Annotated in this window: 43 protein-coding genes, 1 pseudogene and 4 riboswitches; of the genes and pseudogenes, 21 read left to right on the top strand and 23 right to left on the bottom strand. The window is 70.2% G+C overall.

Annotation, left to right across the window (positions count from 1 at the left end; all coding sequences use genetic code 11):
- The 5 genes from ABZ671_RS25180 to ABZ671_RS25160 all read left to right on the top strand — a co-directional run.
- On the top strand, positions 1 to 515 hold a 515-nt coding region (locus ABZ671_RS25180; protein ID WP_357862464.1), incomplete at its 5' end, for an RNA-guided endonuclease TnpB family protein.
- Between the two features lie 779 nt (positions 516 to 1,294).
- Positions 1,295 to 1,470: riboswitch (cobalamin riboswitch) on the top strand.
- 30 nt (positions 1,471 to 1,500) lie between these two features.
- Positions 1,501 to 2,487: an ABC transporter substrate-binding protein gene (locus tag ABZ671_RS25175; RefSeq protein ID WP_357862462.1), complete on the top strand. Its 987-nt coding sequence runs from the start codon at positions 1,501 to 1,503 to the stop codon at positions 2,485 to 2,487.
- A gap of 56 nt (positions 2,488 to 2,543) precedes the next feature.
- Positions 2,544 to 3,548 carry an iron chelate uptake ABC transporter family permease subunit gene (locus ABZ671_RS25170; RefSeq protein ID WP_357862460.1) on the top strand — a complete coding sequence of 335 codons (1,005 nt, stop codon included), beginning with the start codon at positions 2,544 to 2,546 and terminating at the stop codon, positions 3,546 to 3,548.
- Complete coding sequence (locus ABZ671_RS25165) at positions 3,548 to 4,309, top strand: ABC transporter ATP-binding protein (RefSeq protein WP_357862458.1); 762 nt, start codon at positions 3,548 to 3,550, stop codon at positions 4,307 to 4,309. The genes ABZ671_RS25170 and ABZ671_RS25165 overlap by 1 nt, the downstream gene beginning before the upstream one ends.
- Positions 4,306 to 5,004 carry a (2Fe-2S) ferredoxin domain-containing protein gene (locus ABZ671_RS25160; protein WP_357862455.1) on the top strand — a complete coding sequence of 233 codons (699 nt, stop codon included), beginning with the start codon at positions 4,306 to 4,308 and terminating at the stop codon, positions 5,002 to 5,004. Before ABZ671_RS25165 ends, ABZ671_RS25160 begins: the two co-directional genes overlap by 4 nt.
- 51 nt (positions 5,005 to 5,055) lie before the next feature.
- Here the strand turns inward: ABZ671_RS25160 and ABZ671_RS25155 are convergent, their stop codons facing one another.
- Positions 5,056 to 5,631: a histidine phosphatase family protein gene (locus ABZ671_RS25155; protein ID WP_357862453.1), complete on the bottom strand. Its 576-nt coding sequence runs from the start codon at positions 5,629 to 5,631 to the stop codon at positions 5,056 to 5,058.
- 89 nt (positions 5,632 to 5,720) lie between these two features.
- A riboswitch (cobalamin riboswitch) is annotated at positions 5,721 to 5,858 on the top strand.
- A gap of 32 nt (positions 5,859 to 5,890) precedes the next feature.
- Between ABZ671_RS25155 and ABZ671_RS25150 the strand changes: the two genes are divergently transcribed.
- From ABZ671_RS25150 to ABZ671_RS25140, 3 genes are all read left to right on the top strand, one after another.
- Positions 5,891 to 6,109: a CbtB domain-containing protein gene (locus tag ABZ671_RS25150; protein WP_357862451.1), complete on the top strand. Its 219-nt coding sequence runs from the start codon at positions 5,891 to 5,893 to the stop codon at positions 6,107 to 6,109.
- Positions 6,110 to 6,126: 17 nt separating this feature from the next.
- Positions 6,127 to 6,882, top strand: coding sequence for a CbtA family protein (locus tag ABZ671_RS25145; RefSeq protein WP_357862450.1), 756 nt, complete (start codon positions 6,127 to 6,129; stop codon positions 6,880 to 6,882).
- A gap of 183 nt (positions 6,883 to 7,065) precedes the next feature.
- On the top strand, positions 7,066 to 7,827 hold the full coding sequence (locus ABZ671_RS25140; protein ID WP_357862447.1) for a cobalt-precorrin-6A reductase: 762 nt from the start codon (positions 7,066 to 7,068) through the stop codon (positions 7,825 to 7,827).
- Here the strand turns inward: ABZ671_RS25140 and ABZ671_RS25135 are convergent.
- From ABZ671_RS25135 to ABZ671_RS25125, 3 genes are read right to left on the bottom strand one after another with little or no spacing between them, the layout of a single operon-like run.
- Positions 7,815 to 9,329 (bottom strand): precorrin-2 C(20)-methyltransferase, encoded by a 1,515-nt coding sequence (locus ABZ671_RS25135; RefSeq protein WP_357862445.1) that lies wholly within the window; start codon positions 9,327 to 9,329, stop codon positions 7,815 to 7,817. The two genes, ABZ671_RS25140 and ABZ671_RS25135, sit on opposite strands and share 13 nt — an antisense overlap.
- A gap of 2 nt (positions 9,330 to 9,331) precedes the next feature.
- Positions 9,332 to 9,961 carry a precorrin-8X methylmutase gene (locus ABZ671_RS25130; RefSeq protein ID WP_357862443.1) on the bottom strand — a complete coding sequence of 210 codons (630 nt, stop codon included), beginning with the start codon at positions 9,959 to 9,961 and terminating at the stop codon, positions 9,332 to 9,334.
- Complete coding sequence (locus tag ABZ671_RS25125) at positions 9,958 to 11,160, bottom strand: precorrin-3B synthase (protein ID WP_357862441.1); 1,203 nt, start codon at positions 11,158 to 11,160, stop codon at positions 9,958 to 9,960. The genes ABZ671_RS25130 and ABZ671_RS25125 overlap by 4 nt, the downstream gene beginning before the upstream one ends.
- 67 nt (positions 11,161 to 11,227) lie before the next feature.
- Positions 11,228 to 11,310: riboswitch (cobalamin riboswitch) on the top strand.
- A 72-nt stretch (positions 11,311 to 11,382) separates the two neighbouring features.
- On the opposite strand from ABZ671_RS25125, the gene cobN reads away from it, so the two are divergent.
- Positions 11,383 to 15,021: a cobaltochelatase subunit CobN gene (gene cobN / locus ABZ671_RS25120; RefSeq protein ID WP_357862438.1), complete on the top strand. Its 3,639-nt coding sequence runs from the start codon at positions 11,383 to 11,385 to the stop codon at positions 15,019 to 15,021.
- A 41-nt stretch (positions 15,022 to 15,062) separates the two neighbouring features.
- Here cobN and ABZ671_RS25115 read toward each other — a convergent pair whose 3' ends face one another.
- Genes ABZ671_RS25115 through ABZ671_RS25105 form a run of 3 tightly spaced genes read right to left on the bottom strand, consistent with a single transcriptional unit; the run spans position 15,063 to position 19,968 of the window.
- Entirely contained in the window at positions 15,063 to 17,279 is a 2,217-nt protein-coding gene (locus ABZ671_RS25115) for a cobyrinate a,c-diamide synthase (RefSeq protein ID WP_357862436.1), read from the bottom strand.
- The gene (gene cobO, locus ABZ671_RS25110; RefSeq protein WP_357862434.1) at positions 17,276 to 17,890 is read right to left on the bottom strand and encodes a cob(I)yrinic acid a,c-diamide adenosyltransferase; all 615 of its coding nucleotides are present in this window, start codon (positions 17,888 to 17,890) and stop codon (positions 17,276 to 17,278) included. Before cobO ends, ABZ671_RS25115 begins: the two co-directional genes overlap by 4 nt.
- Positions 17,890 to 19,968 (bottom strand): magnesium chelatase subunit D family protein, encoded by a 2,079-nt coding sequence (locus ABZ671_RS25105; RefSeq protein WP_357862432.1) that lies wholly within the window; start codon positions 19,966 to 19,968, stop codon positions 17,890 to 17,892. Before ABZ671_RS25105 ends, cobO begins: the two co-directional genes overlap by 1 nt.
- Positions 19,969 to 20,046: 78 nt before the next feature.
- Positions 20,047 to 20,149, bottom strand: a riboswitch (cobalamin riboswitch).
- Positions 20,150 to 20,238: 89 nt separating this feature from the next.
- Between ABZ671_RS25105 and cbiE the strand changes: the two genes are divergently transcribed.
- The 4 genes from cbiE (at position 20,239) to ABZ671_RS25085 (ending at position 23,528) form a co-directional block, all read left to right on the top strand.
- Positions 20,239 to 21,456, top strand: coding sequence for a precorrin-6y C5,15-methyltransferase (decarboxylating) subunit CbiE (gene cbiE / locus ABZ671_RS25100; RefSeq protein WP_357862468.1), 1,218 nt, complete (start codon positions 20,239 to 20,241; stop codon positions 21,454 to 21,456).
- Complete coding sequence (gene cobM / locus ABZ671_RS25095) at positions 21,453 to 22,223, top strand: precorrin-4 C(11)-methyltransferase (RefSeq protein WP_357862430.1); 771 nt, start codon at positions 21,453 to 21,455, stop codon at positions 22,221 to 22,223. Before cbiE ends, cobM begins: the two co-directional genes overlap by 4 nt.
- A 5-nt stretch (positions 22,224 to 22,228) precedes the next feature.
- Positions 22,229 to 23,017 (top strand): precorrin-6A synthase (deacetylating), encoded by a 789-nt coding sequence (gene cobF / locus ABZ671_RS25090; protein ID WP_357862428.1) that lies wholly within the window; start codon positions 22,229 to 22,231, stop codon positions 23,015 to 23,017.
- A gap of 220 nt (positions 23,018 to 23,237) precedes the next feature.
- The gene (locus ABZ671_RS25085) at positions 23,238 to 23,528 is read left to right on the top strand and encodes a hypothetical protein (protein ID WP_357862426.1); all 291 of its coding nucleotides are present in this window, start codon (positions 23,238 to 23,240) and stop codon (positions 23,526 to 23,528) included.
- Between the two features lie 777 nt (positions 23,529 to 24,305).
- Here ABZ671_RS25085 and ABZ671_RS25080 read toward each other — a convergent pair.
- Both ABZ671_RS25080 and ABZ671_RS25075 read right to left on the bottom strand, forming a co-directional pair.
- Complete coding sequence (locus tag ABZ671_RS25080) at positions 24,306 to 24,431, bottom strand: hypothetical protein (RefSeq protein WP_357862424.1); 126 nt, start codon at positions 24,429 to 24,431, stop codon at positions 24,306 to 24,308.
- 302 nt (positions 24,432 to 24,733) lie between these two features.
- Entirely contained in the window at positions 24,734 to 27,004 is a 2,271-nt protein-coding gene (locus ABZ671_RS25075) for an LLM class flavin-dependent oxidoreductase (protein ID WP_357862422.1), read from the bottom strand.
- 97 nt (positions 27,005 to 27,101) lie between these two features.
- On the opposite strand from ABZ671_RS25075, the gene ABZ671_RS25070 reads away from it, so the two are divergent.
- Positions 27,102 to 27,683: a MarR family winged helix-turn-helix transcriptional regulator gene (locus tag ABZ671_RS25070; RefSeq protein ID WP_357862420.1), complete on the top strand. Its 582-nt coding sequence runs from the start codon at positions 27,102 to 27,104 to the stop codon at positions 27,681 to 27,683.
- A gap of 584 nt (positions 27,684 to 28,267) precedes the next feature.
- Here ABZ671_RS25070 and ABZ671_RS25065 read toward each other — a convergent pair.
- A pseudogene (locus ABZ671_RS25065) lies at positions 28,268 to 28,820 on the bottom strand (GMC oxidoreductase).
- 7 nt (positions 28,821 to 28,827) lie between these two features.
- On the opposite strand from ABZ671_RS25065, the gene ABZ671_RS25060 reads away from it, so the two are divergent.
- Positions 28,828 to 29,118: a hypothetical protein gene (locus tag ABZ671_RS25060; RefSeq protein ID WP_357862470.1), complete on the top strand. Its 291-nt coding sequence runs from the start codon at positions 28,828 to 28,830 to the stop codon at positions 29,116 to 29,118.
- Here the strand turns inward: ABZ671_RS25060 and ABZ671_RS25055 are convergent.
- From ABZ671_RS25055 to ABZ671_RS25045, 3 genes are all read right to left on the bottom strand, one after another.
- On the bottom strand, positions 29,079 to 29,282 hold the full coding sequence (locus ABZ671_RS25055; RefSeq protein ID WP_265009673.1) for a cold-shock protein: 204 nt from the start codon (positions 29,280 to 29,282) through the stop codon (positions 29,079 to 29,081). The two genes, ABZ671_RS25060 and ABZ671_RS25055, sit on opposite strands and share 40 nt — an antisense overlap.
- A 316-nt stretch (positions 29,283 to 29,598) precedes the next feature.
- The gene (locus ABZ671_RS25050) at positions 29,599 to 29,919 is read right to left on the bottom strand and encodes a MerR family transcriptional regulator (RefSeq protein WP_357862418.1); all 321 of its coding nucleotides are present in this window, start codon (positions 29,917 to 29,919) and stop codon (positions 29,599 to 29,601) included.
- Positions 29,920 to 30,681: 762 nt separating this feature from the next.
- On the bottom strand, positions 30,682 to 30,861 hold the full coding sequence (locus ABZ671_RS25045; RefSeq protein ID WP_357862415.1) for a hypothetical protein: 180 nt from the start codon (positions 30,859 to 30,861) through the stop codon (positions 30,682 to 30,684).
- Between the two features lie 600 nt (positions 30,862 to 31,461).
- Between ABZ671_RS25045 and ABZ671_RS25040 the strand changes: the two genes are divergently transcribed.
- The 4 genes from ABZ671_RS25040 to ABZ671_RS25025 all read left to right on the top strand — a co-directional run bounded on the left by ABZ671_RS25040 (position 31,462) and on the right by ABZ671_RS25025 (position 34,743).
- Positions 31,462 to 31,932, top strand: coding sequence for a hypothetical protein (locus ABZ671_RS25040; protein WP_357862413.1), 471 nt, complete (start codon positions 31,462 to 31,464; stop codon positions 31,930 to 31,932).
- Between the two features lie 261 nt (positions 31,933 to 32,193).
- Positions 32,194 to 32,640 carry a DUF4231 domain-containing protein gene (locus tag ABZ671_RS25035; RefSeq protein ID WP_357862411.1) on the top strand — a complete coding sequence of 149 codons (447 nt, stop codon included), beginning with the start codon at positions 32,194 to 32,196 and terminating at the stop codon, positions 32,638 to 32,640.
- Positions 32,641 to 33,088: 448 nt separating this feature from the next.
- Positions 33,089 to 33,514, top strand: coding sequence for a toll/interleukin-1 receptor domain-containing protein (locus ABZ671_RS25030; protein WP_357862409.1), 426 nt, complete (start codon positions 33,089 to 33,091; stop codon positions 33,512 to 33,514).
- Positions 33,515 to 33,897: 383 nt separating this feature from the next.
- A complete protein-coding gene (locus ABZ671_RS25025; RefSeq protein WP_357862407.1) occupies positions 33,898 to 34,743 on the top strand; it encodes a hypothetical protein in 846 nt (281 codons plus the stop codon).
- Positions 34,744 to 35,458: 715 nt separating this feature from the next.
- Here the strand turns inward: ABZ671_RS25025 and ABZ671_RS25020 are convergent.
- On the bottom strand, positions 35,459 to 38,236 hold the full coding sequence (locus tag ABZ671_RS25020) for a hypothetical protein (protein ID WP_357862405.1): 2,778 nt from the start codon (positions 38,234 to 38,236) through the stop codon (positions 35,459 to 35,461).
- An 800-nt stretch (positions 38,237 to 39,036) separates the two neighbouring features.
- Here ABZ671_RS25020 and ABZ671_RS25015 point away from each other — a divergent pair.
- Positions 39,037 to 39,693 (top strand): hypothetical protein, encoded by a 657-nt coding sequence (locus ABZ671_RS25015; RefSeq protein WP_357862402.1) that lies wholly within the window; start codon positions 39,037 to 39,039, stop codon positions 39,691 to 39,693.
- Between the two features lie 167 nt (positions 39,694 to 39,860).
- On the opposite strand, the gene mobF is transcribed toward ABZ671_RS25015, so the two are convergent.
- Complete coding sequence (mobF, locus tag ABZ671_RS25010; protein ID WP_357862400.1) at positions 39,861 to 44,117, bottom strand: MobF family relaxase; 4,257 nt, start codon at positions 44,115 to 44,117, stop codon at positions 39,861 to 39,863.
- A gap of 234 nt (positions 44,118 to 44,351) precedes the next feature.
- On the opposite strand from mobF, the gene ABZ671_RS25005 reads away from it, so the two are divergent.
- A complete protein-coding gene (locus ABZ671_RS25005; RefSeq protein WP_357862398.1) occupies positions 44,352 to 44,780 on the top strand; it encodes a hypothetical protein in 429 nt (142 codons plus the stop codon).
- Between the two features lie 131 nt (positions 44,781 to 44,911).
- Here ABZ671_RS25005 and ABZ671_RS25000 read toward each other — a convergent pair whose 3' ends face one another.
- The 8 genes from ABZ671_RS25000 to ABZ671_RS24965 all read right to left on the bottom strand — a co-directional run bounded on the left by ABZ671_RS25000 (position 44,912) and on the right by ABZ671_RS24965 (position 54,026).
- Positions 44,912 to 45,358 carry a hypothetical protein gene (locus ABZ671_RS25000; protein ID WP_357862396.1) on the bottom strand — a complete coding sequence of 149 codons (447 nt, stop codon included), beginning with the start codon at positions 45,356 to 45,358 and terminating at the stop codon, positions 44,912 to 44,914.
- Positions 45,359 to 45,475: 117 nt separating this feature from the next.
- Entirely contained in the window at positions 45,476 to 46,117 is a 642-nt protein-coding gene (locus ABZ671_RS24995) for a GGDEF domain-containing protein (RefSeq protein ID WP_357862394.1), read from the bottom strand.
- A 201-nt stretch (positions 46,118 to 46,318) separates the two neighbouring features.
- On the bottom strand, positions 46,319 to 47,842 hold the full coding sequence (locus ABZ671_RS24990) for a hypothetical protein (RefSeq protein WP_357862392.1): 1,524 nt from the start codon (positions 47,840 to 47,842) through the stop codon (positions 46,319 to 46,321).
- 510 nt (positions 47,843 to 48,352) lie between these two features.
- On the bottom strand, positions 48,353 to 49,129 hold the full coding sequence (locus ABZ671_RS24985; RefSeq protein ID WP_357862389.1) for a hypothetical protein: 777 nt from the start codon (positions 49,127 to 49,129) through the stop codon (positions 48,353 to 48,355).
- Between the two features lie 835 nt (positions 49,130 to 49,964).
- Positions 49,965 to 51,650, bottom strand: a complete 1,686-nt coding sequence (locus tag ABZ671_RS24980) for a ParB N-terminal domain-containing protein (protein ID WP_357862387.1) — start codon at positions 51,648 to 51,650, stop codon at positions 49,965 to 49,967.
- Between the two features lie 153 nt (positions 51,651 to 51,803).
- Positions 51,804 to 52,340 carry a hypothetical protein gene (locus tag ABZ671_RS24975; RefSeq protein ID WP_357862385.1) on the bottom strand — a complete coding sequence of 179 codons (537 nt, stop codon included), beginning with the start codon at positions 52,338 to 52,340 and terminating at the stop codon, positions 51,804 to 51,806.
- Positions 52,341 to 52,507: 167 nt separating this feature from the next.
- Positions 52,508 to 53,647, bottom strand: a complete 1,140-nt coding sequence (locus ABZ671_RS24970) for a DUF932 domain-containing protein (RefSeq protein ID WP_357862383.1) — start codon at positions 53,645 to 53,647, stop codon at positions 52,508 to 52,510.
- A gap of 232 nt (positions 53,648 to 53,879) precedes the next feature.
- A complete protein-coding gene (locus ABZ671_RS24965) occupies positions 53,880 to 54,026 on the bottom strand; it encodes a hypothetical protein (protein WP_357862466.1) in 147 nt (48 codons plus the stop codon).
- Positions 54,027 to 54,037 lie beyond the last annotated feature (11 nt).

Genomic DNA, 54,037 nt, shown 5'->3' with positions numbered 1-54,037 from the left:
AGGAAGGGAAGGTGGTCAACCCGCGTTTCGGGCAGGCTGACCGGCGGAAGCTGGCCAGAGCGCAGCGGGACCTGGCCCGCAAGCAGAAGGACTCCGCGAACCGGGCGAAGGCCCGGTTCAGGGTGGCCCGGATTCATGCCAGTATCGCTGATCGGCGGCTCGACCACCTGCACCTGCTGACCACTCGACTCGTCCGTGAGAACCAAACGGTCGTGATCGAGGACCTCAGCGTGCGGAACATGCTGCGTAACCGTCGCCTGGCGCGGGTCATCTCCGACGCGAGCTGGTCCCAGTTCCGCAGGATGTTGGAGTACAAGGCCGGCTGGTACGGGCGTGAGGTGATCCCCGTCGACCGGTGGTATCCGTCGTCCAAGACCTGCTCGGCATGCGGACAGGTCAACACTGCGCTCACCCTCAACGACCGCGTCTGGACGTGCCCGGGGTGCGGGGCCGCGCATGATCGGGACATCAACGCTGCTAGGAACGTCCTCGCCGCCGGGCTGGCGGAGAGGTGAAACGCCTGCGGAGCTGGTGTAAGACCTCAAGGGAAGAAGTCCTCCCGGACAGGCAGTCGGCGATGAAACAGGAAGCCTCACGGGCGACCGTGGGAATCCCGGTCCCTTCAGGGCCGGGAGGATGTCAAGCTTTCAGTGACCTGGGCAAACGTGCGTGAGCATGCCGCTGGGCCACCGGACTACTGGGGTCAAGGGGTCGTCGGTTCAAATCCGGCCGTCCCGACCGGTTGACCTGGGGAGATGGAGATCTTCCCAGGTAACGGCGGTAACATCCGGTAACGGATGATCTTTGATGGCAGTAACCGCACCACAGATTGGTCGCCGGTCCCGTCAGCGGCACCCGCTCCGACCTGCGGCGTCGTGCCAATGGCGGATGGGCCGGCATGTTGCTTCCTTGATTTCGCGTTAAGCGCTGCGGATGCTCTGTCAGGCGTCGCTACGTCGGGAGGCTCGACGTTTGGCGGTGAGAGGGTGCGCATACCTTATCGACGAGCATCAGGCGGCGGTCAACGAGTTGTCCCGGCTGCGCCGTGAGGCGTTTGACGAGATGGTGTCGCAGGGGATGACGCCACGCCCAGATCGCCCACGTCGTCGGCATGACCCGCGCCCGAGTCGGTCAGCTCTGTCGTCCGGACCCCGGCCCGGACGGGCGCCTTCGCCGAGCCGGCTGAGCGCGTCGCGCGTGGCTGACCCGACGACACCCCACGCGAACGGGCACGGTGAACCAACGCGATCTCCGACCATGACCTAGGCCATGGTGACGCCGCCGTCGGGTTTGGTTAGGGTGGCCTGGCCGTGGTGTTCGGGAAGCCGGTGTAAGACCGGTGCGGCCCTCGCCACTGTGATCGGGATGCTGGAGGCCACCGAAAGGTCACTGGGCGCAAATGCCTGGGAAGGCCGGCCTCCGGCGCACCACCCGTCAGCCAGGAGACCGGCCACGGCACCTGTACGACCCGTCCACGAGGTGCTGGAAGGTGGTCCCGCTATGCGGTCCCCTGTGTCCTGGCGCGTTGCCGCGCCGCTGTCCGTCCTGCTCGCGCTGCTTGGCGGCTGCGCCGCGACCGGCGACAACAAGCCGGCCACCACGGCGTCCGCCGCGGCTGGGCCGGTCTCGGTCACCAACTGCGGCACACCGGTCACGATCACGAAGCCCCCGGCGCGGGCGGTGACGATGAACCAGCCCGCCACCGAGATCATGCTGGCGCTCGGTTTGCAGGACCGGATGGCCGGCACCGCCTACCTCGACGACCAGGTGCTGCCCGAGTACGCCGCCGCGCACGCGAAGGTGCCGGTACTGGCCAAGGAGTACCCGTCGAAGGAGAAGCTGCTCGACATCGCGCCGGACTTCGTCTACGCCTCCTTCGCAAGCGCGTTCAGCGACGAGGGGGTCGGCGACCGCGCCGACTGGCAGAAGCTGGGCGTCGGCACGTACATCTCCGCCGCCGGCTGCCCGAAAGACACGCGACCGGCGAAGCTGACGATGGATGACGTGTTCGCCGAGATCCGTGAGATCGCCGCGATCTTCGGCGTCGGGGAGCGGGCCGAGACGCTGATCGCCGACCAGCAGCAGCGCATCGCGAAGGTGTCAGCGGGCGCGAAGGGCATGCGGGTGCTGTGGTGGGACGGCGGCACCGACGCGCCCAGTGCCGGCGCCTGCTGCGGCAGCCCGGCCATGATCATGTCCGCGGCCGGGGTCACCAACATCTTCGCCGACCTGAACGGCAGCTGGGCCGACACCAGCTGGGAGACCGTCGTCGAGCGCAACCCGGACGTCATCGTGCTCGTTGACGCGAGCTGGGACACCGCCGCCGCCAAGCAGGCGTTCCTCGAAAAGCATGCGACGCTCAAAGACCTGCCCGCCGTCAAGGACAAGCGGTACGTCGTCCTGGACTTCTCCTCTACCTCCGCAGGCGTGCGGAACGTGCTCGCCGTGGAGGCCCTGGCCCGGGGTGTCGGCGGGGTGAACAACTGACCACCGCTACCACCCGGCCGGCGCAGGCTCCGGCGCGGCCGGTCCGGGCGGTGGGCATGGTGACCGTGGTGGTCGTGCTCGCCGGTGGCCTGTTGCTGTCGGTGGGCGCGGCCGTGACGGTAGGGCCGGCGGACCTGTCGCTGGGCACCGTGTGGCTGGTCATCACCGACCACCTCGGCCTGACGAGCGCCGACGTGCCGTTGCTGCGCGACCACATCGTGTGGGAGTTGCGGCTGCCGAGGGTGCTGGGCGCCGCCGTGGTCGGGGCCGGGCTCGCCGCCTCCGGGGCGGTCATGCAGACCGTCACCCGCAACCCGCTCGCCGACCCGTACCTGTTGGGCGTCTCCTCCGGGGCGTCGCTGGGCGCCGTCGCCGTTCTGGTCCTGGGCCTCGGCGCGGGTGCGGCGGCGCTCACCGGGGGCGCGTTCGCGGGGGCACTCGCCGCGTTCGCCGTCGTGGTCGCTGCCGCCGGCCGGCGGGCGGTCCTGCGACCGACCCGGGTGGTGTTGGCCGGCGTCGCCATCGCGCAGCTGTGCTCCGCGCTGACCTCGTTCGTGATCATCTGGGTGGCCGACCCGCACGCGACCCACAGCATCACCTTCTGGCTGTCCGGCTCGCTCGCCCGCGCCGACTGGACCGCACTCGGGTGGGCGACGCCGGTGCTCGCGGCGGTGTTCGCCGTGATCCTCTGGTTTGCCCGGGCGCTCAACGCGTTCGCGTTCGGCGAAGAGGCCGCCGCCGCCCTCGGTGTTGACGTCGGGCGTGTCCGGTGGCTGCTGCTGGTCACCACGGCGCTGCTGACCGCCGTGCTGGTCGCGATCAGCGGTGCGATCGGCTTCGTCGGGCTGATGCTGCCGCACGCCGCGCGGCGGTTCACCGGCCCCGACCACCGGCGGCTCCTGCCGGTCGTCGTCCTTGCCGGAGCGATCTTTCTGATCTGGGTGGACACCGCGGCCAGGACCCTGTTCGAACCCCGTGAGCTGCCGGTGGGCGTGCTGACCGCCCTGCTCGGGGTGCCCGCGTTCGTGGTGCTGCTGCGCCGTCAGGATGGGAAAGCCTGATGCTCGACATCCGTGATGTCTCGTGGTCGGTGCCGGCCGCTCGCCTCCTCGACCGGGTGACCTGCTCGGCGCCGCGCGGCAGCCTGGTCGGCCTGCTCGGCCCGAACGGGTCCGGCAAGACCACCCTGCTGCGGGTCGTCGCAGGCTTGATCGCCCCCGGGTCCGGGACCGTGACCGTCGAGGGCGACGACGTGGCCGGGCTGCCGCGTGCCGCCGCGGCGCGGCGGATGGCCCTGCTCGCCCAGTACGCCGAGACCGACCTTGACCTGACCGCGCTGGACGTGGTGCTGCTCGGCCGGACCCCGCACCGCCGCTCCCGCTGGTCCGACAGCGACACCGACCGGGCGGCCGCCGCCGACGCCCTCGAACGCGTCGACATGACCGGATACGCGCACCGCAAGTGGCAGACGCTGTCCGGCGGGGAACGCCAACGGGTGCAGCTCGCCCGGGCCCTGGCCCAGGAGCCGCAACTGCTACTGCTCGACGAGCCCACCAACCACCTCGACATCGGCCACCAGCTGCAGCTGCTGCACCTGGTCCGCCGCAGCGGCGTCACCACCCTCGCCGCCCTGCACGACCTCAACCTGGCCGCAATGTTCTGCGACCTCGTGGTGGTGCTGCACCACGGCCGGGTCGTGGCCTCCGGACCGCCGGTCGGCGTGCTGACGCCCGCGCTGCTCGCCGACGTGTACGCCGTGGACGCCGACGTCACCGTGCACGACGGACGTCCGGTCATCACCTACCGGGCGCCGGCAGCATGAACGTTCTGCTCGTCTCACGCGGGGCGACCCACCACGGCGGCCACGACGCGATCCACCGCCTCGCCGCGGCCGCCGCCGAGGCCACCGGCGTACCGGTGCGAGCGTGTTTCCTCGACGGCGCCGAGCCGTCCCTGCACGCAGCCCTCGATGCCGTACCGGCGCAGGGCGAAGTCCTGCTCGTGGCCACGCACGTACCGCCAGACCGGTACCTCGACACCTGGATCCGCCGCGCGGTCGCCCACTGGCGCACCACACGGGACCGGCAGACACGAATCCTTGTCGCCGCGCCGCTGGCGGCGCAGCCCGCGCTGGTCACAGCAGTCACCGATGCCATCACCGGCGACCACACCACGGTCGACGGCAACCCCGGACCGTTCCGCAGCCCGGCCTGGTCACAGATCACCCGACACCGCCGGCACGTGCTGGTCTGCCGCGGGCCGCGCTGCACCGCATACGGTGCCGAGCACGTCGCCGCCGCCCTCGGCAAACGCCTGACGGAGCATGGCCTCGGCGACGACGACGTCCTGGTCACCGCGACCGGCTGCCTGTTCCCGTGCAACCTCGGCCCGCTCGTCGTCGTGTATCCCGACGACATCTGGTACGAACACGTCGACGCCGACCTCGCCGTCCGTATCGCCGACGAGCACCTGCGCGACGGCATGCCGGTTGACGGCAGACGCCCACGCGACTCGTGAATGTGCCGCCATCGGCTCGATCCGGGACAGGGGGAGCGGCGAACAGAGCCACTACTGGCAAGCCAGCGGACCCGCTATCATCCGCACCGTCCAGCGTCCGGAGCCACCGCGCAGAACGGTCCCGGTGAGCGGCGCGATGTCGATCCGCCAGAACGAGGCAGGTGCGGCGCCTATCGCGTTCACGATCAGGGCACGGATCACCATCGGGTGGGTGACCGCGACGAGCGTCCGCACGGTGCCGGGCAAGGCGCCAAGCCAGCGGCCAGTCCGGTCGAGCAGGTCGTGCAGAGACTCGCCGCCGTGCGGTGCTGCGGCCGCGTTGGTCAACCAGGCCGCAACCGCGTCCGGTTCCGCAGCCGCGACATCGTCCAGCATACGACCGGCCCAGCGGCCGAGGTCGGCGTCGCGGAGCATCTCGTCGATGGCCGGCGCAAGCCCGAGCGCGGCGGCGGTCTGCACACAGCGCAGCGCCGGCCCGCACCGGACCTCGTCGGCGCGGGGCAGCACGTTGGCGAGCGCCACCGCGTCGGCCAGACCGTGCGGGTCAAGCGGCTCGTTCTGTGGAAAGGCGGCAGCCCTGGTGGCCGCGGTGGGTGCGTGGCTGACCAGTACCAGGCGACTGCTCATACCAGCTGACCTCCGTGCCTCGCCACCGTCGGTTTCCTCCGAGTGCTCTACAGATCCGGTTTCGTTCCGCACGTTGACACTCCTGCCTCGTCAGCCGTACCGTCCGGGGCACAGCGTGATGGCAGGAGGAAGCCGGTGAGATGCCGGCACGGTCGCGCCACTGTAACCGGTTGTGGGCCCAACCCACCTGGCCGGGAGTCAGACCCTCCCCGTCGCCGAAACCCGCTATGGGACGCGTGATCCCGAGGAGGTTCTTGTCATGTCTGACGTGTCACTGCCCACCCCCGCCGCCGTTTCCCTACCGGCCGCCATTCCGCTGCGCCAGATCCTGCCCTGGGCGATCTTCGGCGCGATCCTCGCGGCTGTGCTGCTGTACTTCGTCGGCGTGGAACAGGGTGTGTTCTCGCTGTTCTCCGGCGCAACGGTGCATGAGTTCGTGCACGACGGCCGCCACCTGCTCGGCTTCCCCTGCCACTGAGCCTGGCAGGAGTTTCTATGTTGTCCGCACGCTCGCTACTTGTTCGCGGCATGCTCGTCGGCCTTGCCGCCGGTGCCGTCACCTTCCTGTTCGCCACGTTCTTTGGTGAAGGCCCGGTCGGTCAGGCCATCGATTTCGAGTCCATGCATGCCGCCGCGCACGGCGAAGGCGACGAGCACGAACTGTTCAGCCGCACCGTGCAGAGCACCGTCGGCCTGGGCACCGCCACGCTGGTGTACGGCGTCGCGCTCGGCGGCCTGTTCGCCCTTGTCTTCGCTGTCGCGTACGGCCGGATCGGTCGTTTCAGCCCCCGCGCGACCGCCGCGCTCGTCGCGCTCGGCGGCTTCCTGACCGTCGCGTTCGTACCCTTTCTCAAGTACCCCGCCAACCCGCCGGCCACCGGCGACCCGGACAGCCTGGGCGAACGAACCGGCCTGCATTTCCTCATGATCGTGATCGCGGTCGCGGTCGGGCTCCTCGCCCTGTATTTCGGGCGCTGGCTGCATCCCCGCTACGGCACGTGGAACGCCACCATCGCGGCCGTCGGCGCGTTCGTCGTACTCATCGCCATCATCCAGATGGCCCTCCCGGCAATCAACGAGATCCCCGAAGGCTTCCCCGCCTCCGTACTCTGGGAGTTCCGGCTCGCCTCGCTCGGCACCCAGCTCGCCACCTGGACCGTCCTGGGACTGCTCTTCGGCGTGGTCGCCGGACCTCGCATGCGCCGGCGTGCGGCCACGACGGAGGAGGCGGCGGTCGGCGTCGGCCGTTGAGCCGTAACGCGCGACCCGACGCGATCGTGATGCTGCAGTGATTGTTGGTGGTGCCCGCCTCGCTCAAGCTGCCGAGGCGGGCACCGGCCGTGGTGGGGGGCGCTCCGGGCTTGTGGCGCGAGGGTAGGCCCGACCCCGACCATCCCGGAACTCGCCCCGCCGATGGAAGTGAACGGTATGCAGGTGTTTTCTGAGCGACGGGTGCTCATCCTCGGCGGCACCGCCGAGGCACGGGCCCTCGCCGCCCTGCTCGTCGACCAGCCGGCGACGAGGGTGATCTCCTCACTGGCCGGGCGGGTCGCCGATCCCCGCCTACCGGTGGGTGAGGTACGTGTCGGCGGGTTCGGCGGCGCCAGCGGCCTGGCGCGGTGGCTCACCACGCACCGCATCGACGCCGTCGTGGACGCGACCCACCCGTACGCGGCCCGGATGCGGGCCGCCGCGGTCGACGCCGCCGCCACCGCCGGCGTGGCCCATCTACGGCTGGAACGACCGGGCTGGACAGCCCAGCAGGGCGACCGGTGGCACCGCGTACCCGATGTGGACGCCGCGGCGCGGATGCTGCCGAGGCTCGGGCGACGGGTGCTGTTGACCACCGGCCGGCAGAGCATCTCGGCGTTCCTGCCGCTGACCGGACTGTGGATCCTCGCCCGGGTCGTCGACGCGCCGGCGGAGCCGATCCCCGCCCACGTCCGGCTGTTGCGCAGTCGCGGCCCCTACACCCTTGAGGGCGAACTGGAGTTGATGCGTACCCACCGCATCGACGTGCTGGTGACCAAGGACAGCGGGGGCCCGCTCACGGAAGCGAAACTCGCGGCCGCACGCCGCCTCGAGCTCCCGGTGCTGATGATCGAGCGTCCCGCACCCGTCGCCTCCTCGACGGCGGTGGCCACGGTCGAGGAGGCGATGGACTGGCTGTCCGCCCTGCCGACTCAGCCGGGATAGGTACGCGGAGTCCAGACCACGGTGGACCCGTCGCCCCTCGTGCTGACCTGGGTCGTCGACGAGCCGACGATGAGCAGGCAGCGCATGTCCACCGTCTCCGGATCGAGCTCGGCCAGCGTGGTGACGGTGATCGTCTCACCGACACGACCGACGTCGCGGGCGACCACCACGGGTGTCTTCGCGTCGCGGTGGCGCGCCAGCACGTCGCGGGCGGCGCCGACCTGCCAGCGGCGGCTGGCCGAGGCCGGGTTGTAGAGTGCCAGGACCAGGTCGGCTGCGGCGGCCGCCGCGAGCCGGGCCTCGATGACCGGCCACGGCTTGAGCCGGTCGGAGAGCGACATCACCGCGAAGTCGTGGCCGAGCGGTGCGCCGATCCGGCTCGCCGCGGCCTGCGCCGCAGTGAGGCCGGGCAGGACCCGCACGGGGACATCCGCGAACCGCTCGTGCGCGGTGGCCACCTCGTAGACGGCGCTGGCCATGGCGAAAACTCCGGGATCACCGGAGGAGACGACCACCACCCGGGCGCCGGCGAGCGCGAGTTCCAGGGCGTGCGCGGCCCGTTCGGTCTCCACCTGGTTGCCTGAGGTGTGCCGCTGCTGGCCCGGGCGCACCGGCACGCGGTCGACGTAGGGGCCGTAGCCGACCAGGTGCTCGGCCTCGCGCAGCGCCCGCGCCACCTCCGGGGTCAGCCACCGGGGTCCGGCCGGGCCGAGGCCGACGACCACGACTTCCCCCGCTTGCCCCGGGGTCGGGGCCGGCGACTCGTCCCGGGCGGCCGCGCTGGTCGGGCTGGGCAGCAGGGCCAGCGAGAAATACGGCACCTCATCGGCCGGCACCTCGGCCAAGGGAGCCTGCCGTCCCCGCTGCGAGGTGGCCCGCTCCACATACCACGTCTCGGGCAGCCGGCCGGCGTCCTCGACGGCGGCGCGGACGTTGTCGAAGGTGCGGCCCAGCTTGAGCACTGCGGCGGCGTCGGTGTCGGCGAGCCGCCGGGCGAGTTCCTCGGCGGGCAGCGTACCGGGCAGGATGGTCAGCACCTCGTCGCGTTCGACCAGGGGCCGGCCGAGCACGGCGGAGGCGGCGCTGACCGACGTGACACCGGGCACCACCTCGGCGGGGAACCGGTGGGCGAGACGCTCGTGCAGGTACATGTAGGAGCCGTAGAACATCGGGTCGCCGGCGCAGAGCACCACGACGTCGCGGCCGGCGGCGAGATGGACGGCCAGCCGCTCGGCGCTGTCGTCGTAGAACTGGCGGATGACGCCCTCGTAGCCGGCCGGGTCGTCGGTGCCCTCGGTGGTGACCGGGTAGACCAACGGCTCGTGAAGCTGATGCTCGCGCAACAGGCCAGCGGCGATGGTACGGGCGATGCTGCGGCCGTGCCGGGCCGAGTAGTAGGCGATCACCTCGGCCTCGGCGATCAGCCGGGCGGCCTTGACCGTCAGCAGTTCCGGGTCGCCGGGTCCCACGCCGACGCCATAGAGCGTGCCGGGCTGCGTCATCGTCACTCCACCTCGCTCGCGATGCCGTTCACGGCCGCCGCGGTGACGGCGCTGCCGCCACGGCGACCGTGCACGACCAGGTACGGGATCCCCGCCGGGTGTGCGGCGAGGGCCTGCTTGGACTCGGCCGCGCCGATGAACCCGACGGGCACCCCCACGATGGCGGCCGGTCGGCCGACGCCCTCGTCGATCATCTCGAGCAGCCGGAACAGTGAGGTGGGGGCGTTGCCGATCGCCACCACCGCTCCGTCGAGCCGGTCCCGCCACAGTTGCATCGCGGCGGCGCTGCGCGTGGTGCCGAGATCCCGCGCCAGGTCCGGCACCGCCGGGTCGCGCAGCGTGCAGAGCACCTCGTTGTCGGCGGGCAGCCGGCTGCGGGTGATGCCGGCTGCGACCATCGCCGCGTCGCACAGCACCGGCGCGCCCGCCTTCAGTGCCGCGTGGCCCGCGGCGACCACCTCGGGGTGCGCGTCCACGTCGTTGACCAGGTCGACCATGCCGCAGGCGTGGATCATCCGGACCACCACCCGGGACACGTCGGCGGGGAACCGGGACAGGTCGGCCTCGGCGCGGATGGTGGCGAACGAGCGGCGGTAGATCTCCGCGCCGTCGCGGACGTAGTCGTAGCTCATCGAGGTCTCCGTGCCTGTGCCACCCGCTCGGGCAGCGGGCCGTGATGATCATCCCCACGGGGACTCGCGACACGGTAACCGGTGCCGGTGGCCACGGCGACGGCGGCCGGGCCGGGCGGACGCCCGCAGCAGCGGTCGCAACCGGCCCAGTGCAGCGGAAGCGCACCGGCAGCGGGCGGGCCTGTGGCGGTGAGGGCGGCCGTGGCGTCGGCGCGCACGTCGGCCAGGGCGCTGCCGCAGCCTGGCCGGCCGGTGCAGGCGGTCACCCCCACCCAGGGCGATGCCGGATCGACGACGAGCCCGACCTCGGCCAGCCGGGGCGCCGTCACTGTGGGCGGCCCGGGCACGACGATCGTGCGCCAAGGGGTCACCACCACGGGCCCATCAGCCAGGGCCGCCACGGTGTTGGCCTGTTCGGTGGTGAGCCGACCGAACGGCGCCGCCGCGACCACGAAGCCGGCCGGGTGCGGGCCGACCTGGGGCGGCGCGCCGCGCGGCGGGTCGACCGGGTCGGCGTGCGGACCGTCCAGCGCGGCGACGATCGCCGTGGGCACGTCCGGCAGGTCTGTGATGCGCCACACGTCTCGCCGGCCGCCGCGCTGGCGCAGGAACGCCCGTACGGCGACGACCACCGCCTCGCCGACCTTGTCGGCGCCGGTCCGCAGCCCGACGTCCCGCCCGGCCAGCAGCAGCGCGCCGCTGCCGGCCGTCCAGCATAGATCGGCGCCGAGAGTGGCGACGTCGCCCCGGCCGTCGTCGAGCGCGATCAGGAAACGGCCGCTGAGCTCGGCGAGGTCACCGGCCGCGCAGAGTGCGGCGTCGACGGCCGCCACCACGGGACGGACGTCGACGCGTCCGGCCCCGTCCAGGCCGCTCAGGGGCGAGGCGACGATGTTGCGGACCCGCTCGTGGGTGGCGCTGGGCAACAACCCCGACTCCACCAGGACTTCGGCGATCCGGTCGACGGCGTGAGGGTCGGGGATGCCGCGCAACTGCACGTTCCCCCGGGAGGTCAGCTCCAGCGCGCCGTCGGCGTCGCGCCGCGCGGCCATCGCCAGGCGGCGCAGTTGCGGGACGCTGAGCCGGCCCCCGGGGACGCGTATCCGCACCAGCAAGCCGTCGGCGGCCTCGTGAGCCCGCAGCACCCCGGGGCACCGGTCGCCGCCGGAACGGTCGGACGGGGAGGAGACAGCGGGCACCGGCTCATCGTAGAGTCAGGATCTCGGCGCAGATCTGCGCCGAGATCAGCATCACGCGGTCGGCGTGGAGGAACCCGGTGCGAGTCCGGGGCGGTCCCGCCACTGTCATCGGCTCGGCACACCAGGTGCCGGGTCGAGAGCCAGACACTCCGGTCGGCCGCGACCGACGACCACGGGCGCGGACCCGGGGGAGGAGTCAACCATGCCCGGTCTGGTGACCGCATGATCCTGCTGTTGTCCACCTCGGACACCGATCTGCTCAGTGCCCGGGCCAGCGGTGCGGCGTACCGGCTGGCCAACCCGGCCCGGGTGGGTGAGGAACCCGAGGCGTTGGCCGGGCTGCTGGCCGATGTCGAGCTGGTGGTGGTGCGTATCCTCGGCGGCTATCGGATGTGGCAACGTGGCCTGGACGCGCTGCTCGCCGGTGACCTGCCGGTGGTCGCTCTCGGCGGCGAGCAGTTGCCGGACGCGGACCTGATGGCGCGCTCCACGGTGGCGCAGGGCATCGCGGCGCAGGCGCACGCCTACCTGGCCCAGGGTGGGCCGGGCAACCTTCGGGAGTTGCACGCCTTCCTCAGCGACACGGTGCTGCTGACCGGCCAGGGGTTCGCGCCGCCGGTCGAGCAGCCCACCTGGGGGGTGATGCCGCGTCCCGCGTCCACGGTGGCCGGTCCGACCGTGGGGATTCTCTACTACCGGGCGCATCAGCTCAGCGGCAACACCGCCTTCGTGGAGGCCCTGTGCGCGGCGGTCGAGGACGCCGGCGGGGTGCCGTTGCCGGTGTTCTGCGCGAGCCTGCGTACCCCCGATGCGGGGCTGCTGGAGACCCTCGGCCGGGCCGACGCGCTGCTGGTCACCGTGCTCGCCGCTGGGGGGACCCGGCCGGCGGAGGCGTCCGCCGGCGGCACTGACGAGTCGTGGGACGTCGGTGCGCTGGCCGCGCTGGACGTGCCCATCCTGCAGGCGCTGGCGCTCACCCAGGATCGGGCGACGTGGGTCGACAGCGACGACGGGCTCAGTCCGTTGGACGCGGCCACCCAGGTGGCGGTGCCGGAGTTCGACGGCCGGCTGATCACGGTGCCGTTCTCGTTCAAGGAGACCGACGCCGACGGGCTGCCGCACTACGTCGCCGATCCGGAACGTGCCCGCCGGGTCGCCGGGATCGCGGTGCGGCACGCCCGCCTGCGGCACGTACCGCCGACCGAACGGCGGATCGCGGTGGTGCTGTCGGCGTACCCGACCAAGCACGCCCGGGTCGGCAACGCCGTCGGGTTGGACACCCCCGCCAGCGCGGTACGGCTGCTGCGGGCGCTGCGCGAGCGGGGCTACGACGTCGGCCCGGTCGAGGGTCCCGACGCGCTGCCCGGCCTGGTGCCCGGCGGCGACGGCGAAGACGCCGACGGTGACCGCCTCATTCACGCCCTGATCGCGGCAGGCGGGCAGGACCCGGAGTGGCTCACCGAGGAGAAACTGGCCGGCAACCCGGTACGTGTCCCGGCGGCCACCTACCGCCGCTGGTTCGACGCGCTGCCGGCCGAGCTGCGCGAGGCGATGACCACACATTGGGGACCGCCACCGGGTGAGCTTTTCGTCGACCGGTCGCGCGGTGGGGACGGTGAGATCGTGCTGGCCGGCCTGCGCGCCGGGAATGTGCTGCTGATGATCCAGCCGCCGCGCGGGTTCGGGGAGAACCCGGTTGCGATTTACCACGACCCGGACCTGCCGCCGACGCACCACTACCTGGCCGCGTACCGGTGGCTGGACGAGCAGTTCGGCGCGCACGCCGTGGTGCACCTGGGCAAGCACGGGTCGCTGGAGTGGCTACCCGGCAAAAATCTTGGCCTGTCCGCGGGCTGCGGGCCGGACGCGGTCCTCGGTGAGTTGCCGCTGATCTATCCGTTCCTGGTCAACGACCCGGGCGAGGGGGCGCAGGCCAAACGCCGGGCGCACGCCACCATCGTGGACCACTTGGTGCCGCCGATGGCGCGGGCGGAGAGCTACGGCGACATCGCGCGGCTGGAGCAGCTGCTCGACGAGCACGCAAACATCGCCACCATGGACCCGGCGAAGCTGCCCGCCATCCGGGGACAGATCTGGACGCTGATCCAGGCCGCCCGGCTGGACCATGACCTCGGGCTGGACCAGCGGCCGCACGACGCCGAGTTCGACGACTTCCTGCTGCACGTGGACGGCTGGCTGTGTGAGATCAAGGACGCCCAGATCCGCGACGGGCTGCACGTGCTCGGCGAGGCACCGACCGGCGAGGCCCGCGTCAACCTGATGCTGGCCATCCTGCGCGCCCGCCAGGTATTCGGCGGGCAGGCCGACGCCGTGCCCGGGTTGCGCGCCGCCCTCGGCCTCGACGAGACCGCGGCGGAGCAGACCGCCGAGGTGGACCGGATCGAGGCGGTGGCCCGGCAGCTGGTCGAGGCGATGGAGCGCCACCACTGGGCGTCCGACGCGGTGGACCAGGTCAGCGCCGAGGTGCTCGGCGCGGACGACCCGCGCGGCCACACCGTACGGCGAGTGCTCTCCTTCGCCGCCACCGAGGTGGCGCCGCGGCTGGCCGGTACCGCCGGGGAGCTGGAGGCGGTCCTGCACGCCCTCGACGGCGGTTACGTTCCCGCCGGGCCGAGCGGTTCGCCCCTGCGCGGGCTGGTGAACGTGCTGCCCACCGGCCGTAACTTCTACACCGTTGACCCGAAGGCGATCCCCAGCCGGTTGGCCTGGGAGACCGGACAGGCCATGGCCACCTCGTTGCTGGAGCGCTATCGCAGCGACACCGGCGACTGGCCACGCTCGGTCGGGCTGTCGGCCTGGGGCACGTCGGCGATGCGTACCGCCGGCGACGACATCGCCGAGGTCCTCGCACTCATCGGCGCGCAGCCGATCTGGGATCCCGCGTCCCGGCGGGTCACCGGCTTCGAGATCATCCCGCTGGCCGACCTGGGGCGGCCCCGCATCGACGTCACGCTGCGCATCAGCGGCTTCTTCCGGGACGCCTTCCCCCACGTGGTGATGCTGCTCGACGATGCGATCCGCGCCGTGGCCGCCCTCGACGAGCCGGAGGAGGCGAACTACCTCGCCGCGCATGCTCGCGCCGACGCCGCCCGGCACGGCGACGAGCGCCGTGCCACCACCCGCATCTTCGGCTCCAAGCCGGGGGCGTACGGGGCGGGACTGCTGCCGCTGATCGACAGCGGCAACTGGCGCGACGACGCCGACCTGGCTGAGGTGTACACGGTCTGGGGTGGCTTCGCCTACGGCCGCGACCTGGACGGCCGGCCTGCCCGGGAGGATATGGAGCAGGCGTACCGGCGGATCGCGGTGGCGGCGAAGAACACCGACACCCGTGAGCACGACATCGCCGATTCCGACGACTACTTCCAGTACCACGGCGGGATGATCGCCACGGTGCGGGCGTTGACCGGGCAGGCGCCGCGCGCGTACATCGGCGACAGCACCACCCCGGACGCGACCCGGACCCGGTCGCTGACCGAAGAGACGGCGCGGGTGTTCCGGGCCCGGGTGGTCAACCCGCGCTGGCTCGCAGCGATGCGCCGGCACGGCTACAAGGGCGCGTTCGAGATGGCCGCCACGGTGGACTACCTGTTCGGTTACGACGCGACCGCCGGGGTGGTCACCGACTGGATGTACGAGCAACTCGCCCAGAGCTACGTGCTGGACCCGGAGAATCAGCAGTTCCTGCGCCGGTCGAACCCGTGGGCGCTGCGCGGCATCGTCGAGCGGCTCACCGAGGCCGCCGACCGGGGGCTGTGGGCCAAGCCCGACCCGGCGTTGATGGACGCGCTGCGGCAGGCGTACCTGGAGGTGGAGGGCGACCTGGAGGACGCCGGCTGACCTGCTCCGCCCCCGGGGCCGGTCCGGCCCCGGGGGCGCGCTCAGGCGTCCGCGGGCTGGGCGGCGTCAACGAACGCCGCGACCTGCCCCACAACGGTGACGGCGGGCGCGCACAGACCGTGGGCGGCGGCGACCGCGGCGATGTCATCCAGTCGGCCCGACAGGACCCGCTGCCGGTCGGTGCCGCCATTCTCGATGCTGACCGCCGGGGTGGCCGGGTCCATGCCCTGCGCCAGCAGCGCCGCGGCCACCTCGGGCAGGGTCTGCACCGCCATCAGCAGCACGATGGTGGTTCCCGCCCGGGCCACGCCGGCCCAGTCGACGGTGCTGCCCGGATCACCGGGGGGCAGGTGGGCCGACACGACGGTGAAGCCCTGGGTGAGACCACGGTGGGTCACCGGCACCCCGGCCAGCTCCGGTACGGCGATGGCACTGGAGATGCCCGGCACCACCTCGACCGGCAGGCCGGCGGCCCGGCACGCCTGCGCTTCCTCCATGCCGCGGCCGAAGACGAACGGGTCGCCGCCCTTGAGCCGCACCACCCGGTGCCCGGCGGAGGCCTCCTCGACGAGGATCTGGTTGATCCGCTCCTGCGGGACGAACGCGCCGCGCGGCACCTTCGACACGTCGATGACCCGCACCCCGGGCCGCAGCTCGCGCAGCAGGGCGTGCGGCACGAGCCGGTCGGCAACCACGACATCGGCCCCGGCGAGGCGATCCAGTCCCCGCTGCGTGATCAGCCCCGGATCGCCGGGGCCGGCGCCCACGAGGGTGACCCGGCCGACGGTGGCTGGGTGGACCTCCGCGGCCGGCGACGCGACAGCGGGGCGTGGCGCCCGCGGCGCGGGCACCGCCACCCCGGTGGCGTGCCGGTGGACGGCGGCGGCGAACCGAGCGGCCAGGTCCGGATGCCCGGCCCAGTGCACGTGCAGATAGGAGGCGTGCACGTTGCCATCCGGACCGCCGACGATGCCGTCGAGCGTCGGTGCGGCGGTGCCGTGCGCCGCCGATGGGCGGGGCCGGAAGCGCCAGGCGGGCTCCGCACCGGCCGCGGCCTCGACGCGGGTGCGGTGGAACTCGTGCCCGGTGACCAGGTCGTCGGCGTCGGCGATCATGCTGGCGGTGGCGGCGCTGGCCTCCCGGTAGCCCAGCACCAGCCGGTCGGTCATCCAGGCGCGCGCGGGAAGCACGCCGGCCATCGCCGCGCCGTCGAGGTCCTGGGCGAGGTAGAGCAGGCCGGCGCACTCGGCCACGACCGGCAGGCCGGCCGTCGCGGCGGCGGCCACCGCCCGGCGCAGCGGCGCGTTGTCCGCCAGCCCGCCGGCGTACACCTCGGGGAATCCACCGCCGAGGTAGAGCCCGGCGGTGTCCTCGGGCAGGGTCGGATCCTGCAACGGGTCGACGGGGGCCAGCCGGAGGCCGGCGGCGGCGAGCAGTTCGTCGGTTTCGGCGTACCGGAAGGTGAATGCTGGCCCCGACGCGACGGCCACGGTCGCGTCGACGGTGAGGCCGGCGAGTTCGGCGGCCGGGTCCCAGGCGGGACCAGACAGGGCGGGTGCGCGGCGGGCGACCGCGACGACCGCGTCGAGGTCGACGCCGGCCGCGATGTGCGCGGCGAGGGCGTCGACCGTGCGTCGCGCGGCGGCGACCCGCTCGGCGGCCGGCACCAGGCCGAGGTGCCGGCTGGGGGTGTCCAGCGACGGGTCGCGGCGCAGTACCCCGAGCACCGGGATGCCGGTGACGGCGAGCGCCTCCCGGACCTCCGCCTCGTGGGTCACCGAGCCGACCTTGTTCAGGATGACCCCGGCGACGGTGAGCTGCGGGTCGAAGGTGGCGAAGCCGTGGACCAGCGCGGCGATGCTGCGCGAGGCGCCGGAGACGTCCACGACGAGCAGCACCGGGGTGCGGGTCAGCCGGGCCACGTGCGCGGTGGAGGCGAACCCGGCGCGGCCGACGGCGCCGTCGAGTAGGCCCATCACGCCCTCGATGATCGCGAGGTCGGCGGGCGCACCGACAGTGGCGCCGTGCCGCAGCAGCGGCAGGACGCGCTCCTCGCCTTGGAGGAACGGGTCGAGGTTGCGGCCGCGGCGGCCGGTGGCCAGCTCGTGGTAGCCGGGGTCGATGTAGTCCGGGCCGACCTTGTGGCCGCTGACGGTTAGGCCGCGCTGCCGCAGCGCCGCCATCAGGCCCGTGGCCACCGTCGTCTTGCCCTGCCCGGAGGCGGGAGCGGCGATGAGCAGCCGTGGGGGGAGGGTCACCATTCGATCCCCCGCTGGCCCTTCTGTCCGGCGTCCATCGGATGCTTGATCTTGGTCATCTCGGTGACCAGGTCCGCGGCGTCGACCAGTCGCGGGTCGGCGTCCCGGCCGGTGATGACAACGTGCTGGTGGCCGGGTCGCTGTTGCAGCGTCTCCACCACGTCGTCGACGTCGACCCAGCCCCACTTCATCGGGTAGGTGAACTCGTCGAGCACGTAGAGGTTGTGTTCGCTCGCGGCGAGCCGGCGCTTGATCTCCGCCCAGCCCTCGGCGGCCTGCTCGGCGTGGTCGGCCTCCGTGCCGCGGGTGCGGCTCCAACTCCACCCGGCACCCATCTTGTACCAGGAGACCGGACCACCCTGCCCGGTCTGCTCGTGGACCTGGCCGAGGGCACGCAGCGCGTTCTCCTCGCCGACCGTCCACTTGGCGCTCTTGACAAACTGGAAGACAGCGATCGACCAGCCCTGGTTCCAGCCGCGCAGCGCAAGCCCGAAGGCGGCGGTGGACTTGCCCTTCATCTGCCCGGTGTGGACGATCAGCAGCGGCCGGTGGCGACGCTGGCGGGTGGTGAGACCGTCGTCGGGGACGGCGACCGGTTGTCCCTGTGGCATCAGGCGGCTCCCATTCTGCGCTGGGTGGCGGTGCGGGATCGCACCGCGTGGGTGAGCGAGTCGGCGGCGACATCTTCCAGGGGCATGTGCTCCCCGCCGAGAGTGACGGCGAGGTCCGCGGCCAGCCCCATCCGGACCCGGCCCTGCTCGCAGTCGACGACCACGGCGGAGACGCCGTCAGAGGCGAGTAGCCGGGCCGCGTGCCGAGCACGGGCCACGGCGTCCGGACCGGCGGTGGCGCGCCCGTCGGTCACCACCAGCAGCAGCGGACGCCGCCGCGGGTCGCGGATCCGCTCGACGCGCAGCACCTCGCGGGCGCGCAGCAGGCCCTCCGCCAGCGGAGTGCGGCCCCCGGTCGGCAACGCTTCCAGGCGGGTCGCTGCCACCTCCACGCTGGCGGTGGGCGGCAGGGCCACCTCGGCGTCGGCGGCCCGGAAGGTCACCAGCCCGACCTTGTCGCGGCGCTGGTAGGCGTCCAACAGCAGGGACAGCACCGCCGCCTTGACCGCACCGACGCGCTGCCGGGCACCCATCGACCCGGAGGCGTCCAGGCAGAACAGGATCAGGTTGCTTTCCCGGCCCTGCCGCACCGGCAGCCGGACGTCCACTGGGCGGACCACAATGCCGGGGCCTCGCCGCCCGCGGGCTCGCTGGTGCGGCGCGGCGGCGCGCAGCGTCGCCACCAGGTGCGGTCGGCCGGGCAGCCCGTCGGTGGCACGCCGTGCGCCGACGGTGCGTCCGCTGGTGGTGAGCGCGGCGGACCGGCGTCCGGCCGCACCGGCGCCGGTCCCGCTGACCTGCAACAGTCGCGCCCGGTAGGGCGCGGCAGCCGGCACCGGCGCGGCACGGGGCCGATCACCGCCGGATCCGGTAGCCGGTCGGGTGTCGGAGCGCTGCCGGTACGGCCGCTCGTCGTCGCGCCCGCCGTCCGCCGCCTCGCCCGGTACACCGCCGTCGGGTGGCCCGTCAGGGTCGTCGGGGCCGTCGGGGCCCTGGGGGCCGTCCGGAGGCGTCGGGTCGTCCGAGGGCGGCTCCGGCTCGCCCCCGGGCGGCGGCTCGTCCAGGCCAGCGTCGCTCAGAGCGCGGTCAAGTTCCGCCTGGTCCTGCTGGGGAGGGTCGAACGGGTTGCGGCGTTGGCGATGCGGCAGGGCCAGCCGGGCGGCGACCCGAACGTCACCGACCACCACCTCGGTTCGTCCGCACCAGGCGGCGTGCGCGATCGCGGTGCGGGCGATGACCAGATCCGCGCGCATCCCGTCGACCTCGGCGGCGGCGCAGAGGGCGGCGATGCGGGTCACCATGGCGTCGTCGAGGCGCACCGCCGGCAGCAGCTTCCGGGCGTGGGCGACCTGGGCGCCCAGCGCCGCGTCGGCGTCGGCGTAGCGGGCGGCGAAGCCGTCCGGGTCGGCCTCGTACGCCAGGCGCCGGCGCATCACCTCGGCCCGCACCTGCGGGTCCCGGCTCGCGGCGACCTCGACGGTGAGACCGAATCGGTCCAGCAGCTGCGGCCGCAGCTCCCCCTCCTCGGGGTTCATGGTGCCCACCAGCACGAACCGGGCCGCGTGGGTCACCGACACGCCGTCGCGCTCCACCGTGGCCCGCCCCATCGCCGCCGCGTCGAGCAGCACGTCGACCAGGTGATCGTGGAGCAGGTTGACCTCGTCGACGTACAGCAGACCGCGATGGGCGGCGGCCAGCAGACCCGGATCGTAGGCGGTCACGCCCTCGCTGAGTGCGCGTTCGAGGTGCAGCGCGCCGAGGACCCGGTCCTCGCCGGCTCCGACCGGCAGTTCCACCAGCCGGGCGGGCCGGGCGCGCGCGGGCGGCGAGGCCGGGTGCGGTCCGTCCGGGCAGTGCGGGTCGACCACAGCCGGATCGCAGGAGAAGCGGCAGCCGTCCACCACCTCGATGGGCGGCAACAGGGCTGTCAGGGCCCGGACCGTGGTGGATTTCGCCGTGCCCTTCTCACCCCGGACCAGCACACCACCGATCGCCGGGGAAACTGCGCACAGACTCAACGCCAACGCCATGTCGTCCATGCCGACGACGGCGGAGAACGGGTACGACCGCACGGTCACACCTTTCACCTCGCGCGGGTCCTCGCCCACGGCCGGTCACGAACCACGCCGCCGAATGGCGGCGCGGTACGGCTCAGCGAGTGTCTGGCTCCCGAATACGGCACAGGGCCGCACCGGTCACAGTGGCGGGACCGCCCCGGACTCACCGACCCTGCTCGGGCCGCCTCACCGGTGTTCCTCACCGCGCCGTCGCCGCCGATGATGTCACACCCGCCCCCCGGAGCGGCAGAGCCGTGGCCTCCTGCACTACCGTTGCGCCGCGTGAAGTCCATGACGTTCGACGAGCCGGTCACCGTCGTCGGCATCGGCGCGGACGGCTGGGCGGGCCTCGGCGAGCGCGGACGCGGCGCGCTCCAGCACGCGCAGGTGATCCTGGGTGGGCAACGGCACCTCGACCTGCTGCCGGCAACCGTACCGGCGCAGCGGGTGCCCTGGCCGGCGCCGCTGCTGCCCGCCCTGCCCAATCTGCTCGCCGCACATGCCGGGCGGCGGGTCTGCGTGCTGGCCAGCGGCGACCCGATGTGGTTCGGCATCGGCAGCCACCTGGTGCGGCTGCTCGGTCCCGAGCAGGTACAGGTGGTCACCCACCCGTCGTCGATCACGCTCGCCTGCGCGCGGATGGGCTGGCCGGTGGAGCAGGTCACTGTGCGGAGCGCGGTGGGCCGCCACCTTGACAGCATCCGCCGCGACCTCGTCCCGGGCCGGCTCCTGCTGGTACTCAGCCAGGACGCGGCCACGCCCGCCGCGATGGCTCGCATCCTCGCCGACACCGGCTACGGTGCCAGCGAGATGACCGTCCTGGCCGCGCTCGGTACGGATCGAGAACACCGGGTCGACGGCCGTGCACAGGAGTGGGCCACCGAGCCCGGCGATGCCCTCAACATCGTCGCCGTCCGGCTCGCCGCCGCGGCCGGTACCCGCGTGCTGGCCACGATGCCAGGGCTGCCCGACGACGCCTTCGACCACGACGGTGCCCTCACCAAACGGGAGGCGCGGGCGCTCGCCCTGTCCCGCCTCGCCCCCACCGCCGGTGAGCTGCTCTGGGACGTCGGCGCCGGCTCTGGCAGCATCGCCATCGAGTGGCTGCGCAGCGACCCGACAACCTCGGCGGTCGCGGTGGAGAGCCGCGACGACCGTGCTGACCGCATTGCCGGAAACGCCCGCACCCTCGGCGTGCCGCAGCTGCGCGTCGTACGTGGCCGAGCGCCGGAAGCCCTCGCCGGCCTACCCGCGCCCGACGCGGTGTTCGTCGGCGGAGGGCTCACCGCACCGGGAGTGTTCGACGCGGCCTGGGACGCGCTCCGCCCCGGCGGACGACTCGTCGCCCATGCGGTCACGCTCGAAGGCGAACGAGAACTCGCAGACCAGGCGACCCGGCGCGGCGGGGACCTCACCCGCCTGTCGATCGAACGCGCCGCGCCGCTGGGCAGTTTCACCGGCTGGGCACCCGCCCGACCGGTCGTGCAGTGGGCGGTGAGGAAGTCATGACCGTTTATTTCATTGGCGCAGGGCCGGGCGCAGCTGACCTGATCACGGTGCGCGGCCAGCGCATTCTCGCCCGAGCCCGGGTCTGCCTGTACGCCGGCAGCCTCGTCCCCGCCGACCTGCTCGCCACCTGCCCACCCGAAGCGCGGCTGGTCGACACCGCCGAGCTGACCCTCGACGAGATCGTCGCGGCAATGACCGACGCCCACCGCGACGGGCACGACGTGGCGCGGCTGTGCTCCGGCGACCCCGCCGTGTTCAGCGCCGTCGCCGAGCAGGCACGCCGCCTGGACGCCGCCGACGTCCCGTACGAGATCGTCCCCGGAGTCCCGTCGTACGCCGCGGCCGCTGCCGCGCTGGGCCGGGAGCTGACCGTGCCGACGGTGGGGCAGACCGTGATCCTCACCCGCACCCAGGCGCGCTCGACGCCGATGCCACCCGGAGAGGACCTCGCCGAGCTGGGCCGCAGCCGCGCCACCCTGGTACTGCACCTGGCCGTCGCCCGCACTCGCCAACTCGCCGACCAGTTGGTCCCGCACTACGGCGCGGATTGCCCGGCCGCTGTGGTCGCCAACGCCAGCCGGCCCGACGAGATCATCCTGCGGGGCACCCTGGCCGACATCGCGGACCAGGTCGAGGCACACGGCATCCGCCGCACCGCAGTCATCATGGTCGGCGCCGTCCTGGCCGCCGACTCATTCCCCGACAGCTACCTCTACTCCCCGGGACGAGACCGCGACGCGAAGCGCCCGGCCGTTCGGGCAGGGTGACGCGGGTGCGGACGATCCTCATCATCGGCATCGGCGCGGGCGACCCCGGTCAGCTCACCCTGGCCGCCACGGAGGCGATGCGGCGGGCCGACGTGTTCTTCCTGCTCGACAAGGGCGCCGAAAAGCACGACCTGATCGCGCTGCGGCAGGAGCTGATGGCCGGCTTCGCTCGCCCCGACCACCGGGCCGTCGAGGTACGGGACCCCGACCGGGACCGCAGCGCCGACGGTTACGTCAGAGCAGTCGACGACTGGCGGCGCGAGCGAGCCGACCTGCTGGAAGCAGCCATCGCCGAGCACCTGCCGGACGACGGTTGCGGCGCCTTCCTGGTCTGGGGAGATCCAGCCCTTTACGACAGCACCCTGGCCGTCGTCGAGGACATCCTGGCCCGCCAACGCATCACCTTCACCTACACGGTGATCCCCGGCATCAGCAGCGTGGCCACCCTCGCCGCGCGACACCGGATCGGCCTCAACCGGGTCGGCCGTCCATTCCTGGTCACCACCGGCCGCCGCCTGGCCGCGCAGCTGCCGCACGACGTCGACGACATCGTGGTGATGCTCGACGCACACTGCGCCTTCACCCAGTACGTGGACGAGGATCTGGACATTTTCTGGGGCGCCTACCTCGGCACCGCGGACGAGATCCTCATCGCCGGGTACCTGCCGGACGTGGCGGAATGCATCGTCCGCACCCGTCGGGAGGCCCGGGAACGCAAGGGCTGGATCATGGACACGTACCTGCTGCGCCGCCGCGACCGGCCAATTTCCGCCCGCGCTGCGTCAAGGCCATGACCCGCGTTGTTGCCGGTCATGGCCTTGATATCCATTCCTGTCGCCAACTCAGCCGGTAGGTGCGGGTGATGCTCTGCTCCACCGCGCTGCCGTCCGTGTCGGCCGCGCTGACCTGCCATGAGGTTGAGCCCGATTGGGTGCCGGAGGCCTTTGCAACGTGGTGGCGCCAGCGGTACGTCGCGGCGGCGGGGTTCGAGTCGCACGACACGGAGGTGACGAGGTGGGCCAGAAGATCGACAGGGTCGCGGTGGTCGTGGACGGCAGCGAGTGGGTGGCGGTACGGCCGGAGGACTTCGAACGCCTGGACGCCTCCCGCCGGCAGGTAGGCGCGACCGCCGCCCGGGCGACCCGGCTTCAGCACGAGGTGCGCCTGGCGCGGGCCCGCCTGGCACGGATCGAGGCGATTCTCGCCGAGGCAGATTCGGCCGACTGCGTCTGCGAGCGTCTCACCTCGGCGCTGGACGGCCCGAGTGCGGCTCGGCCGGTCGTCAGAAGTCGTCGTCGAAAGTGACGCTCCAGGTCACCCCGACTTGGTACGCCGACACCCGCCGAATCTGCGGCACGAGGCTCCCGGTCGAGGCATCGGATCTCGGTCGACTGCTGTCCTACCTGGACCCCTGCCCTCATCGATCTCCGGCGTACTCGCGCCCGTCGTGACCAGCATGATCACGACGAAAGGGCTCAGTCTGGATGGGGCGGCAGGGCGGGTCCTTGACCGTTCGCCGTAACGAACTCGGTAACGGCGATGGCCTGCCAGGGGAGGAGCGGTCGACATGGGACGGCATTGGGACGTGATGCGTGATGCCGTTCTGTCCGGATGTGCGGATGTATCGGGCCGTTCTGGCATGGCGTGACAGGATCGTTGTAAAACTGGGGGTCTTCCCTGAAGGAGCGGGGCCGGTCAAGTATCGAACGTCGGGTGTTTTTATTCGTTTTCTGCTGGTTTCCTGGGCGGGTGTGGGCACGCGTCGTCGAGGGGTCGGTGTCAAGGCTCGACCGGAGGTCGACCCGTAGGGCTCGGTCTTGACGCCGGTCCCGGGCGGCGCATCATCGTGGCGCCGGGAACGCGGTGGTTCGGTTGTGGGGCCGCTTGCTTCAGTGCCCGTAATGGACGATGTCGCGGGACCGGTGGTCCGGTTGCCGGTCATCCCTTCGCCGTGCACGCTGTGGCGGCATGCAGTGGTGCGGCTGCAGCCAGGCGGGGTCAATCAAGTTCACTCGACCGCGCCACCGTTGGTGGGGGTCATACCCCCAGCGACCTCGCGTCCTGGCTGCGCCGGGCTGGTGGTCACGCTGGTCGGGCCAGGCAACGGATGTGCCCGTCGCGTAGCCCGTAGAAGACCAGCGTGAGGAGTTTGCGGGCCGCGTAATTAATCCTGGCGACGCTCGGTGAAAGGTGCAGGGGTGTCGTCATTTAGTTGCATTTTCAACAATCTGGGTTGCGTCGAAGCACTTACCAGAGATTTGTGTTCCACCTATCACACCAATCCGGCGAAGGTTGAATGAACCGCAGCAGCCCCTGCCGATCATTCCGAATTGCCCGGCCGGGTCTCCTCGGTCTTGCCCACGTCTCGAAGGGCGGGGTTCCATGACCCTTGTCGCCGGCTCTGAGCAGGGACTTCTACGCGGTTCGCGAGCGGTTCCGGTGCGTAGTGGCCAGGAGCGGATGCTCGTGCTGATGTCGGTGCCTACCGTGCAGTCCGCGGCCGCGCTGAGTCACACCTCTGCTGGTGGAATTGGGAAGTTCGCGCTGAACACGTTGTCCGGGTCGTAGGTACGTTTGATCTGCCGCAGCCGGGCGAGGTTGGTCTCGCCGAACGCGTCGAGCAGCCGTCCGGGCCGGCTGTCGGTGTCGAAGGACAGGTAGAGGCCGTCGGTGTGCGGCGCGACCTCGGCGTCCCAGGCGGCATCGAGCGAGGACTGCGATGCACCCATGGCGGTGAGCAGGAAGTTCTGGTGCCGGTGCGGGTAGGCGGTTGCGTCAGGAGCCAGGTCGTGCGCGGCGCCACCGGTCGCGCGTACCTGCATGAAATAGGACAGCCCCGAGTGCGCGATCATCTCGAACGCGCGGCTCACGTCATCGTCGAGGTGTGTGACCAGGCCCGAGCGCACTGCCGGGTTCCCGCCGCCGAAGTGGTGTTTGTCGGCCGGCTGCACCACGCCCGAGTAGGGCAGCAGGTATCCCTGGTGCCCCAGCAGTGGGCCGGCCTCGGCGAGCCGCTCCAGCTCGCTCACCGCGGCGTTCGTGTCGTCGCCGGCATACACCGACACGAGATGGGCGACCGGGTCCTGGCCGCGGCGAGCGGGGGAGAGGATGAGGAAGCTGGTGAGCTCACGCGGGGCCTTCTCCACGGCGGCACCCCACCGCTGCAGGAGCTGGGCCGGGGCACGGGCGTCCAGGGTCATCTGGGAGAAGACGACCTCACGCAGCGCCATCGCCTCGACCTCGACCCACGTCACCACACCGAGGTTTCCTCCGGCGCCGCGCAGGCCCCAGAACAGGTCGGGGTTCTCCTCGGGTGAGGCGTGCAGCACCTTCCCGTCGGCGGTCACGACCTGCGCAGCGACGACGTGGTCGATCGTCAGACCGTACGTGCGGCCGAGCAGGCCGATCCCACCCGTGGTCGCCAGGCCGCCCACGCCCACGCCGCCGAAGTCGCCCGAGCTGATCGCCCATCCGTGCGGCACCAGCGCCTGGGCGACCTTGCCCCAGGTCGCACCTGGGCCCAGCCGCACCCGGCGCGTGGCCGGGTCGACGACCTCGATGGCGTCGAGTGCGCCGACGTCGAGCACGATGCCGCCGTTGTTCGTGGAACGGCCGCTGATGCCGTGACCGCCCGAGCGCACACCGAGCGCCACGTCCTGGGATCGCGCGTACGCGAGGCCCTCGACGACCTGCTCGACGGTCCGCGGACGCAGCACCAGGCCAGGGGAGCCGGTGCGCAGGTAGTTGTGCCGCACCGACTCGTAGGCGCGGTCTGCGGGCTCAACGGCGTCGGCCGCGAGGCTCGCCGGCACGTTGTCGTAGTCGATCCCGCCGCGCCGCCGTGCGATCGCGGCCGTCCCGCGGCGGGCGGCAGCGGGGACGGTGCCGGCGGTGGCCCGCTCGCGAGCCACCGCCTCGAGCACGGCGGGGGCGATCTCCTCGCCGAAGACCTGGATGAGCCGCGGGTCGTCCGAGCCCAGGATGAATGTGCTGATGCCGTCCTGGAGCGCCAGATTCGACAGTTGCTCCACCCACTGCTCGACCGGACCTTGCAGGAACCCCTGATGGGCCTCGGTGACCGCGCCGCCGATGTTCAGCAGACGGCGCACCTGCGCCGGGTTACGCCCAGCCTCCTCAGCCGCCTCGTCGATGATCTTGTTGCCGCGTCGCAGGTCGCCGTCGTTGAGGTAGGCCAGCGAGGGCAGCCAGCCGTCGGCCTTGCGTGCCACCAGACGTTGCATCCGCGGCTTGTAGGCGCCGACCCAGATCGGGATGTCGTGGGCCGGGGCCGGGCCGCGCTTGGCGCCGGCGACGCGGTGATGCTCGCCGTCGACGCGCAGCACACGGCGCTCGCGTGGATCCCAGACGCCGCGGATGATCTCGATGCCCTCCTCGAGGGCAGTAACGGACTCGCCCGGCGTCAGGCGGGTGCCGCCCATGGACTCGATCGCGTCCCAGAACCCGCCGGCACCGATGCCTAGCGCGAACCGGCCACCGGAGAGCAGGTCGAGCGACGCGGCCGCACGGGCCAGCACCGCCGGCGGGCGCAGCGGTAGATTCAGCACGTTGCCCGAGACCGTGATCCGCTGAGTCGACGCGGCCACCCAGGACAGCAGCGTCCAGGTGTCCAGGAACCCCGGCTGGTACGGGTGGTCCTGGAACGTCACCAGGTCCAGGCCGGCAGCCTCGGAGATCTGCGCGAGCCGTACCGGCTCCTGAGGGTCCCTGTTTTGCGGGGTGAGGAACGTGCCGAAGGCCAGTTCGTGGCCGTAGTCCGTCATGCCGAGCCCTCTCCGAGCCTCAAACTAATCTGCGAAACAGATGATATAATCAGCAACTAATAGTAGACGCATCGCATTCCCGGGTAGGGTGCAGAGCGTGACCTGCCCCACCTCGCCCGACCGCCACGCGCCGTCCGCGCAGCACTCCATGCTCGGCTGGTCCCTGACCGCCCTGCTGCGGGAGTGGAGCACGCGCGTCCAAGCGGCCTCCAGCGACCTGCCGCACGGGGCGCGCGGCTACCAAGTGCTCGCCGCCGTCGTGCACGAGGCACCACCCACGCAGGCCGCCCTGGCTGCCCGGCTCGGCATCGACCGCACCGTCATGACCTACCTGCTTGACAAGTTCGTCGAGTGTGGCCTCGTCGAACGCCAGCAGGACACCACCGACCGCCGCGCACGCCGCATCGTGCCGACCAAGTACGGTCGGCGCGTCCTCGCCGATCTCGACGCACGCGTCGCGCAGGCCGAGAACAAGCTGCTCTCCGGTCTCGCGCCCGAGGACCGACGTATCCTCCTCGCGCTGCTCGAACGCGCTGCTTCCGCGGCCGCACCCGATGACGACCGCTGCGCCGCTGTCGCGAGGTCGGTCGGACCAGCGCAGGGAGAACGAGGCACCGCGACCGCGACTCCTACGTGCGGTTACCAGGCAACCGGTGGCGCATCGCTGCAATCTGATTGATCCAGCTGCTCAGCCAAGTGATCGTTACAACGTCGCCGGCTTCCAGCATGCAGACCGGTGCGCCGCTGGCTGCACCCGCTGCGGGCAGCCACGCCGGCGACGCCGCCACCGGTACGGCCGGCGATCCCGAAACCCCGCCGTATCACCCGATGGATCATGACCGACCCTGACCGCCTCACCTCGGACGAACGCGCCCAGCTCACCGACGCGCTGGCCTGCGACGAGGACCCGGGACGAGTGGACCGAGGTGTTCGACGCGGCCGATGTGCGTGACCCCCGTGCTGTCGTTCACGGAGGCCGCCGCGCACCCGCACCTCACCGCGCGCTCGGCGATCGTCGCGCCCGGCGGTGTTCGGCAGGCCGGGCCGGCGGCCAGGTTCTCGCGTACTGTCAGTCCCGAGCCCGTCCTGGTATTTGGAAGACCAATCTCAGCCGCACTTCATTGACCAGGGCTTCCTGCTCAGTGACCTTTTCCGCAACGCCGAAGAGGTTGGTGCGGCCTCACAGCTCGAGCGGCAACCATGAACAGCAGTGCGGGCCGCCCGAAAGGCGGCCCGCACTGCTGTTCGCAGCACGCGGGTGGTTCAGGTCAGGGCGAGGGAACCTTCTCCGGCGCTGGCCGGCTCCTCGACCTTGATCATGTCGGCGACCTTCTCGCCGATCATGATGGCCGTGGCGGCCGGGCCGCGCGACGGGGTGTCCGGCAGGATGGAGACGTCGGCCACTCGGAGCCCGCTGACGCGTGCACCCAGCCGTGTTGGTCAACGACCGCCATCGGGTTGTCCGGTCGACCCATCTTCGCCGTGCCGGCGGTGTGCAGGGAAGTAATGAGGTGCGTGCGCGGCCAGGCGTCCAGCAGTCGGTCGTCGGTGAGGATCTTCTCGTCGATTCGGTGAGCCTCTTGAAGTACGGCTTGAACGCCTGCGTGCGCAGGATGGCGTCCGCGGTCCGGATGAGCTCCCGCATCCTGGCCCGGTCCCGCTCCGTGGACAGGTAGTTGAACTCCAGTTCCGGCTGCACGTGCGGGTCCGCGGACACCACCCGCAGGGTCCCGCGCGCCTCTTCGTTCTCGATCACCAGGGTGAAGGTGATGTCGTTGCGGTGCAGGGCCTGCTGCAGCGCCCGCTTGATCGACATGCCCTTGATGCTCTTCAACGTCTTGATGGGGCGACGCAACGAGCAGGCCGTGGCCGCGGGTGAGGGCGGGGCGTTCCTGCGCGAGGAGGGGTTGTACTCGTCGTTGATGAGTGAGTGGCGTCGGGCTCGTGACGCGGGTCTGCTGCAGGGCGGGGTGCCCGGGGAGTCGGTGGGGCGGCCGAGCGTGGAGCAGGCGGAGGCGGAAATGCCGAACGGCGGCCCGCTGAACCAGTCGGGCCGCCGTTCGCAGAATGGGGATCAGAGCGAGCGGATGTTCTCCGCCTGCAGACCCTTCTGACCCTGGGTGATGTCGAACTCCACCCGCTGGTTCTCATCGAGGCTGCGGAAGCCGCTCGACGAGATCGCGGAGAAGTGGGCGAAGACGTCGGCGCCGCCGCCGTCCTGGGCGATGAAGCCGAAGCCCTTGTCGCCATTGAACCATTTCACGGTACCGGTAGCCATGTCTGCTCCTTCGCAGGCTGTTGGAGACCGCGGTGTGCGGTCCCTTACGCCGCCGCGTTGATCACCCGCGCCGGAACCGACACGACAAACGAAAAAAGCGCCTGGCTGGGTTTCAGATAACCCCATCAGGCGCCGGAAACGTCTACGGAAATCAAAACTGCAACAGGAAAGACTGTAGCACAGGCGACCGGTAGCGGTCCCGGTGTCCCCTGTGTGCGTCCCTGTCCTAGCAGCGGAGCGGTACCCGGCATCCGCAGGTTCTTCGGGTACGACAGACGGTCCCTCTCGTGGTGGAGAAGGACCGTGCGGCGTGGAGTCAGGCAGTGCCGGCCTGCTGGCGGCACTGGTGGTCCCGGTTGTGCTGAAGGGCTTCTTCGAGCTGGTCTTCGAGGATGATGATCCGGCAGGCGGCTTCGAGGGCGGTGCCGTGGTCGACCATCTCCCGGGCTCGTGCGGCCAGGCGCAGCTGGTAGCGGGAGTAGCGGCGGTGTCCGCCGGCGGAGCGGAACGGGATGATCAGTTTCGCCTCGTCGAGGCGGCGCAGGAAGTCCTGCGAGGCGCCCACGATCTCGGCGGCGCGGCCCATGGTGTAGGCGGGGTAGTCGTCGTCGTTGAGCATGTCGTCGGGTTGGGCCATACATTCCTCTTCATGAACGAGGGCCCCGGCGCAGCATGCGCCGGGGCCCAGGGTTACGGGTTGAACACACCATCTACCGACAGGTTCGTCGGGTTCTCGTTTCCGCACCGTGCCGCTATCGGCGACAGGGGGTGCGAGGATCGCATAAGCGTGACCGGAGACCACCTCACATTCGATGGGACTGCGGTGTCCACCACAGAACTGGAACTACGTTCTGACGGCGGGCGATCCAACGGTGTCCAGCCCTCCCTTTCCTCTGTTTCCATTACCTGTGGTGCTGCCCGCCGGTGTCGGAGCCCCACGCAACTTCACGGCCCCGCACACGTGCGGCGGATCTCTCCTGCATCAGGCGGAGCCCCGAACTTTGCATCGGCCCTGCCTGCGGTTGCCCTGACCTGGAGTTACGTCAAGGTCTTGACCTGCACTTGCCTTGCTGCGTGCGGTGATGTCGTTCCACCGCGGTTACCGAGCGGGCCACGAGGAGTTCCGGGCCCTGCTTGACGCTCGGCCTGTTTCGTCGGCGTTTTTAACCGATCTCTGTCGTCAACGGAGACAACACTACCCACGCCCACCAAGAATGTCTAGTCTCGGCAGACCAGATTTTCTCGGCGGCTGCCCGAGGCTTTCCGGGCGCGTCGGCTGCTGGCCGGCCGGCGGCAGCGGCGGCGATGTACGCCCGGCCGCGAGGAGGTCAGGCGGCGGTCGGTAGCTCGACGGTGACGGTGGCGGTGACGCCGTGCTGGTCGATCAGTAAGGCGCTGGTCAGCTGGCGGGCCAGGGCCGCCGGTGCAGGAACGCCAGAGCGTCCGCACCGTCGACGGCGGTGTGCAGCCGGGCCGGTGGCTGATGAGTGCTCCACGCCTCGGCTATCAACGCCCGGTCGCCTGGATCGTCGTCGACCAGCAGCATCTCGCGCACCGGCGCCGGCAGTGCGGCGCTCATGCCGAGGTGGCCGCAGCGGCGCGCTTGAGGACCCGGTGCACCGTAAGCCGCGAGACCTCTCCTGGCCGGACCCGGCTCCCGCGGGCCACGACACGAACCGCCTCCGCCGTCGCCTCCGGGCGGGGCCTGACTGGCGCAAGATCAGCAGGTGTTGGTTCCCCGGGCGGCCTGTCGTTGTTTTTTCGCTGGAAACTACATCCGCCGCTCATCCGCGACCTCGGCGTCCCGACCGTCCCGGGCCGCCTCGCAGCGCTCCGCCAGCTCGTATTTCAGGCTCCGGCACCGGTCGTCGCTCAGGCTCTGGGCTTCCACTACCACACCATCCAACGACACCACGCCGCCGCCGGTGGCACCTGGTACCGCTACAGCCCGTCATGGCGATCTACCCAGGAGATCTCTTCCCGAGGTGGCTGCTCGCGGCTCTCCACAGCAGCGGCAACGAACCCCTTCGTCACTGCTGGTGAAGCCGCTCGGCGTCCGCCCACATACTGATTTGCCGATGAGCGGATGCCGACGGACTCGCTGTCTGCATGACACCGGAGTTGGCCCTGCACGCGCTGGCCGAGATCGGTGCCGTCCGCCGGGTCATATGCTCGCCGGGTGGCGGACGAGGAGACTACGGAACTTGTCATCGATCGCCTGCTCCTAGCGTTGGCGGCGCAAGTCGACACGTCGGGGAGCCCGGCCCTGGCGGCAGGTGCGGCCGAGGCGCTCGCCGACTTGAGCAGAGCCCAGGCCGATGTCATCTTCGGCCAAGCAGGTCATCTGGTTCACTATGGCGCGGACACCAAACCGCTGAAGACTCTCATACACGCGATCACGGTCATCCAACGCGATGAGGCTCCGCCAGATGCCGCGGTTAAGCCAGGTGACGAAGTGCGACTCGTGGGTGAGGTGCCAGAGAGTCTTGCCGACTACGACGAGACGTGGCTCCGCGAGACCACGTTCGTCGTCCGCTACGTCGATAGGACCGCGATGGTCGCCGTGCAGCCGGACCTGTCCGAGGATTACGTGATCGCGACGGTGCCAGCCGCCTGCGTGGAACCATTGCGACGAGAGAACACTCCGTAGCATCGCCGCATCTGCTCAGGTCCGACTGCCGTTCATGCGGCCGGTGGATACGTCGGTGACAACCATGATGCTGGACACGCCGACGGCGGCGACACGTGCCCGCCCACGTCCGGCTTCGGTCGCCGACCGCGCGCAGCGGGCCGGCCGGGCCACCTTCGCTGAAGTGTTCGGCAAGCGCGGACGCCATCAACGACCGGCTCGCAGCCGTCCGGCTGGCGCTCGGAGGCTGATCGCCCGTTGTCCTGATGTGACAATGCGTCGGTGGCTGTCCCAGAGCAGGATTCGTATGCCGTCGACATCGCCGATGCCTCCTACCGGTGGTATGTGATCGCCTCGAAACGGTCGCGGCGGGCGCACCGGATCGCCGACGTCGGCGCCGTGGTGATCTCGGCGTCCATCCCGGTCGTCGCTGTGATCGCGCCCGGTCTGCCGGCGATTACCGCGGTCCTCGGCAGCGTGCTCGTGGTCATCGCCGGTGTCCGTGCCATCTACCACTGGTCGGAGAACTACCTCCGCTTCAGCCGCGCACGTGAGGAGGTGGAGGAGCAGCGCCGGCTGTTCCACGTGTTGGCGGCCCCGTACGACGATCCGGCCACCCGCGACGAGGAATTGGTTAAGGCGATCACCCGGATCGAGCAGGTCGAGATGGGCCAGTGGACGCAGGTCGCAGTGGGTCGGACCGTGCCGAGGCAGAACCAGGCGGAGTAGCCGACGGGAGACTGGCTGTGAGGTCGTGTCCGTTCGGCTGTTTGTTCTAGAGAGACATGGCCGGCTGAGTGCGCTGACAGCTCGGTTACTGAGCAGTATCGGACGGCGATGCGGCGGCTACGTGTCACTGAGCCGGCGCTGAGGTTCGCGTCGATACCATGTGTTAATGAGTTCATGCACGGCCCCGGTGCGGGGCCATCGGACTGCCAGCGCCCGTGCGGAGTGCCCCGCATGCGGCGGACGCTTCAGATCTCGCGGCTATTCATCCGGCGGAGGCGGTAGCTCGTACGCTTCCTCCAGCGGCGGCAGGTACGGGTCGAGCGGAGGTACTCGTTCCACCGCGGGGCGGCAGGTTCCCAGCATTCAGACTCTCCGCCCGCAGATCCAGCAGATCGTGGAGAACTCGGCGGAAATTCGGCCAACAGCCGGTCAATTAGGTACTACGGCAGTGACGTACGACGTGTTTATCTCCCACGCCTGGGAGGACAAAGAAACGGTGGTTCGGGACCTAGCAGTCGCCTTGCAGGAACATGGACTTTCGGTTTGGTACGACGAGTTCGTGCTCAGGATCGGAGACAGCCTTCGGCAGGCCATCGACCGCGGCATCGCCAACAGCAAGTTCGGAATCGTCGTTCTCTCTGAGGCGTTCTTCCGTAAGCAATGGACGCAATACGAACTGGATGGTTTGGTGCATATGTCGATGCACGAGCGGCGGAGGCAGGTATGCCTTCCCATCTGGCACAAGATCTCAGTCAACGAGGTGACCGCCAATAGTCCCAGTTTGGCCAACGTGTTGGCGTTGCGAACCTCCGATTACTCTATTGCTCAAATCGCGGAGGAAATCGCTGCGGTAGTTCGTCCAGCCGGTTCGTGACGTCGAGGGGGTGCGGATTACGGCGTATTCCGCACCGCTCGATCAGCGCCTCTGCGCCTACGTTTCCATCCCGGTCTGGGTCAATCCTTAAGCCTGCAATCGGCCCGAATGCGGCGCGTAGGGCCGGACTGTGCGGTGGGTTCCTATAAGAGAGCTACCCGGTTGGCTGCAGATCAACGGCCAGTCGATGTGAGCTATTTGCAGTATCCGGATCTGCCGCAATTCGCGCGCGCTGCCGTTCCAGTGCTCTGCTCCGGCTGTGCGGCGTGATCGATTCGACAGGCGTGGTCCAGTCGTCTGATGAGTGGTGAACGGTGCCGAGCCGATTCGGGCGCCGTGTGGAGGGAGTGTCTCCGCAGGAACCCGGCTTTACAGTGGGCATCGTGATCTTTGCCTGGTGGATGGTTGCTGTCCGGTACCGCTGCGCGATCTTCGTGCTGGCGGTGCTGGGCCTGGCGGCGGTGGTCGCTGTCGGCACACTGTCGCCGACGGAGCCGGAGGGCTTGGTTCTGGGCATGTTCGTCGCGATGGTGGTACTTCTCGTGCTGCTGGTGCTGGTGGTCCGGGTCGCCCGGCGGGGTGTTCCCACCGGCCTGGAGGTTTCCGGCGGCGCGTTTCGGTCGCCGCGGCCCACCTTCTTCCTGGGCTTGGCCCTGCCGCACCTGTGCGCGATCGCTATTTTCGTTCTTGTGGGCTCGTGGACGGCGCGGTACGAGCACACGGTCAACCCTGGGTGGCTGTTGGCCGTTGCACTGATTGCCGCGCCGATCGGGCTCTACGTGCCGGGCCTCTGGCGCGGAGTCGGGGTGATCCTGACTCCGGACGGCATCCGCTCGGATGGCTACCTCCGCACGCTGATGATTCCCTGGGATGCCCTGGCCGACGTCCAGCCGCTCCAACCCGCTGACGCTCGCGGGGAGGTTCGGCTCACCTACACCCGTCCGGAGCTGCTCCGGGGCACTGGTGGGTTGCTGCGTCGGGACCGGATTTACTTCGAGGGCACTGACCGTGACCTGATCGCCGACGCCGTCGCTCACTACGCCGCGCATCCCGCCGCCCGTTCGGCGATCGGCAGCCACACCGGCTACGAAAATCTCCAACAGCTACATGCCGACGCGACCCCGGCACGCCGGCATGCACCCGAGCCGGCACAGTCCCGCTGGTGGGAGATCGCCGGATGGTTTCTCCTCGTCGCCCTCGCCGTGGTGGCGGCCCGGCCATGGCGCTGACCGGCTCCCGGATCGTGATCGGTCTTATCGGCCTTCTCTGCTTCCTCAGTGCGGCCGCGCATCTGCACACGCGATCCACGACGCGAAAGCGGACATCAACCTGAAGACTGCTGTGGGGGCGGCGGCGTACGAGAAGCATGTTGCGGCGCTGCGAGCCATTGCCGGTCTCACCGACTGACGCCAGACCAAGCACATTGCCGCGACCAACGCGCTGGGCTCAGCGGCAGAGCACGGATCTGCCGCTGACATGGCGTGCCAGTCGTGTGGGCACCCTCACGGTCAGTACGGCATCCAGATCGCCCGCCGCGTCATCAGACGATGATCGTCGACGCAGATCTCGCCGCCAGCACCATGCTCGGCGTGACTCACCGTGATTGCTGGACAAGCCATGACCACGAATACAAGACAGTTGGATTACGCGACCCTGCCAGTCGACCAGGCCTCCTGGCCCACGCCCGGATGTTCATGACCGACTTTGTGGCCTGGTACAACGAGGCCCACCGCCACGTCGGCATCGGACTACACACCCCCGCCGAAGTCCACTACGGCCGCCACCGAGCGGTCCGCGCGGCGCGGGAACGGACCCTGGCCACCGCCCGCGCGGCGCACCCCGAACGGTTCACCACCAGCCGGCTCCTACCAAGATCCTCGACCTGCTCGACCAGGTCTGGATCAACAAACCCGACCAGCAAACAGAACAGCAACCGCTGGTCGCCTAACTCCCACTGGCCTCAACCCTTGGCACGTTCCGGCCCGCCGTCTGGGTCCGGCATGCCTCAGTGAGTAGTGCTGAGCGCGTCAGGGACCATTCGGCCTCGGGGATGGTTGGCGCAGCTGCTGGATGGTTGGGCAACGAGGAGATCACTCTGCTGACGAGTGCGCTGGCGATGTGCCACCGCTCCATGCGGAGTCCGGTATTGCGGCAGGTTCGGCAGCGGATGAGGCCGGCGGCGCATTTGGTGGCGCCGAAGCAGTCGGGGCAGCGGTTCAGCTCGGCAAGAATGTCGTCGGTGAGGACGTCGGCCAGTGTGTGGGGGCCGGTGCCGCCGTAGCCCCAGGCAAACAGGCCGCGGGCGCCCGCTTCGCTGTCGCGCAGCAGCCGCCGGCTGCCATCTGGTTCCTCGACCACCACGAGATAGGAGCCATCAATTTCGGGTAGGCCGTGGTAGCGGCGGTCGCTGAACCCTGGCCCTGCCAGAAGTTCCCGAAGGCTGTTATGTAGGCCCGGCACACGCCGCCTCGATAGGACTACCTCGCGTCGGCCGGTTCTGGCGTTTGCCGACCAGTTGGTAGCAGCCGTGATGAGGCGACGAAGCTGGGGATGTATTTGTCGGGCGTGGCTGTCGTGTTCGTCTTTGCCTTCATGGTTGCCCTGCGCGGTGGCTGGCTGGCCGTGAGCATCGTCGTCCTGGTCGTCCTTGCCGTACTCGTCGATGACCCGATTGAGGTACTCGTGTAGGTGGTAGGCGGCGTCACGATCGCCCTCGCGAACGGCAGCGATCGCGTGGGCCCACAAGGTGAGCAGGTATACGGCGGGGTAGATCGGGTCATCGACGTGCAGGTGGAGCTGGAACTCCTCCTCAGCCTTAGTAACCAGCGCGTGCGGGAGTGCCTGTGGCTGACCGGCGGGGACAGGCTGGCGGCGGCGCTTTCCCGGGCTGTGGGCCAGCCAGCCGGCGGCGGTCAATCGGGCCTGCCAGGCTGCGGCGGCAAGCGGGTAGGGATTTCCGTTGGTCTGCCACGGCAGCCAGTCGACCAGTTCGTTAATCGCTTTGTCTGCCTGCTGGTCAGGCGGCGTAGCTGATAGGAGCGGGTCGAATTCGGCGATGAGGCCGGCGAGTACCAGGTTGGAGCGGTGCCGGTTGGCGTCCATATCGTTACCGTGACCCCACCTGAGCTGTTGAGCCACGCGGTCGAGTGCCTGCGTGTAGATCTCGACCGCTCGACCGTCGCCTGCGGTGGCTGCCATCGTCGCCGCGCTGAGGAGTCTGCGGCCGGTCAGCAGCGCCCGTCGATCAAAGCCGGCGTGGAAGGCAGCCGCCGCGAGTTCAGCCATAGTCTCGGCGGCGGCCACCGCTGGACCGGTCGGGTTGGGTGTGTGGGTGGTGCGCCATCCGGTGCGATCTGGGGGCAGCGGACGGGCCGGACCGACGTCTCCGCTGAGCCGTGTCGCGATTGCTTCCAGTTGTTCTTCGACCGCATCGGGCGGCATCCGGTGGGTCGAGTAGAGGCGGCTTGCGAGGTGCCCGAGGCGTCGTACGTCAGCCTGGAACCCGGCACTGCCCTGCCACCCAGCTGGCCAGGCCGCACTCTCCGGCGTTGGTGCAGCGAGCATGGAGGCGAGACGATTGACCTCAGCAAGGAAGAGGTCGTAAGCCTGAGCGCTCCTCGCCCGCATGTTCGCTGTTGAGAGCGTCGTTGCCGGTGCCGTGGACTGCTTGCTATCACAGAGTGAGTCGAAGATCATCATCAGTTCCTCGGCGTCCAAGGCATGACGGGTCGCATCGTCCACCGCCTCGCGCACCGAGCGTGAGACCAGCCGCTGACGCCGCTGCTCCGGACCGATTTCATTCGACGGTCCGTGCCCTAGCCGCAGACCGACCGCGGTCCCGTTCTCTACGCTGCTGCGTTCGCCGAGGAGTTGGAGTCGGTCCTCGGCAGCGCGTGTCGGCCTGCCGTCCAGCTCATCTGGGGCGCGACGCCGTCGACGGCCGACGTCCGGCGATGGCGGCCTGAGCACCCGAAGAGTGCGCGGTGGCAGCAGCTGCGCCAGCCGGGCTCCGACGACGTCAACGAGGGCATCGAGGAGCAGATCGCTATGCACATACGGGCCGGACGTGCGGGCCCGCTGCGCTAGACCGCCAATGGATTCGATTACGGCTTCGGCCACCACGCGATCCCCACTCAGGTGAACACCCAAGGCCGCGAGCGCAGTAATTACATCCTCTCGACCTGCTGCGGGTTCCCGTCCCAGCTCGGCGACCACCAGCCGGATGACTCGGGCGATGTCCTCCGGCGGCACACCGGCATGCCAGCGCAACACCAGCGCCAGCGCCCAGGTCGCGGCCGTCGTTCGGTACTGTTCGATGGGCAGCCGAGCGGCGCCGACAAGTTCGGTGAGCAGTTCCGTCTGGGCTTCCAGAGCCCGTCGCGGTCGGGAGGCGCGGTCGGCGAGGGCCGAAACCTTCCGCGCTGTGTGGCTCACAAACCAACCCGGGTTGGCACGCCGCGATCCACGCCAGGTCGCATCGGCCATGAGCAGCAGCGCCATCCCGAAGCCGGCGAACGCCAGGCGGGTCAAAAGCGGGGAGGGATTGACCGCCGCGACCATCGGCAGCGCAACGCCCAGGACAGCGACGACAGCCGCGCTCATGGCGCTGGACCCGCTGAAGACGACCCGCGCAGCCCGCCACGAAAACGGCGAGAGCATCTGCATAGCGACCAGCCCGACTGTCGGCAGCAGGACCAGCAACGCGGCGACAATGGCGGACATAGCCAGGCTAGCGGCGGATTGGAAACCTCGCCCGGCGTCACCTGGGGCAAGGGGAATCCTCGGCCAGACGATGCAGGCGTAAACCCCGGCAGCGCCCACCATCCACACCGGCGCTGCAGTTCCTAGCTGCCGCCAACGGACGCGTCGAATCCTGCCCCGAATCACGGCGCTGAGTATGCGCCCACGGGGCCAGTGATTCGACCAGGTTGTTTTGGTACCAGCGCACCAACTTCTCCTGGCCCCACCTTGGGATTCCAACTTCTAATGGCCCCACACCGGCATCGATGCGTCGGGGCACGGTGCCGGCCATACCAACTTGTTCTGGCCCACCCCTGACCACGGCTCCCGTCGACGGGTTGTGGGGCGCGCCGTGTCGGGCGTCCGCCGGTTGGAGGCACGCGATTGCCCAGGCCAGAGCGTGCTGGCGCACCGCTTCCGCTCCTCGGCGCGTCCCGCGCCTGCGGTACGGGTCGGCTTGCCACCGAGCAGCAAGGCGCGGCTCCAGCGGGTCGAGTCGGCCGGCTGGGCGTCTCCCGGATGCGCGGAGAGGTGGAGCCAAGAGGAGTTGTCGACAGATGTGCATCGATCCCACTGGTCCCAGACGAAGTTGGAACGGTGGGGCCAGAACAAGTTCGTACGAACAGGGCCAGTCCCGTGGTGAGCCAGGCCGCTCGTAGAGCTCTCCGTGGTGCCATCGCTCGTCCGAGTGGTAGAGCTCGCCGCGGGCCGCGATGCTGGCGTGTCTGCGGCCAGCAGGATTTCCCCACGGAGTCGTCGTCCGTCCAAGCTAGCCTCGCCGAGTGAGCTTCAGCGTCTACGCCCGGCACGTTCGCAATCCGGCGCTGCCCCATCGACGCCGGGTGTCGGCGCTACGGTCCTGTGTGCAGCTGTACCGGCCGATCGGCTTTCACGCGACCTTGAGCTTTTTGCGGGTGGTGGCTGGGCCGTTCGAGCGTGACGAGGTAGCCCTGCTGCGCGCGCTCGATGCCCTGAGCGCGAGCCGGGCTGGCTGGCACGCCGAACTTGGCGAGTACGCTGCGGAGCGCCGCGCCGCCAAGCGTCGGGGGCAGCGGAGCCCTCGCCCGAACGATCCGAACCCCAATCTGGGTCTTCGATGCTGGTACGGCGCAGCGCAGCAGGCCGCCCTGCATGCCTTGATGTTCTGGCGTCGCAAGCGCCTGCCCGCTCTGCTGGCCTGGCCCGACCCAATTGCGTCGCAGGTCGATTCCTGCGTCACCGCTTGCCTTGTGGCAGGAGGACCGCTCACGTCCGCCCAGCGGGAGCAGCTGTCCGTCGCGGTCGATGCGCTTCAGCGCCACGTTCAGGCAGGCCTGTGGCAAGACGATCAGGCCGCCTACTTCCGGGCGCGAGAACTGTTGACGGTCGCTCGGTATGTCCGCACCGCTGCTGATGCCGTGCAGGGTTCAAGACCCCCGGCTTCCTATCGGATAAAGTGACGAACGAAGGTGCCCGTACCCGGGAATCACAACTGGCCACCAACACTGGCGACGCCGAGAGCTGGGGCCGACCCTCGTCCTGGTGAGTGATGATGGCGGACATGAGGTAGGCGTCGGGCGGATGGTGTAGCGCCGCCCGGATTTGTCGACGAAATCCGCAGGCGACATCAGTCGATCTCCGTCTGGCTGTTGTCGGGATGGGTGACGAGGCGCTGGTGCGCGTCGTGTGCGTGCTGGCGCAGGTGCTCGGGGATGGGCGTCATGTGAGGCGTGGGGCGGGTGTCGTTGACGGCGTGGACGCGGGCGGTGGTGGCGGCGACGGCGTCGGCGAGGGCCGCGTTGCGGTTGGCGGCGCGGCGGGCCTGTTCGGCGGCGGCGGCGAGGCCGGTGTAGCGCGCCGGTAGGGCATCGTCGTACCAGCGTTTCCACGCCGCGTGCTGGGCGTCGAGGGCCGTGGCGCGTTGGCTGTGCTCGGCGATCTGTTGGTCGAGGCTGGCCAGCTTCTGTCGAAGGCTGCCGACCTGGTCGGCAGCTGCGGCGGCGTGGGTGTGCAGGTCGCGTTGTGCGGTGAGGCGTCGGGTACGTGAGGGGCCGCGGTGCCACCAGCGGGGTTGCAACCGTTGCGCGCGCAGCGCCGTGTGGCGGTGTGTGGCGTCGGCGGTGGCGAGCAGCTGGGCGAGGTCGTGGCGGTGGTGTTCGGCGTCGGCGAGGGCGCGGTAGGTGGCGCGCAGCGCGTCGGCGACGTAGGCCGGTGCGGCGTTGTCGGCAGCGCGCTGCGCGGTGATGAGGCGGGTGAGTTCGGCGTCGGGTGCGGTGGTGAGTCGCCCGGCGAGGGTGGCGGCGCCGAGGACGAGTCGGGCTCGGTGCCAGGCGTTCCATCGGGTGATGTCGTTGGTGTGGGGTTCGGGTCCGATGGGTTGGTCGCTGGTGAGCTGGTAGGTGTCGCGGTAGGCGGCGATGACCTCGGCGCGGGTGAGCCATTGTTGGCGGCCGGTGTCGTCGGTGGGGATGTCGCCGAGGGCGAGGCTCCAGGCGGGCCGGGTCTGTGCGGCGAGTTGCGCGAGTGCTTCGGCGCGGCGGTCGCAGATGGCGGCGACCTGGCGCAGCGCGTCACCGATGTCGTCGGTGAGGTCGGTCGGGAGGCGGTCGGTGTGGGTGCGCCAGTGTTCTGGGCGTTCGGCGACGGCGGGGTCGGCGGTAGCTCGTTGCATGAGGCGGTCGATGCGCCAGCTGAGGACGGCGGCGATGTCGTCGGCGGTGTCGAGTTCGCGTACGCGGATGACGCGGCGGAGGACGTCGCGGGGTTCGTGTCCGGCGGCGGCGTAGGTGGTGACTCGGCTGATGAGCGCCGGTAGGGCGAGGTCGTGGGCGAGCCGGTCGGCGAGGGCGGGGCCGCTGAGCTGGCGGATGATGGCGAGGTATTCGGGGATGCGGGCGCGGGCGGTGAGGTCGTCGTAGATGGGCGTCCAGGTGTGCAGGGCGTCGGCGTCGGCCCAGAGCTGCTGTTCAGTTTCGGTGGCGGAGCGCTCGGGGGTGGCCCGGCGCATGATGTCGGCGAGCACGGCGACGCGGGCGGTGGGCGGCGCCGGTGGGGTGCCTTCGCGGGGGTCGTCGTCGGTGACGACGTACGCCTCGTTGAGCGTCCGGCCGCGGGTGAGCATGACGTAGATGCGGGCGAGTGAGGTGTTGTCGTCGATGAGCGCGCGGGCGGTGTCGACGGTTTGTCCTTGGACCGAGTCGACGGTTTGGGCGTACGCGAGGTGGGTGTGCCAGGCGGTGTAGGCGGCGGGCAGGATGGCGGCTGTGCCGGTGGTGGTGTTGGTGACGTGGAGTTGCCCGTCGCGGGTGACGGCGTTGATGCGCCACTGGTCGCGGTTGGTGACGTAGTCGGGGCCGGCGGCGATGCGGCGGTCGTTGCGGCAGGTGACGATGATGTCGCCCACGCTGGCCAGGTTGCCGTCGCGCAGGCGGACGGCGCGGCCGGGCTGCACGTGGCCCGCGGTGATGAGCAAGTTGCGCGCGTGGTGGGCGATCTCGGTGGCCTCTTCGGTGGTGTCGACGAGCATCATGCTGTGGCGGCCGGCGGTGATGTCGGCGAGCCACCGGGTGAGCATCTGGTCGATGAGGTGGCGGCGGTGCCCGCCGACGAGGCGTCCACGCCGGTCGTACTCGTCGAGGACGGTGGGGTCGCCGTGGCGGAGCCGTAGCGAGGCGGGGCCTTCCCAGGCGTGGGTGAAGCGATGTACGTGCGACAGGTGGGTGGTGACGCCGAGAGTGGCGAGGTAGCGGAGCAGCCCACCGGGTCCGACGGCGGATGTCTGGTTGGGGTCGCCGACGAGGATGAGCTTGCCGTGTACCTGGTCGAGCTGGGCGGTGATGCGGGCAAGGTCGTGGCTAGATATCTGGGATGCCTCGTCGACGATGACCCATTGCCCGGGTGCGAACTGCCAGTCGCGGGCGTTGCTGCCAGGCGGGGGGCGATGTTGGGCGTGCAGCCACCGCGCGACGTTCTCGGTGCGCAGGGTGGTCCCGCCGGGTTGGCGGGTGGCGTCAGCGAGCAGGTTGGCAGCGGCCTGACCGACGGTGAGACCCAGCACCGGTATGCCTGCGGCGTGGGCTGCGGCAACGACGGCCCGCTGAAGGTGCGTCTTGCCGGTGCCGGCGGGGCCGATGACGCCGGTGACGCGCCGGTCATCGCCGATGAGAAACCGCAACACCTCGGCTTTCTCGCCGGACAGGTCCAACTGCTCGATGGCGGCGTTGACGACCTCGGCGGGGGCGGGCCGTGCACCGAGTTGACGGGCGTAGGCGATGACCTGGTGCTCGGCAGCGAGGACGGCTTGGGTGGTCAGGTGCAGGTCCCGGTGGCGGGTGTATTCGCTGTGCTGGTCGCTGGCTCGCTGCAGGCTCGGTCCCCACTGCACGAGCGCTGGGGGAGTCAGGACGCGCAGGCCTGCGGTCCGCTCGGCGACGGCGTGCGCGGCGAGGCGCTGCACGCGTTGCCAGTCCGCGGCGGGCGAGTGCCCGGGTGTGATGTCGAGGACCTGACCGATGGCGAGTTCGAGGTGGTCGCGGCCGAAGACGGCGCGCTGGCGGCTGAGCGTGTGCACGGCACGCGCGACCGCCAAGCGGTCGTCGGCGCGGACGGCGGCGTCGATGACGTGCGTGCGGTGCGCGCGGGGGACGCGAAGCTGGGCGGCGGCGTCCCGTAGCGTGGCTTCGTCCAGGGCTGCGGGGTCGGCTGCGAGACGGCGGGCCCGGCGCAGCACCCGCAGCGCGATGGCGGCGGTGTCATCGTGCGCGTGACTGGCGAGAAGACGATGGATCTGCCCGCTGGTGTCGAGGCCCATCTTGCGGTCTTCGGCGAGCCAACGGCGTACGGCCTCGTGGGTCGACTCGGCGCCTTTGTGAGGGCGGCGGGTGCGCAGGGTGGCGTTCTGGGCGTGAGTGCGCCACCTCCGCGGTGCCATCCGTTGGAGCGGGGACGCGCTGCGGTGGATCTCGTCGGTGATGGCGGCGCGGCGTTTGGCGTAGTGGCGCAGGGAGTCGTCGCTGATGCCGATGATTTCACGGATGCCGGTGTCGGGTCGTGGGGCGAAGGTGATGCCGCGGCGCTGGTGTAGCTCGGCTTCGATCGCGCGTTCGTAGGCGACGCGGGCGCCGATCGCGGCGCGGTAGAGGGCCCGGCCGTCGAGGGCGAGCCACTGGGGTTTCGCGTCGTGGCTGTGGGCTTGAACTTTGGCGGAGACCACGATGTGGGCGTGGAGTTGGGGGTCACGTTCGCGGCTGAGGCGGTGGTCGAAGACCATGGCCGCCAGGCCGGCGGTGTCGAGTTGGCGGATGCCGCCGGCGCCGGCGCGGGCGTAGGCGCCGTGCCGTTGCAGGTGCTCGAGTACGACCCGTACCCCGGCGTGGTGGGCAGCCATGACGTCGCGTTTGACGTCGTCGTCACCGAAGGCCCACAGCAGCGATACGGACTTGACCGGGGACACGGTGACGTCGAACGCGGACACTGCGCGGCGCTCCGGGGCGGTCATCGCGTCGTACCACGCCTTGTCTCGCTGTTCGACCGTGGCGTCGTCGGGCAGACGTGACAGCGCTCGTTGCGCGGCCGCGGCACGGTACGCGTCGGTCTGCGGTGCGTAGGTGCGCCATCGCTGTCCGAGCTGGTAGCCGGCGCGGGGATGGCGTCCCTGGCCGACGAGGAACCGCATCTGGCTCTCGGTGACCCAGCCGCTCATTCCGAGGACTGCGGCGCCGGCGCCTGCCCACCAGCCGGGGCTTTCACCTCGCGCCGTCGGGTCCATGTAGTACGGGGCCGGGCCTCCGGCGGTCGGGCCGCGCATGTCGTGTCGGCCGGCCGCGACCTGCTCCATCAGATAGCGATATCCGCTGCCGGGCGAGATTCGCGTGATGGACAACATGGGAAAACCGTAGAAGATCAATTAAATGGTGAGTAGCGGAGAATGCAAGAGGGTGTGTCGCTTCTGAGGGGGTGAGAATCGTGAGGGTGCATGTTCTTCCAGCTAGAAGGCTGTGTGGTTGGTCTGAGTGAAGATCTGAGGTGATTCCTGAAATTGCGGCCAGGATCGAACGAATAGACAAACTGGCGGGCTCGGGATGTGTTGGTGGGATCGTAAGGTCGCTACGGTCGGGATATGGCGAGTCAAACGGGGAATGATGCGGTCCGTGCGCTTCGGGCGCGGCAGGAGGTCGAGCGGCGTGCGGTGCGGGCCGTCGAGCAGTCTGCCTCGGCGCTTGCGGATGCTGCCGAGCGGCGGCGCGAGTTGCTGGCCAAGGTAGACGGGGAGGTCCGGGACGCGACGGCGGCGCACGAACTGTCGGTGGCCGTCCTGGCGACGATTCTGCGTGACGATGGGTTGGCTGCTGAGCTGGTCGGTGTGGACGTGAGCAGGGTCCGGGCGCTGCGGCGGACGGTGGACGGTAAGGCGGTGCGCGCGCGCATCGCGCAGTTGGGGTCGGTGATGCCGCGTCGCCGTGGCCGGCCGCCTGCGCCGGAGGTGGTATCGCGCGGGGGCGTGGTGGGTGATGCCGGGCCGGCCGCCGACCTGGTGGACGGCGGCTGACCCGCGCGGATGCGCTGTGGGACGTGGGGGTGAGAGCCGGTAGCGGCAGCCGGCGGCGGCGTGCTCGATGCGCGCCGACGACGTTCCGCGTGCGCCGCCCGGCCGTTGCGCGCGGCCGGGCGGGCTCGGGGTCAGGGGTGCTGGCCGAGCAGATGCCCGGGGTCGCCGGTGGTGGTCCATCCGGCGCAGTCGGTGAACAGTCGGTGCGCGCTGTGGGCGAGCGTGACCGGGTACAGGTCGGGGCGCTGCACGTAGTGCTTGCCGTGCTGCCAGAGGTCGAGCAGCATCGCGGCCAGTCGCAGGGTGGCGCGCATTCGTCCGGGGTTGCAGTCGTCGCAGTGGTGCCGGCGGGCGTACTTGATGAGTGCGACGGTTGCGGCGCGCAGTTGGACAGCGGTGGTGAGGTCGTTAACCGGCTCGGTGGGCCACGCGGGGCGGTGGTCGCACAGGTGCAGGTAGCCGATGACGTGGGCCATGCGGTGCCGGGCGTCTTCGAGCATGGCCAGGATCTGGCCGGCGCGGTGGACGGCGGGCGCAGCCGCCGGGGCCGACGTCGTGGGTGCCGTGAGAGCAGACATGGGGGCTCCTCGTGTTGGCGTTCGTGTGGGGCGGTGTTCGCCGTTCCGCCCGGATGGCGAGCGTGGTGCGAGGGGAGAGGGCGGCCCGGGTGGGTGACCCGGGCCGCGCCGGGGGCGTTAGCGGTAGCGGCGGCGTGAGGTGGCTGCCTTGGTGGCGGTGGTTGCGGTGGCGCGGTGCCACACCTGGACGGCTGCGCCGTGGCGCTTGGCGTCGTACATGGCGGCGTCAGCCCGGGTGAGCAGGTCGGAGGCCGTACGGGTGCCGTCGTCGGCTATCGCGAGCCCGATGCTCGCGCGGCAGTGCACGGGCTCGCCGAAGATCGCGAGCGCACTGCGGTCGAGGGCATCGGCGGCGGTGGTGGCGTTCTCGCGGCCGGTGCGCTCGTCGTCGTCGGTGATGATCAGGAACTCGTCGCCGCTCATTCGGCCGATGTAGGCGGCGGGTAGGTCGAGTGCGGTGAGGGTGTCCGCGACGTGGATGAGCAGGCTGTCGCCTGCGGCGTGCCCGTGCTGGTCGTTGGTCGCTTTGAAGTCGTTGAGGTCGAGCAGGGCGACGCTGACGGGCCGGGTGCGGTCGGTCAGAAGTGCGTCTAGGTGGCGCAGCAGCGCGCGGCGGTTGGGCAGCCCGGTCAGTGGGTCGTGGTCGGCCTCGTGGCGGGCGGTGGTGAGGGCGGTGCGAAGTCGTCGGTTGTGCACCAGGAGTGCGAGGAGGTTGGCGCTGGTGATTGCGAGCAGGATCGTTTGCCACGCCGTGTGCATTCGGGTGCTCCCTGGGGTTGGGGTTTGTGTGGTGTGCGGTGGGGGTTCGCCGTCCCCTCCGAACAGTCATTACTATACACCATTTGATGATGTGGGTCTATCCGATCCGGCCTTTGATGTGCCGGCGGCGCTTCCACATTTCGAGGCGTTGCCATGATGGGTAACAGGGGAGTCGGGGTGGCCGACTCCCCTGTTGCGTCTCTACGGCTGCTGTCGCTTGCGGGCGTCGCCGAGCACGTGAACCTGATCGGTCAGGACGAGCGGGGCGTCGGCCGGTCCCTTGATGTGAGGGCGGACGTAGGTTCGGCGGCGCAGCGCGCGGCCGGGGCCGTAGGGCTGCTGCCGGAAGAATCCGGCGACCCACCATCGGCGGGTGTAGACGCGCGTGGTCGTGCCGTCGGGGCTGTCCTGGCGGGTCTGCTGCTTGCGTCGCAGCCGCACCAGCCGAACCGTTGGCGCGGGTCGGTTGGCGCGCTGGTACGCCTTGCGCGTCGCCTTGTCGGCTGGTTCCTCGGTGATCTCGGCGTCGGGCTGCGTCGACAGGATCCACGTGGCGATCAGCGAGCACAGCATCACGCGCGTCTGCTCGCTGCCGGGTGCGTACGGCTGACCGAAGTGCAGTCCAGCGCCGGTGCTGACCGGGGCGAGCCAGCCGATGCGCTCGCGCAGTCCCTGCAATTCCACCTCGGTGGGCTGCTGACCCTGTAGGAGGGTTTCGGCTGGGGTGTAGAAGGTGATCCAGACGCCGTCGGGAATGGGTCCCCACTGTGCCGCGACGATTGGCACCGTTAGGCCGGTCTGCGGCTCTACCGGCCGATAGATCGGCGTGTGCCAGACGAGCAGGCCGTCGGATGCCGGCATCTCGACCTGCTCGATGCGTACGTCGGAAAGATCGCGTGCCGCGTGCGCGGCGAGGGCGGTGAAGTCGGGGTCGATCCAGAACACGCGTCCGTTTTCTGCATGGTTCGCCATGAGGGCGGTGTACTGGCGCAGTGCTTCGGGGTTGCGGGCGTCAACGATCGCGGCGGGGGCGTCGAGTGAGGCACCGGGGAACAGGTGTCCGGGAACCGTGTACGTCTCGCCATTGTCGAGCAGGCGCAGGAGATACGAACTGCCGGACGTGCGCCAGAAACGCACGAGCCGATCCCGCACCTTCGGCAGCACCTGCGGGCGCAGCGACCGTACCTCGGGGGCGGCGTCCTGTGCGGGAGGGCGGCTGCGGTTGGTCGCCCCGTGGGTGGGAAGCGGTCGTCGTGCCGGTGTGCTGGGAGTGGCGGCGAACAGGGCGTGGTGTAGAGGGCGAAAGAAGCTCTGCGCGTCATCCGACAGACCGCGACGGCGGGCGCGTTTGACGGCGCGAGCGGTCAGCCCTTCGGGGTCGCGCTGCTCGACCAGGCGCGCGCATGCCTCGCATGCTGCCCAACTGCCGCCGAGGTTGTGCATCGCCATGCCAGTGACGTCGGTGGGAGCCACCATGGCGATTTCGAGTTTGGCGAAGGTGAACGACGCCACCGGGTGAGGCGCGGAGCAAAAGTCGCAGGTCATTTCGACGTGCGTGAGCTGCGCGAGCGGCACCGGTTTGGGCTCGTGGTCGTCGTTGCTGCTGCGGGGGTGTAGGAACGCCCTTCCGCCGTCCGGGGTGGTGATCACCGTGAGGGGTACGCCGCACGTCGTGCAGCCGTACCCCTCGACGATCGGCGGAGCGCCGGCGTCGTGGGAGTCCATGCGTCTCCTCTGGGTTGGGGTTTGTGTGGTGTGCCGGTGGGGGTTCGCCGTCCCCTCCAAACAGTTATTACTATACCTCCTGTTGGGGTGTGGGTCTATCCGATTCGGCCTGATGATCGAGACGGTTCCGATGATCTTGATAGTGGTTGCCGGCGGCTACGCCGACGACGCTGCCGTGTACGGACACGGCGCGTCCCCCCACTTCCTTCGGCGGTGGGGGGCGAGTTCACTCGACCCGCGGCGCGCGCAGTGGAGGTCAAGTCCGGGCGTGGGGTTTCGAGGAAAGATCATGCGGGGTGTGCATGATGTTTCCGAGCCGCGCCCGGACTTGACCGGAGCGAGCACGTCGCTAGCCTGTTGCGGCCCCCACCGGTGAAGGGGGTTTTGGACAGTGCGGCCGGAGGCCGCTTCCGGTTACCCGGCCCGCCAGGGCCGGACGCCTCGGTGAGCGCAAGTGCGGTGATCGGTCGTCGTCGGCGGCAGCCCTACGCCGAGAGTCAGCTGGGCAGATCAGGGGTGAGGTGGTGTGCTGCCCTGCTCGTCCAGGATGGCCCACAGCGTTTCGCGCCTCCACCTGCGGCGGTAGCGCCCCTTTGGGCCTGCTGTCTGCTCATCGGCGCGCTCCAGCACGCGATCGGGTAGGGCGTTGACGGTGCTGTAGCCGAGCACTCTGGCGGCTTCCGCGTTGCCCACCAGTTCGTCCGGGTTGCCGGAGCGGTCAGGGTGGCCGTGGGGAGTGCCGGCTGGCCGCCCGGTGCGCGTCGCGCCTCCCTTGCCGATGCGGCTTTCCGCGATCTCCCACACGGTGCGCCGCTTCCACCGTCTGCGTTTGCGGCCGGATGGGGTCAAGGATTCGTCATCCACCTGCTGTTGCAGCCGCAGCCACACGGGGTTGTTTCCGGCGAGAGCGCGTCGGTCGCGGTAGCCGAGGATGCGGGCCGCCGTCGCGGTGTCGACCAACTCGTCCGGGTCCCCGGAGCGGTCGACGCTGTCTTGCGCACTGCGCCTGACCTGTTCGCGTGGCAGTTCGTATGTGGCGATGTCGTGGCGGTGCCATGAGCGGCCGTCGGCCGCGCGCTCGGGGAAGCCGTTGCTGTCGCGCTCGCGGTAGAGCCGGTCGAGGTGGCTTACGGAGATGCCGAGCATCGCCGCTGCTTCAACCCGGTTGACGACATCGCGGCCGTGTGGGGAGCGCGTGGACATGGAGTGATGATGCCGTACGCACTGGTTGGCAAGCCGAATGGTCGGCGGATGGCGGCTGAGGATGCTTCTCATGGTCTGCTTCACGGTCGTCGGGTGGGGGCTGCCGTACGATGGGCGGCACGCGTCCGGCGTAAGGGTTCGTTGGGGCCTGTGTGGCGCCGGATGCCAGGCGGCCGGGGGGAGTTCGCCAAACTAACCCCCCGGCCTCCGCCGAGCAGTCGACCCGATGGCGCTGGGGCGGGTGATGCCGGGCATTGGGAAGGCACCGTCGCGCGGCGCGCGCCAGGACCCCGTATTGCGTGCCGCCCGTGGCGATCACCTGCCCGGTTGGCAGCCTGCGCGCCACGTACTCGCGGCGCTGGGCGTCCCATCCTCCGACACAGACGGGCGATGGCTCGGTGATCATGTCCCATCGTTCACCGTCAGTGCCGTTGATCTGGACGTGGAACTCGCGGGTGAGAGTCCACCTGTCGCTGTAGGTGTCGAGCCGGAGGCCGTGGGGATTGTTGTCCCGGAAGAGGCGCCAGCGGCCATCGCGTCCGAGCAGCCGCGCAATATCCCGCTGTCCGTCAAGCGGGGCCTGGCCACGTGGGTGCCGTACTGGTGCGGTGGTCGGGTTCTGGCTGAGCCGCCGGTTTGGCATGGTCGAATCCCGTGGGTTGGTGTGGTGGGCCTCCGGAGGTTCGCCGTCTCCGGATACGGGTCATTACTATACAGGCATTGCGTGTGTGGGCTGAGCGCAGATCGTGGCGCACGCGGAGCTGGCAGGGCGGGCCGGCTGCGGACCTGCTGGGACGCGGACGTGTTCCGGCCCGCCCGGTGGCCGCGGGAGCAACGGTCTGGAGCACGACGGGCTCGGGAAAAATCGGTCTTGGGTGGTGCCGGCCGGGGGCCGGGTGTGGCCCCCGACCGGCAGCGGTTAAGCGGCGAGGTTGTGCGTGGTGTCGGAGTCCGTCTCCGTCTCGACGTCTGCGGTGTCGGCAGCGGCGACGGTTGCCGCGTCAACGCCGTGGCCCTCGCTCTCTGCCTGCTCGGGTTCGTCCTCGGTACGGGCAGGCTGCGGGTCGTCTGGCTCAGTGTTGGTGGATACGGCGGGGGCCGTTCGCCTGTTCGTGGTGCGGTTGGTGACGCCGTCGATGATGAGCTGTTCGACCTTGCCGACCTGGAAGCCGTTGGTGATGCACCACTGCAACCACTTCGCGACGGCCGGGTCCGGAGCACGCCAGGAGGCGCGGGTGATGGCGCTTTCGTTCGCGGCGGCGATGGCGGCCAGGGAGATGACCGTGTAGCGGGCGTCGCTGACGCGGGCCGGGACGCGGCTGGTGCCGGCGCGCTTGGTCTTGCCAGGCGAGAGGAGGTCGTCCAGCATCTTCCGGCCGCCGTTGACCCAGGTGGACAGGATGTAGCCGGAGTCGGCCAGCATTTCTGCGATGAGCTTGTTGGTGCCCTTGGGTGGGGTCTTGCCGGCGAGCAGGTTGGTCAGCCACTCGCGGCGGACGGTGTTCGCGGCTTCCATCAGCTTGTTGTTCTCGATGACGCGCCGCCGCTCTGCCTTTTCCTCCTCGGTCCTGGGGCCGCTGCGGGTCGTGGTGCTGTAGCTGTACTGGGTGTGCCCGTGCTTGCGCCAGTCGGTGCAGTAGGTGCGTTCGGTGAGGCGGTGGTCGTAGGCCAAGTACAGCAGGACGGCGTGGCCGGGGCAGGCGCTGTGGTCCTCGGGTTTGATGCGCTGGCCTTGGGCGTCGCGGAGGTCGCTGATCTCCTTGACCTTTGCGTCGTGGTAGCCGGGGTGTTCGGTCAGCAGGGTCACCCCGGCAGCGGTCAGCTCGGCGCGGCGCGCGGCTTCGGCTTCGCGGACGTTACGGGCGGAGCGGGCCTGCTCGACAGCTCGGGCGAACGCGAACGGCCCGGCATCCTCGGCTTCCTGCAACAGCGTTTCGATGGTGGCGGGTTCGTCGGTGAACTCGGTGAGTGCGGCGGCCTGGGTGAAGTCCAGTCCGAGTGCGTGGGTGCGCTCGGCGGTGTGTTTGTCCAGGGCGGCGACGCAGCGGCCGGCCTTGACCTGTTCGGGGTGGTAGCCGGTGCTGCGGGCGATCTCCTCGTCGCTCATGCCGTCAAGGGCGAGCTGCTGGATGCCTCGGGACACCTGTGCGGCGGTGGGGTCCTTGCGGTGGACCTGCCGCAGCATGCTGATGATCTGCTCGCGGTTACTGGCCAGGTCGTTCCGAACGATGGCCGGGATGTACTCCTGCTCGGCTTCGACGGCGGACCAGTATCGCTGCTCGCCGTCGATGATCAGGTACGTGTCGTCGTCAAGCGGCGTGACGATGACCGGGGCGAGCAGTCCGCGAACGCCGTCCTCTTGCAGGTTCTCCACGATGCCGGGCAGGGCCTGGGCGTCGTCGCGGACGTTGTCGGGGTTGGGTCTGATCTGCTTGATGGGCAGGAGCTCGTAGTCGCCGGGCAGTGCGGGCTTGGCGGTGGTGTGCTCGGTGTGGGCTGCCTCCGCCGGATTGGTGGGGGTGGTCGACGGGTCGGACAGTCCGTCCGGGTTGGGCTGGTCGGTTTCCGCGCTGGGCTGCGCTTCGGTTGCGGCGATCGTGAGCACCGGTGTGCTCCTTTCGGTTGTGGGTGTGTTGGTTGGCCGGTCAGACCCGGGTTGCCGTCCGGGCCGGACCGGTGGTTTCGGGGCCGCTGCGTTCATCCGCGCTGGTCGGGTCGCTGTCGAGTTGCCAGTGACGGAGGAACGTCGCGCGGCTTGTTAGGCGGCTGTGGCGACGGCGGTCAGGTGGGCGCGGGCGGCTGGTGCGGGCATCGCGCATTCGGTGCAGGTGGTGCTGTTCCAGCGGTGAGGGCTTGCGCCGTCGCCGGCTGGGCAGGGGCGGGTTTGCAGGTCGCGGATGTCGGCGGTGTTGAGGCAGGTGGGGCAGTGCCCCCAGTTGGCGGTCGAGGGGCCGGCGATGGGGGAGTCGCATTGGGCGCAGTACAGGCCGGCTTGGCGCAGTGCCTGGCCGATCACGTCGGCGGTGGTGACGGCGCGGCGGGCTGTTGCCGCGAGGTTCTTCCATGCGGCGGTGTTCTGGACGCGGTGCCAGTCCTCGGTGTTCAGGGCTGGATCGTGGAGGCTGCCGGGGTCGTCGGCCTGGGCGCGTAGGTATGCCTCGACTTCTGCGCGGCCGAACAGCGGCCCGGTCCACTGGTAGGTGCGGGCGAGCACGGAGACGAGGTGTCGGGCGTCGGGCTCGGCAAGGTTGCGGGGTAGGGACACCCCGTGGGGCAACCCGATGAACAGGGGCATTGCTTTCTCCCAAGATGCGCAGCGGTGGGTTTGCAGCGCACGACTGCGGGCGGGTTGAAGCCCGATTGCTGTGGCCGTGCGATGCGCTCCGATGTGGTCAGCCGTGCGGCTGGGCGCTGGGTCCGGGTGCCGCTGGCGGGTTGCGCCAGCGGCACCCGGTGATCGGGTCAGAGCGTGGCCGCGATTTCCATCGCCCGGATGCCGACGCCCTCCATGTCGTACGCGGCGTCCGGGTCGGTGAGGGTCTTTGCGGCGCTGGTGACGGCGTGCATGATGCCTCCGGCCGTGCGGTCGCCGCCGTCGATGAAGTGGTTCAGGATGAGCCGCTGCTCGTCCTCGGTGAATCGCAGCCGCTGGGCGACGACCCGGATGGTGTGGTCGGGGTCGGGGATCCGCCGGCCGGCCTTCTCCTCGATCTCTTCGATCTTGCGCTGCACGTAGCGGATGTCGAGGAAGCGGCGCACGGCGTCGCGGGTCTGCTTGCCGATCAGGTTGAGGTTTGCCTGGTGGGTGTCGTTGCTCCAGCGGATGGTGCCCTCGTCCATCTTCGCGCCGAGGTGCACTGCTCGCAGGGCGTCTTTGGTGATGGTGAGGCCGTTGTCGCAGACCTGCACGACGATGCGGGGAGTGACGGTGAACGCGCCAGAGCCCGTCTCGCTGTTGGTGAAGACGAGTCCGGCGAAGACGGTCGGGTTGTCCGCGCCGGTGGCTCCGGTGAAGGGGCTGCGGTAGTTGCGCAGCAGGTTACGGGCGAGGGTCTTGATGGCCTCGGAGTGCACCCGGACGACCATCCGGCGCTCGCTCAGGTCGCAATCCAGCTTGACGTTCATGCCCGACTCGCGGATGCCGGACAGGACGGCCATCAGAACGTCGAGGTTGTCGATGATCTTGTATCCGTCACTGAGGAAGGCGCGCAGGATGCCGCCGCCGTTGCCGTCGGACAGGCAGCGGGCGAGGTAGCGCTTGCCCTGGCTGAGGTCGAGCCATCCGTTGATGTTGGCGTCGTAGAGGTGCAGCGCCTGGGCGCGGGTCTTGCGCAGGTAGCCGGTGGGGATGCCGAGCTTCTCACCGAGTCCCGCGTCGCCCAGCTCGGTGGGCAGGTAGAGCCCGTCGGAGGGGGTGACGCCCGATTCGCTGATGATGGGTTCCGCGCCGGTGATGCGCAGGTGTCCGGCCTCGGCCCGCAGCATCGCCGTGCCAGCGACGATGTCGAGCTTGTGCGCCTGCTGGAGGTCGAGGATTCGGTGCAGGTCCGGCAGCGTCGCGTGCCGGGCGGTCAGGGGGATGGTGTCGAGCGTGTTGCTCACCGTTGATCCCTTTCGGTTGGGTGTTGGCTGCGAGGGTGGGGGTTGCCGTCCCCTCCCTCATTTGTTTAATGATACATGATTGGCGAAGTAGAATCCACTTGAGATTGCAGAACCCGTGGAATTCGCTGCGTGTCAAGTGGGTGACCGTCGGTATTAATGCCACGTAGTCGGTCGGTTTTCCCCTGTGGCCTCGAATGGCGAATTCGGCGGCGCAGCCATCATGTGGTGTTCGTCAGAGAGCCTTCCCGGTGGCCTGATCTTTGATCGGCCATGTGTCGCTGTGGAGGTCAAGCCTGGGGTGTGGCTTGACCGAGCCGAGGTCGTGGAACTGTCGAATGCCTGCTTCGGCGAGCACTCGGACCGCGCGCCGCAGGAACAGGCGGTTGGACC

This window comes from Micromonospora sp. NPDC006766 (assembly GCF_040636055.1).
Classification (GTDB): Bacteria; Actinomycetota; Actinomycetes; order Mycobacteriales; family Micromonosporaceae; genus Micromonospora.
This window is presented reverse-complemented; position numbering and strand designations above follow the sequence as displayed.

Coding starts and splice junctions, on each gene's coding strand:
- ABZ671_RS25175 (WP_357862462.1), top strand. CDS start 1,501: ATGCGGTCCCCTGTGTCCTGGCGCGTTGCCGCGCCGCTGTCCGTCCTG.
- ABZ671_RS25170 (WP_357862460.1), top strand. CDS start 2,544: ATGGTGACCGTGGTGGTCGTGCTCGCCGGTGGCCTGTTGCTGTCGGTG.
- ABZ671_RS25165 (WP_357862458.1), top strand. CDS start 3,548: ATGCTCGACATCCGTGATGTCTCGTGGTCGGTGCCGGCCGCTCGCCTC.
- ABZ671_RS25160 (WP_357862455.1), top strand. CDS start 4,306: ATGAACGTTCTGCTCGTCTCACGCGGGGCGACCCACCACGGCGGCCAC.
- ABZ671_RS25155 (WP_357862453.1), bottom strand. CDS start 5,631: ATGAGCAGTCGCCTGGTACTGGTCAGCCACGCACCCACCGCGGCCACC.
- ABZ671_RS25150 (WP_357862451.1), top strand. CDS start 5,891: ATGTCTGACGTGTCACTGCCCACCCCCGCCGCCGTTTCCCTACCGGCC.
- ABZ671_RS25145 (WP_357862450.1), top strand. CDS start 6,127: ATGTTGTCCGCACGCTCGCTACTTGTTCGCGGCATGCTCGTCGGCCTT.
- ABZ671_RS25135 (WP_357862445.1), bottom strand. CDS start 9,329: ATGACGCAGCCCGGCACGCTCTATGGCGTCGGCGTGGGACCCGGCGAC.
- ABZ671_RS25130 (WP_357862443.1), bottom strand. CDS start 9,961: ATGAGCTACGACTACGTCCGCGACGGCGCGGAGATCTACCGCCGCTCG.
- cobN (WP_357862438.1), top strand. CDS start 11,383: ATGATCCTGCTGTTGTCCACCTCGGACACCGATCTGCTCAGTGCCCGG.
- cobO (WP_357862434.1), bottom strand. CDS start 17,890: ATGCCACAGGGACAACCGGTCGCCGTCCCCGACGACGGTCTCACCACC.
- cbiE (WP_357862468.1), top strand. CDS start 20,239: ATGACGTTCGACGAGCCGGTCACCGTCGTCGGCATCGGCGCGGACGGC.
- cobM (WP_357862430.1), top strand. CDS start 21,453: ATGACCGTTTATTTCATTGGCGCAGGGCCGGGCGCAGCTGACCTGATC.
- ABZ671_RS25080 (WP_357862424.1), bottom strand. CDS start 24,431: ATGACGACACCCCTGCACCTTTCACCGAGCGTCGCCAGGATTAATTAC.
- ABZ671_RS25075 (WP_357862422.1), bottom strand. CDS start 27,004: ATGACGGACTACGGCCACGAACTGGCCTTCGGCACGTTCCTCACCCCG.
- ABZ671_RS25060 (WP_357862470.1), top strand. CDS start 28,828: ATGCTCTTCAACGTCTTGATGGGGCGACGCAACGAGCAGGCCGTGGCC.
- ABZ671_RS25055 (WP_265009673.1), bottom strand. CDS start 29,282: ATGGCTACCGGTACCGTGAAATGGTTCAATGGCGACAAGGGCTTCGGC.
- ABZ671_RS25050 (WP_357862418.1), bottom strand. CDS start 29,919: ATGGCCCAACCCGACGACATGCTCAACGACGACGACTACCCCGCCTAC.
- ABZ671_RS25045 (WP_357862415.1), bottom strand. CDS start 30,861: ATGAGCGCCGCACTGCCGGCGCCGGTGCGCGAGATGCTGCTGGTCGAC.
- ABZ671_RS25020 (WP_357862405.1), bottom strand. CDS start 38,236: ATGTCCGCCATTGTCGCCGCGTTGCTGGTCCTGCTGCCGACAGTCGGG.
- mobF (WP_357862400.1), bottom strand. CDS start 44,117: ATGTTGTCCATCACGCGAATCTCGCCCGGCAGCGGATATCGCTATCTG.
- ABZ671_RS25005 (WP_357862398.1), top strand. CDS start 44,352: ATGGCGAGTCAAACGGGGAATGATGCGGTCCGTGCGCTTCGGGCGCGG.
- ABZ671_RS25000 (WP_357862396.1), bottom strand. CDS start 45,358: ATGTCTGCTCTCACGGCACCCACGACGTCGGCCCCGGCGGCTGCGCCC.
- ABZ671_RS24995 (WP_357862394.1), bottom strand. CDS start 46,117: ATGCACACGGCGTGGCAAACGATCCTGCTCGCAATCACCAGCGCCAAC.
- ABZ671_RS24990 (WP_357862392.1), bottom strand. CDS start 47,842: ATGGACTCCCACGACGCCGGCGCTCCGCCGATCGTCGAGGGGTACGGC.
- ABZ671_RS24975 (WP_357862385.1), bottom strand. CDS start 52,340: ATGCCCCTGTTCATCGGGTTGCCCCACGGGGTGTCCCTACCCCGCAAC.